The sequence below is a fragment of the Paraburkholderia sp. SIMBA_054 genome (assembly GCF_046534875.1).
GTDB classification, from domain to species: Bacteria; Pseudomonadota; Gammaproteobacteria; order Burkholderiales; family Burkholderiaceae; genus Paraburkholderia; species Paraburkholderia hospita.
Genome location: NZ_JAWRXV010000013.1, coordinates 114,134 through 171,252 on the forward strand (window position 1 = coordinate 114,134; position 57,119 = coordinate 171,252).

The window sequence follows — 57,119 nt, forward strand, 5'->3', positions numbered from 1 at the left end:
CGCCCGCGGCCCGCGCCTTGCCGACGTTGCGCACGTCGAGCGTCAACGCGTGCGTGTCGAAGCAGCGCGCAATCGACTCGGACCCGTCGGTGCAACTATCGAGCGCAACGACGATTCTCACCGTCTCGCCGCGCAATTCTGGATGCGCAGCCGCGATCCGCGCCGCCTGCAGGCAATCGGCAAGCAGTTCCTCTTCGTCGTGCGCGGGGATCACGATGCCGATCATGCGAGCCCCTCGTATTGCGCAACCGAGTGCCCATCCTTCGACCACACGTCCAGCAGCAGATCGTGCTCCGCATGTTGCACGAGGCGGTTCAGCGCGGGCAGTGCGTCGAAGCTCGCGTGTACATCGTCGGCTGTTTGCAGCTTGCCTTCGAACGGATGACGCCAGTGGCACGCGACCAGCGTGCCGTCCGCCGTCAACGACGCACACGCGCGCCGCGCAAGTTCCGCCGTCGCTTCGCGCGACAGGTAATAGCACAACTCGCCGATCACGATCAGATCGAAGCTTGCGTCGGGCCATTGGTCCGGCATCGCGCGTTGCTCGACGGTGATATTGCGCACGCCTGCGAGACGTTCGCGTGCAAGACGCACGGCTTGGTCGCTGATATCGCACGCGTACAGGCTGTCGCAACGCTGCGCGAGCAGCGCCGACAATTCCCCGTTCGAACAGGCCGGCTCGAAGCCCGACCGATAGCGCTCGCGCGGCAGCGCCGCGATGGTCAGCAGACGCTTGCGGCGCTCGTACCAGCTCGCGCGATAGTCCCAGGGATCGTCGTCCTGTCGGTACAGATCGTCGAAATAGGCGGCGGGGAAAGACATGCGTGTGAACCTCAGTCGCGTCCAGCATGAAGTCCGAGGTTCCAGGTTTCGCCTGGTTCGTCGTCAAGCAGCGTCCGGCCGAGTGCGCACTCGTCGCGCTCGGCATGGCTCTGCCGCAGAAACACAGGCAGATCGGCGATCGCGCGCGCGAACCACGGGTCCGTGCAGAACGGCGCAGCGCCAAGCGCGCGCGACACGTGCTGCATCACCTGCTCCGCCGCCTGTTCGACGGCGACACGCACGCGCAGCGCGCATTGCTGCGCATCGTCGCGCGGATGCCCGTCGATCCATGCGGCCGACTCGCGCAGCAGCGCGGCCACGGCGGATAGCTCGGCATCGGCGGCGCCGAGATGCGCGCACGCGTGCGGATCTTCGTGACGCTTGACGCTGTCGCGCAGAATCGACGCGAGCGCCGCCGCGCAGCCGTACCAGCAGGCTGCAATGCCGGCGCCGCCGTGCCAGAAGCCCGGACGCGACAGATACGCGCCGGCGTTGCCGACCTGCACGGCGCGCGCGCCATCGAAGCGCACGCTGCTCGTGCCCGTCGCGCGCATGCCGACGGCTTGCCAGCCGCCCGGATCGATGGCGATCGCCGGCTGCGACAGTTCGACGGCAGCCAACACCGGCTTGTCGCCGCGCCATGCCGTGACCAACGCATGCGTGACATGCGGCGCGCCCGAGCACCAGGGCTTGGTGCCTTCGAGCGTCAGCGCATTACCGTTCGCCCCATGCGCGATCAGCTTGGCGTTCGGTGGCTCGGCGGCCCACACGGCCCAGTTGCCGTCGTCCGCGAGTTCGGTGCGGCCCAGTTCCGCGAGGATGGCGAGCGCGTCGGTGTGCGCTTCGTAGAGCTTCACCAGCGACAGGTCGCATGCCGCAACGGCCGCGAGACCGCGCCAGCGCGTCGCCGTTTCGCCACGGCCCGGCAGCGGCAGCCAGTCCATGCCGCGCGCGCGCAAGGCATCGAGCGTGGCCGCGCGACTGGCCGCCTGCTCGTCGCCGAAGCGCACGTTCGACAGATAACGCTCGAGGGCAGGAACGAGCGCATAGCGTTTCGGCTCGATGTCGGCGTCCGGTTCCTCGTCAGACAGACGCAGTCCGCTGTTGATGTACCACGCAGCGGGCGCGGCGCGCCGCAGGGGATCGTGGCCGATATCGTTCATGCAAACCTCCATGGCAAAACTTGGGAGAGTGTTGGGTCCAACGTGGCATCCGTCGATCAAACAGGTGCGTTGCGAGCGACGACGCAAGCGGCATGCCCATGCGAGGCCACCTGTGCCGTTCCGACGTAAGCTGTCTCCTGAAACAAGGCGCGAGACGGCATGCCGATTGCACCCGTGAAAGCAAATGCCTTTCACGCGCGTTGCATCGCATGCGCCGCGCGGCCGGTCTCCACGAGGAAAACAATGGCCACGAACACGAACGCCGATATGCAAAAGGTCGCCCTGCTCTCCGATCTCGCCGACAACGGCATGAAGCGCGTCGAGGTGAACGGCACGCCGATCCTGCTGATACGCCACGGCGACGCCGTGCATGCGTACAGCGCCGACTGTCCGCATGCGGGCGCGCCGCTCGAACAGGGCGCGCTATGCAATGGGCGGCTCATTTGTCCGTGGCACAAGGGAACCTTCGATATCGCATCAGGCGCGCTCGTCGAACCGCCCGCGCTGTTGCCGTTGACGCGCTATCCGGTGCGCATCGAACAGGACGACGTGCTCGTCGACAGCACGCCAGAGCCGTCGAAACTAACCACGTCCACGGCGGCGGACAGGCGCACGTTTGCAATCGTCGGCGCCGGCGCGGCGGGAGCGGCCGCCTGCGCGGCGCTGCGCGAAGCGGGCTTTGCGGGACGCATCGCGCTGCTCGATCGCGAGCCGCGCACGCCGTACGACCGCACCGTGCTGAGCAAATTCGTGCCGTCCGGCGAGATGTCGCCCGACGACATTCCGTCGCTGCTGCCCAACGACTTCTTCGCCACTCACTCGATCGACGTGATTCAGGCCGAGGTCGCCGCGCTGGATGCAAAGGCGCGGCGCATCGATATCGGCAGCGCACCGTCGATTCACTACGACGCGGCGCTCGTTGCAACGGGCGGCATACCGAAGCGGCTTTCATTGCAAGGCAGCGATGCAGCCGGCGTGAAGTCGCGCATTTGCCTGCTGCGCAATCGCGACGATGCGCGACATCTCGTCGAGACGGCCGAGCAAGGGCAGCACGCGCTCGTGCTCGGCGCGAGTTTCGTCGGGCTGGAAGTCGCGTCGGCGCTGCGCGAGCGCAAGCTGCGCGTGACGGTTGTATCGCCCGGCAACGTACCGTTCGAAAAGCAGTTCGGCCCCGAACTCGGCAGGCTGTTCATGCGCTTGCACGAAGCGCATGGCGTGCGCATCCGCATGGGCCATCACGCGCGTTCCGTCGGTGCGGGCGGCGCGGACGGCGCACTAAGCGTGACGCTCGATAACGGCGAAGCGGTAGCGTGCGACTTCATCGTCGCGGGTATCGGCGTGACGCCGGCGACGGATTTCATCGAAGGCGTGAAGCGCAACGACGACAGGAGCATCAACGTCGATGCATCGATGCGCGCAGCCGACGGTCTCTATGCAGCGGGCGACATCGCGCGCTTCGTGTTGCCGTCGCAAGGCAGCGAGCGTGTGCGGATCGAGCACTGGCGCGTCGCGCAACAGCACGCGCGCATTGCGGCGCACGCGATGCTCGGCATCCCGCCAAAAGAGCCGTACGTGCCGTACTTCTGGACGTATCACTTCGGCAAGACATTCGAGTATCTCGGTCACGCGAAACACTGGGATCAAACGAAGTTCACCGGAACGCCGGACACGTTCGAATTTATCGCGCTGCTCGGCGAGAAGGGAAAGCTGGTGGCTGCTGTCGGCTGCAATCGCGAGAAACAGACGGGCATGCTCGTGGAAGCAATGCGCGATTCATTGAGTCTCGCCGACGCGATGAAGATTGCCGAATCCGCGTGAACGGAAACGCGATCCTCAGCTGGTGGCCGGTCTGCGCGGCGCGTTCGCTCGATCTGTCGTTCGGCACGCGAGCGGCGCGCGGCGCGCTCGACGTCGATGTGGAAACGGACGCCCCCTGCTCGGCGCTCCGTGTGGTCGCGACACATCTGGGATTCGCGCACTGATTTCCGCATTTTCGATACACCGCGCATGCCCGTGCTGCTGATGGGCGACCTCAACGGGTGGTTCACCTCAACGCGTGGTTCGTCTGGGGCCACGCGTTGCCCATGCTCGTCACCCATTTTCAGGCGGCCCCTGCCCCTCGCACCTTTCCATCGCGCTCGACCGCATCTGGATGCACCCCGCCGGCCGCCTGATCGACGTGACGGTGCACCGCAGCACGCTCGCGCGTGTCGCATTCGATCACTTACCACTGGTCGTGCGGATCGCACGGGAGCATCATTGGAAGTTCGCGGTGAAGCGCAGGCGCATCGCTTGCGCGCTCTGCGGGTTCGTTCAACTTTCTTCATGGAGCTGCCAATGGTCAGAAAGAATTACGCCCCGGACGAAAACGCCCCACGTCAACCGTATGCAGATAAAGATGCGGGCGTCGGCATGGGTCGGATCACGCTCGACGATGACGACGATCTCGACGACGACCTGGACGATGAAGAAGAGGACGATGCGGAAGGCTCCCGCTAACGTCTAGCGAACTGACGGAGACGTAAGGAAGAACGCAGCGCACGGTGTCATGCCGCGCGCTGCGTTTGTTTTTGGGCAACTGACTTTACACGTGCCTTTCGGTGTGCCTTTCGACGTACCGTTCGGCGGGTCGCTCCATACGCCCTTCGACGCCGCGCACAACCTGCACAAGCTGCAGCCGGGAGGCTCGCGCCGCCCGAAGCAGCACGCGAAAGCGACGGATGAACCGCGGGAAGCGAACTGTCCCGCGTCAATGTTGCGCGTCGAGCACGGCCTTCAGCTGATCGAATGAATAAGGCTTGCGCAACGCCGTCCAGGTGAACGGCAGCGATTCGTCGTGCAACGGCGCACCGTGACCGGATGAGAACACTACGTGCTGCGCGGCGTGCATGGCGATCGCCGCGCGCGCAAGGTCGAGGCCGGACATGCCCGGCAGCGTGAGATCGGTCAGCAGCACATCGAACGGATGCAGTTGCAGGCGTTTCAGCGCCTCCTCTGCGTTGGCCACTGCGTCCCAGGTGTGACCGAGCAGTCCGAGCAGCTCGCACAGCGCATCGCGGGCGTCCCGGTCGTCTTCGACGACGAGAATGTGCAGCTTGCGCGGCGTATCATGCTGCGCCGCATCGTGCGTCGTGCGCGCCGTGCCGTCGAACACGTCGCGTATTTTTCGCGCGAGCTGCAAACGGCTATACGGTTTTTGCAGCAGATCGGCGCCGCGCCGCAACTGCGCGTCGAGGCCCATCGTGTCGCGCGTGTGGCCCGACGTAAACAACACCTTCAACGACGGCCGCATCAATTGCGCCTGACGCGCCATCTCGGGACTCAGCAGCGGGCCGGGCATCACGACATCGCTGAACAGCAGATCAACCTTCGCGCCGCTGCGCAAAACGGTCAGCGCCTCCGTCGCGTCGTTCGCCGTCAGCACGCCGTAGCCGAGTTGCGACAGTATGTCGACAACGGTCAGTTGCACGCGCCGGTCGTCTTCGACGACGAGCACGGTTTCGCCTCCGCGCAGCGCTTCCTCGGACTCGGGCTTGGCCTGAGCGACAGGCCGCTCGATAAGCGCGTCCGTCGAGCGCGGCAGATAGATCGTCACCGTCGTGCCGACGCCCGGCGTGCTCGCCAGTTCGATGTGCCCGCCGCTTTGCAGCACGAAGCCATAGGCCATGCTCAGGCCCAGCCCTGTGCCTTCGCCTTCGGGCTTGGTCGTGAAGAACGGATCGAACGCGCTCTCGACGACTTCCGCGCTCATGCCCGCGCCTGTATCGGTGACGGTCATCTTCACGTACTCGCCCGGCTCGACCTGCGCGGCCACGGCGGCTTGCGCGTACAGCACCGCGTTCGACAGCCCGAAGGTCAGCATGCCGCCCTCGGGCATTGCATCGCGCGAATTGATGGCCAGGTTGAGCACGACGTTTTCCAGTTGATGCGTATCGACCAGCACGTTCCATAGCTCGCCGCTCGCACGCGATTCATGGACCCGCACCTGCACGCGCTCGCCGAGCGCGCGGCGCAGCAGGTCTTCCATACCGTGCAGCACGTCGCCGAGATGGCTCGTGACAGGTTGCAGCGCCTGGCGGCGGCCGAACGCGAGCAGTTGCGACGCGAGCTTCGAGCCGCGCTCGACGGCCTCGATCGCGCGGCCGACGCGCGCCCGGCTCCACGCATCGTCGTGGCGTGCGCCGAGCAATTCCAGATTGCCGCGCAGCACTTGCAGCACATTGTTGAAGTCGTGCGCGACCCCGCCCGTCATCTTGCCGAGCGCTTCCATCTTCTGCGACTGAAACAGCGCGTTGCGGGTCTGGTCGAGCAGTTCGGCCGCCTGGCGGCGCTCAGTGATGTCGCGCGTGATCTTCGCGAAGCCGATCAGCACGCCGTTCTCGTCGCGGATCGCGTCAATCACGACATGCGCCCAGAAACGGCTGCCGTCGCGCCGCACGCGCCAGCCTTCGGCTTCCCAGCGGCCCTCGCGCTCGGCCGTTTCGAGGCCGCGCTGCGGCACGCCCGCTGCCGCGTCTTCCGGCGTGTAGAAGCACGAGAAATGCGAGCCGATGATCTGCTCGTCGGTGTAGCCCTTGATGCGCCGCGCGCCCGGATTCCAGTTGGTGACGCAGCCTTCCGGCGACAGCATGAAAATCGCGTAGTCGTTCACGCCCTGCACCAGCAGCCGGAAGCGCCGGTCGCTTTCGAGGGCGGCGTCGGTGGCCTTCTTCTTGTCGTTGATGTCGCGCACGACGCGTCCGTAGCCGAGCAGATCCCCGTCGGGTGCGTAGAGCGCTGTGATGATGACGTTCGCCCAGAACAGGCTGCCGTCCTTGCGCACGCGCCAGCCTTCCATTTCGTAGCGGCCGTCTTCACGGGCACGCTGAAGGCCGAGTTCCGGCAAGCCTGCGCGCTGGTCTTCACCGGTGTACATGACGCGCACGTGCTGGCCGAGAATCTCGTCGGGATGGTAGCCCTGGATCGTCTCGCCGCCGCGATTCCAGCTGATGATTGTGCCGTCCGGCGCGAGCGCGAAGATTGAATAGTCCGTAGTGGATTCGGCCCACAGGCGCAGCCATTCGCTGCTGAAGTTGGCGGCGCGCGCGGTCGTCCCGCTCGCCGCGGCGCTTTCGTCCGCGTGCGGTTCAGGCGGCTTCGCGTGGTCGCCCGCCGCGCTGCCGATGTCCGTGTCGTCGTCGCTCATCGCCTGTTATCTGGCCTCTCTCTGCGCGGTCATTGTATAAGCACCGCCAGGCTGTCGGCATGCCGATCAAACCCTATGCCTGCGCTTTTAGCGCGACTTCGAACACCTCAGAACGGAAACTTCGTCGTCGACAGGATTTCCTTGAGCACCATGAAGCTGCGGATCTGCCGCACGCCTGGCAGGTATAGCAATTGCTCCGCGTGCAGCCGGTTGAAGCTCTCGCTGTCGCGCGTGCGCACGAGCATGAAGTAGTCGAATTCCCCCGTCACGACGTGGCACTCCATGCAGCCCGACACCTTTTGCGCGGCCTTTTCGAATGCGGCGAAGGTTTCGGGCGTCGAGCGGTCTAGCACGACGCCGATCACCACCAGCATCCCCGCGCCAAGCGCTTTCGGATCGAGCAGCGCGACCGTCGCCCGGATCAGTCCCATTTCCTTGAGCCGCTCGACGCGCCGCAGGCACGCGGGCGCGCTCAGCTTCACCTTCGCCGCCAGCGCGACGTTCGAGATCGACGCGTCCTGCTGGAGTTGCTTGAGGATCGCGCGATCGATGCGGTCGAGTTGCGACAGCGGCGTGGCTTCTTCGGCGGATTGGCTGCGTAATTTTGTTGCGCACATGGCTTATCTTAAGAAACGAACAAAGGCCTAATGGCTTGGATTCGTTTTTAAAGTAGCTTTGACCGAATTATTTCGCAAGCTCATTTCGCGAGGTCTTTCCTATCATGTCTGTCAGCGCGGCACCGTTCGCGCCCTTCCAGACAACGGACCTCGACCATGAACCTGCAACGTTTCCCCCGCTATCCCCTCACCTTCGGGCCGACGCCGATCCAGCCGCTCAAGCGCCTTTCCGATCATCTCGGCGGCAAGGTCCAGCTGTACGCGAAGCGCGAGGACTGCAATAGCGGGCTCGCGTTCGGCGGCAACAAGACGCGCAAGCTCGAATACCTGATTCCCGAGGCGCTCGCGCAGGGCTGCGATACGCTCGTGTCGATCGGCGGCATCCAGTCGAACCAGACGCGCCAGGTGGCCGCCGTCGCCGCGCATCTGGGCATGAAGTGCGTGCTCGTGCAGGAGAACTGGGTGAACTATTCCGACGCCGTGTATGACCGCGTCGGCAATATCCAGATGTCGCGCATCATGGGCGCGGACGTGCGGCTGGTGCCCGACGGCTTCGACATCGGCTTTCGCAAGAGCTGGGAAGACGCGCTCGACAGCGTGCGCGCGGCAGGCGGCAAGCCGTATGCGATTCCCGCCGGCTGCTCGGACCATCCGCTCGGCGGACTGGGCTTTGTCGGCTTCGCGGAGGAAGTGCGGCAGCAGGAAGAGGAACTGGGCTTCAAGTTCGACTACATCGTCGTGTGCTCGGTGACGGGCAGCACCCAGGCCGGGATGGTGGTCGGCTTCGCAGCGGACGGGCGCGCGGACCGTGTGATCGGCATCGACGCATCGGCGAAGCCGGAACAGACGCGCGAGCAGATCACGCGCATCGCGAAGCGCACGGCCGAACTGGTCGATCTGGGCCGCGATATCACCGCGCAGGACGTCGTGCTCGACACGCGTTACGGCGGCCCGGAATACGGCTTGCCGAACGACGGCACGCTCGAAGCGATCCGTCTGTGCGCGCGGCTCGAAGGCGTGATGACCGATCCCGTCTACGAAGGCAAGTCGATGCACGGGATGATCGACAAGGTGCGGCGCGGCGAATTTCCGGAAGGCTCGAAGGTGCTGTATGCGCATCTGGGCGGCGTGCCCGCGCTGAACGCCTATAGCTTCCTGTTCCGCGAAGGCTGATCGCGGTACAAAAACAAATGGCGATGCCGCAATGTATCGGGGCATCGCCATCCGTCTCCTCGCACCAAGGCCGCGAAGATGCGCGGCCTCGATTCCCCCGTTTTTCCCGCGTTATTTCACCAGGTCGCCCGACATCCATCCTTGCGCGACGCCGATCTGCGCAACCTGCTTCGCCACCGAGTCGGCCAGCTTCTTCGCGTCGCTCGTGACGGTATCGTTCTTGTGCTCCGAGCCGACATGCAGCGCACCGCCAACCGCCGCCGACGTCGCGACATGTCCCGCCACTGCGCCGACGCCCGCCGTTTCCGCGACGCCCGGCATATGGCCGCTGTTCGCGTCGGCGTCGAACGTCTGCACCAGTTGCGGCATGCCGCCTGCCGGCTTGTACAGCACCTGCACGTGCGCCGTCACTTCGCTCTTGCCGGCGCCGAGGCCGATCAGCGTGCGGCGGCGATGGTTGCCCGCATCGATCGAACCGACCGCGCCTTCGACGATCAGCACGTTCTGGTCGGCAGGCGGCGGTGCGTCGGTGCGGATCGCGTGCATGCCCATCGACTGGAGTTTCGCGACGACTTCATCCGTCAGTGTGTCGCTGGCGGCGGCCGCTTCCTGCGTTTGCGACGATTGCGACGATTGCGATGAACCGGAGAAGCTTGCGCTCAGTTTGTGAATGAGGCCGCTGTTGTCGAGCTTCACGGAATCCGGATTGCTCGCGAACGTGTAGACATAGACGTTCTGCGGGTTCGCTTGCGTGAGCGTCGAGTATTGGGCGGTGTTCGTGACGCTGGCTGCGGCGCAGCCGCTCAGCAGCATCGCGCTGAATGCGAGTGCAGCGGAAGCGCTGCGAAGGGTCTTGCCACGAACGGAGTTGAGAGCTGCAAACATGTGAAGTCCTGTCATCGGTCAGAAGATTAAGCAGATCGTCCGATATTTGGCTTCACTCGAAGCAACATCGGCGATGTCACGGTTGCGTGAATCGCCGGTGTCGTTCTGTTGTTTTGTTCGGTTAGCTCTGCACGCGGAACGCAGTATGGAAGAGCGCCCGAATGATGGCTATCGACGAATTATGTCGACTCATGTCATGCGGCGAAAAGCCTTATACGACGGGCGTTTCCAGCTTCATCGCGCGTCCACGACCGAGGTGTTGTAGACCGTCCCGCCGATCGTCACATTGGACAGCGAAATCGCATTCACGTTGTACGCGTAGATCGGCCCCGGCGTGGTCGAGCTTGCCGTGCCGTTGCAGACAGGCGTGCCGAGATTGCAGTTTGTGATCGTGACGCCCGAGATGGGTGGAATCGCGGGCGCCGGCGTGGGACCGTTGTAGTCGAACGCGACGGGGCCCTGCGCGACGATCGCCTGGAAGCACGAGGCCGTTACGCCGTTTACCGTTACGTTGCTCGCCGTCACGTTGGAGATGTTCACGTTCTGCACGAGCGCGGGGCGTGTGCGCACGGCATCGTTGGCGGGCTGATAGTCGCAATCGAATGTGATCAGCCCGCCCTGCGCCGCCGATGGATTGGCGGCAGAGGCCGTCTTTACGCCCAGCGGCACCGTCGCGTTGATCGGGCTGCCCGCCAGCAACGCGCTGCCATAGCCGCCGCCCGTGAGATTGACGCCGTTAGGCAACGTGACGTTATCGACGTAGAAGTTCTTCACATAGCCACCGCGATTCATGTTCGTCTTGATGCGGATCGCGATGTTCAACGGATTGGTCTGCCAGTTCTGGTTGAGCATCTGCAGGTTGCGCGCATAGATGTTCTGCACGCCGCCGCCCATTTCGCTGCCCAGCGTGATGCCGCCGTGGCCGCTGTTCATCGTGCAGTTCTGGATCACATGGTTCTGCGCGGGGCCGTATGTGGTGTCGAGTGCCTTGCCGGACTTGATCGCGATGCAGTCGTCGCCCGTGTTGAACGTGACGCCGTCGCACAGCACGTTGTTGCAGGCGTCGGGATCGAAGCCGTCGTTGTTCGGTCCGATGCTGTCCACCGTCACGCCGCGTATCACGACGTTCGCGCAGTCCGTTGGATGGTGCTGCCAGAACGGCGTGTTGTTCGTGCGGTAGTTTTCCATCAGGACGTTCGTGCAGCCGAGGAACTCGACCATGCACGGCCGCAGATAATGCCCGAGGCCGAAGATCCGTTTCTCGACGGGCACACCTGCTTCCGATAGCGCCGGCAGATAGTTCTGGTCCTGCTGCCAGGGCGTCGCGGTGCCGGTCAAAAGCGCATAGAGCGCATCCGATATGCCGGGCGCGACCGTTTTCAGATCGACGTTGCTCGGGTTCGCGTAGGCCTGCGAAGGCGTCGTCGGGCCGGTGCAGCCATAGGCGTTCTTCGTGCCCTTCCAGGTCCACCAGCAGGTGCTCGTGCTGCCGCTGCCCGTGAACGGCGTCATTGCCTGGCCGTTGAGCACGGAGGTCGCGCCCTCGCCCGTGATCGCGATATTGGTCTGGTTGCGGGCATAGACGGGCGCGCCGAAGTTCAGGCAATCGTTTGCCTGCCAGCGGCTGTAATAGAGCTTGCCGTTCGATGCGCAGTCGACGGGACCGTCGTTCGCGTAGTCGGCGGGATTCGGGCTGAAATAGATCGTGCAGTTCGCGCCCAGATGAAAGTTCACGTTGCTCTGCAACACGATCGGTCCCGCGCAATACCGTGCCTGACGGCACCACGACACGCCCACCGCCTGCCGCGCTGCACGCAGCGATGGCGGCAAGGAACGCGGGACGCGAATCGAACGATCCGGGCGCGTGGGTCTGGTCGGCGCCGGGACTCGTGGGCGACGACGCCGAAGCGGCATACGGATTAGTCGCGGCAATCACGCCACAAGGCTGCGCGCCATAACTGGTGACGACGAAATCGACGGACGGAAACATCGACTGCGAAACCTTCTGCAACGACGCGATGATCTGCTCTGCTGCGCCATTGCTGCCCCAGATCGGGTCGCTGTTTGCCGTTGGCGCTGCTGAATTCGACTGATTGCCGCCGCAACCGGGCAGCGTGCCGAGCAGCGTCGAGCCCGCTGCCGCCCCCGCGAATGCGATGAAAGTGCGCCGTTGCGGCGATTGCGGACCGTCCGGGCCTGCGTTGGATGTGCTCGAGCCTGCCCTGTTCGCGCGACTGCTTCTGTTGTGCGTCGTCACCGATGTCTCCTTGTCGTCTGCCTGCTTCGATGGGGATCGTTCGCGCGATCCGTACGTTTTGCCGGATCGCGACGGAGACATTGTTGTAAAACAACTTGATGAGTGTCAAGTGTGATTCGTCGACTTTATCGGGTCGAGAAATTCGTGTCTTATTCGGCCATATTGAGATTACAAGCGGCTTATAGCCATTCTCACTGAGTCCCACCGACCCAGGGATGGCCCTAAGACAACATACTATTTGCTTGACAACTTGATTCTCAAAAGCGACGATGTCTGACATAGAAAAGCCCCAACGCGCATGATCCGGCGCCCTCGCCCGGCCATGCGTTTGCAGCACCGCCCGACATCAGGAGCGAGACACGCCATGACAAAACTCTGCGCCAATCTGACGATGCTCTTCACCGAGCATGATTTCCCGGAGCGTTTTGCCGCTGCATCGAAGGCCGGTTTCAAGGGCGTCGAGTATCTGTTCCCGTACGCTTACGAAAAGGACCAACTCGCCGCGCTGCTTCACCAGTACGGCCTTGAACAGGTGCTGCATAACCTGCCGGCAGGCGACTGGGCTAGCGGCGAGCGCGGCATCGCGTGTCTGCCGGAGCGCGTCGGCGAGTTTCAGGAAGGCGTCGGCACCGCGATCAACTACGCGCGCGCACTGGGTTGCAAGCAGTTGAACGTGCTGGCGGGCATCGCGCCAGCGGGCGTCGATCAGGACACGATTCGCGAGACGTTCGTCGGCAACCTGCGCTTCGCCGCAGCAAAGTTGAAACCGGCGGGCATCCGCCTGCTGGTCGAGCCGATCAATACGTTCGATATCCCAGGTTTCTACGTGAACCGCACGCAACAGGCGCTCGATCTGATCGACGAGGCTGGCGGCGACAACATCTATTTGCAGTACGACATCTATCACATGCAGCGGATGGAAGGCGAACTCGCCGCGACCATCCAGAAGCATCTGCCGCGTATCGCGCATATCCAGCTCGCGGATAACCCCGGCCGCCACGAACCCGGCACGGGCGAGATCAACTATCCGTTCCTGTTCGACCATCTCGACACGATCGGCTACGAAGGCTGGATCGGTTGCGAATACAAGCCCGCCACGACTACGGCAGCGGGCCTCGGCTGGACGGCCGCCTACCTCTGATTGCCTGATCACGCTGCTGCGGCGCGGCGCAAGCCGCAGCGGTCACAACCTCGCGCCAACCATACACAGACTCATCCAGACGGCATCGCAAGCGACACGCGATGGCCGTCATCCGCAGGAGACATGCAGTGCAACGCCATACGATCAAAGGACTACGCTGGTGGATCATCGGGCTCATCATGCTCGGTACCGTCTTCAACTATCTCGCGCGCAGCTCGTTGTCCGTCGCCGCCCCGACGCTCACCGAAAAGCTGCACATGACGACGCAGCAATACTCGTATGTCGTCGCGGCGTTCCAGGGCGCGTACACGGTGATGCAGCCCGTTGCGGGTTATATCCTCGACTTCGTCGGTCTCAAGATCGGCTTTGCAATCTTCGCGATCGCGTGGGCCGCGTCGAACATGCTGCACGGTCTTGCCACCGGCTGGACGTCGCTGGCGTTCTTCCGCGGCCTGCTCGGCATGAGCGAAGCGGCCATTTTTCCGGCGGGCATGAAGACGATCAGCCAATGGTTCCCGGCGAAAGAGCGTTCGATCGCGACAGGCTGGCTCAACACGGGCACGTCGATCGGCGCGATGCTCGCACCGCCTCTCGTCGTGTACTGCATCCTCACGTTCAACTGGCAAATGGCCTTTGTGGTCACGGGCGGCTCGGCGTTTATCTGGGTGGCGCTGTGGCTCGTGTTCTTCCGCAAGCCCGAAGATCATCCGAATCTCTCGACGGACGAGCGTCAATACATTCTGTCCGGTCAGGAGCGGCGCATGCAGGACGCGACGGCGCGTCCGTCGTGGCGTCACGTGCTGTCGACGCGCCGCTTCTGGGGCATCGCCATTCCGCGTTTTCTCGCCGAACCGGCATGGCAGACCTTCAACTTCTGGATTCCGCTCTACCTGTTCACCGTGCGTCACATGAACCTGAAGGAGATCGCGCTGTTCGGCTGGATGCCGTTCCTCGCCGCGGACCTCGGGTGCCTGGTCGGCGGCTACCTCGCGCCGTTCTTCATTCGCCGCTTCAACGTGTCGCTGATCACGTCGCGCAAGCTGGTCATCATCTGCGGCGCCGTGCTGATGGTCGGCCCGGCGTGTATCGGCCTCGCGGCCAGCCCGTATGTCGCGATTGCGCTGTTCTGCATCGGCGCCTTCGCTCACCAGGCCATTTCCGGCGCGCTGTTCACGCTCGCATCCGACGTGTTCGGCCAGCACGAAGTCGGCACGGCGACGGGCTTCTCCGGCATGTTCGGCTGGCTGGGCGGGATGATCTTCTCGTTGATCGTCGGCGCGTTGGCGGCTACTCTCGGCTATAACCCGCTGTTCGTCTGTCTGATGCTGTTCGACATCATCGGCGCGACGGTCGCGTGGAAGCTGATCACACACGGCGAGTCGTCCGCGCCTGCGCATATTGGCGTACTCGGGGAACTCGCGGAGCAGCCGACATCGGGCCGCTGATCTTCTGGATACCTGCTACCTCCCATAAGGTTTCATCATGACGAAAAAGATTGCGTTGAGCGGTGCGGGCGGTCAGCTAGGCCGCTTCCTGCGCGCCGCGCTGAACGAGCGTGGCGTGAACTTGCGGTCCGCGGCAGGCTCGCGCGCGCTGGAACCGCTGTTCGACGGCGAGGACGTGATGCACGGCGATCTGCGCGATCCCGCCGTGGTCGACCGGCTAATGCAAGGCGTCGACGTGCTGATCCACATGGCGGGCACGAGCGTCGAACGGCCGCTGCCCGAAATCATCGAAAACAATCTTCGCGGCCTCGTCGAAGTGTATGAAGGCGCGCGGCGGCATGGCGTGCGCCGCATCATCTTCGCGAGCTCGAATCACGCGATCGGCATGTATCCCGTCGAAGACAAGCTCACGCTCGACTGCGCGTTCCGCCCCGATGGTTTTTACGGGCTCAGCAAGGCATGGGGCGAATCGCTCGCGCGCATGTACTGGGACAAGCATGGCATCGAGAGCGTGTGCATCCGCATCGGCAGTTGCATCGAAAAGCCGACGGAGTTCCGGCACCTCAGCACCTGGCTTGGTCACGACGATTTTCTGCATCTCATCGACCGTTGCATCAATGTGCCGGAACTTGGTTTTCAGGCGGTCTGGGGCGTGTCGAACAACACGCGCAGCTACTGGGACAATTCCGCGGCAGCGCCGCTCGGCTATCAACCGAAGCAGAACGCCGAAGACTACGCCGACGAAATCCTGAAGCAGCCGAATCCGCTCGATCCCGTCGCGCAGCGTTTTCAGGGCGGCGGCTTCGTGACGATCGACTACACGCCGCCCGAACAACGCAACGTCCGGCGCTGATCGACGCGCCGCCCGGCGCACTCTGTGTTGCAACTCCCTGCGGTTCCCTTCTATGGAGAACACGATGAAGCTTCCGGAGAATCCATTCAAACGCGCGCTGCAGGCGGGGCGTCAGCAGATCGGCTTGTGGTCGAGCCTTGCTAGCAACGTGTCGGTCGAAATCCTGGCGGGTTCGGGTTTCGACTGGCTGCTGCTCGACATGGAACATTCGCCCAACGAACTGCCGATGGTTCACAGCCAGCTGCAAGCGTGCGCGGGCACGCCGACGCATCCCATCGTGCGGCCGCCGTGGAACGACATGGTGACGATCAAGCGCCTGCTCGACAGCGGCGCGCAGACGCTGCTGATTCCCTACGTCGAAACCGAGGACGAAGCGCGCGATGCCGTGTCGTTCACCCGCTATCCGCCGGAAGGCGTGCGCGGCTATGCATCGACGGCGCGGGCGTCGGACTTTGGGCGCATCAAGGATTATCCGAAGCTTTGCGCGAGCGAACTATGCGTGCTCGTGCAGATCGAGAGCCGGCTCGGCTTGCAGAATCTGGAGCGGATTGCGGCCGTCGAAGGTGTCGACGGCATCTTTATCGGGCCGGGCGATCTGTCGGCGGCACTCGGGCATGTGGGCGATCTCAAGCATCCCGATGTGCAGGCAACCGTCGACGATGCGATCAAACGCATTGTCGCAACGGGCAAGCCTGCGGGCATTCTGATCGGCGATGAAGCGCTTGCGCGGCACTATATCGATCTCGGCTGTCTGTTCACTGCCGTTGGGTCCGACATTGGTCTGCTTGCGCGCAACGCCGAGCAGCTTGCGGCGAGGTTTAAGTCGGCTGGCTAAACGCGTTCCATGTTCCGAAAAACCCGCCCGCTCGCTTCATGCATCGGGCGGGTTTTGTTTTGTGCTTCAGCTATCCCGCACACTCCATAAAAAAAAGCGCCGCAAGCGCGGCGCCCTGTCCTGCTTTAGCTACGTCGTACACCGTCAGAACCGATGCACCATGCCGACGCCCACACCGACCATGCTGCGCGATGACGACGGCGTCGAATTGAAGCCGTCGCCGATCGTTGCCGTCGCGTTGATGATGCTGCGGCCGTTCGTGCCGAGCGTCTGGCCGTTCGCGCGCTGATACGCCTGCAACGCATACAGACCCGTACGCTTGGACAGCGAGTAGTACTCGGACAGGTTGACCTGCGAATACGACGCGTTGCTCGTGATGCCATTGGCCTTCGTCGCGCGCGTGTAAGCGTAGCCCGTCGCGAAGTCCCATGCGGCCGTCGGCTTCCAGTGCAGCACGACGCCGCCCGAGTTCCAGATCGACAGGTCGTGGAAGCCCGAACCGATGCCCGGAATGTACTGCACGTTCGAATACGTTGCCGTGATGTCGAACTGGCTGTTGAACGTATAGCCCCCGCCGACGGCGAAGCGCTGCTGCGCGCGTGCCGACTGGTAGCCATTGGTCACGGCCGAAACGCCCGCCTGCGCGCCCGCGTTCGACGTCGTCGTATCGGTGCCGAACGTGCCGCCATTCACGTTCGAATTGTTGATCTTCGAGAAGCCCACCGCGATGCCGATCGGGCCTTGCGAATACTGGACCGCCGTGCTCCACGTCGAGCCCTGATACGCGCTGCCCGGCACGCCGCCGAACGAATACGAGCCGCTGAACTTGAAGCCGTAAATCTGCGGCGACATGTACAGCAGCGTATTGTTCGCGCGATAGATCGTATCGAGACCGTCGACGTCGCCTGCGTGCGCGCCGTAGAAACCGGTCAGCCACGTCGTCGGGCTATACGGCGACAGCAGCTGGTAGTACGACGCGTACTGGCGGCCAGCCGTCAGCGAGCCATAGGTGCTGTTCGACACGCCGACGAACGCCTGGCGGCTGAACATCAGGTTGCTCGTCGACATCGCGCCGTTGTTCGCGCTGAAACCCTCTTCCAGTGTGAAGATCGCCTTCGTACCGCCACCGAGGTCTTCTGCGCCCTTCAGGCCGAAGCGGCTGCCCGCCCATACGCCCGTGACCATCTTGAAGGCCGAGTGTCCGCCCGTGGTCGAACCGAGCGTCGTCGAGCTCGACTGATAACCGATGCCGTTATCGACGATGCCGTACAGCGTCACGCTGCTCTGCGCGAACGCAGGCGCCGCCGTCGCCAGCGATGCGCCGATCACCAGCACCGCCTTGACGCCTGCATAGTGTTTCTTCTCCATCCGTATCCCCTCCTGGGCTTGGTTATTGATGTTGTTGCGTGGTGTCTTCGCGCTGCGCGCGCGTTCTTGTTGCTCTGTTCTTGTCTCCTGACACGGACGGCGTTGCGCCTCTATCGCCGGATGCGGAGCAGTTCAATGAATCTCCGGCTCACCCGCCGATTCGCTCGCGCCATCGCGTTGCAGGAAGTCGAAATCGCAGCCCTTGTCGGCCTGCAGCACATGCACCTGATGCATCGCGCCGTAACCGCGCGAGAATCTCGGCGCGGGCGCGACCCACTCCGCCTTGCGGCGAGCGAGTTCTTCATCCGATACCAGTACGTTCAGCTTGCGCTGCGGCACGTCGAGTTCGATCATGTCGCCGTCGCGCACCAGCGCAAACGGCCCGCCGATAAATGACTCCGGCGCCACGTGCAGCACGCACGCGCCATAGCTCGTGCCGCTCATGCGTGCATCGGAAATGCGCAGCATGTCGCGCACGCCCTTTTGCAGCACCTTCTTCGGCAGCGGCAGTTGGCCCCATTCAGGCATGCCCGGGGCACCGACAGGCCCCGCGTGCTGCAACACGATCACGCAGTTCTCGTCGATATCGAGCGCGTCGTCGTCGATGCGCGCGGCCATGTCGTTGTAGTCCTTGAACACCACCGCTCGGCCCGTGTGCACCATCAGATGCGGCTCGGCCGCGCCCGGTTTGATGACGGCGCCATCGGGCGCGATGTTGCCGCGCAGGACAGCCAGACCGTTGTCCGGCATCAGCGGGTTGTCGCGGCGGCGGATCACGTCGTCGTTGAAGATCTGCGCGCCTTCGAGGTTCTCGCCAAGCGAGCGGCCATTCACCGTCTTCTGCGAGCGGTCGATCAGATCGCCCAGTTCTGCGAGCATCGCCTGCAGGCCGCCCGCGTAATAGAAGTCTTCCATCAGATACGCGCCCGTCGGCCGGATGTTCGCGAGCACCGGCGTGCGGCGCGAAATGCTGTCGTAACGGTCGAGCGTCAGTTCGATCCCGGCGCGGCGCGCGAGCGCAATCATGTGCACGATTGCGTTGGTCGAGCCCGACAGCGCGAGGCACGTCGTCACCGCGTTGTCGATTGACTTCACGGTGAGGATGTCCGACGGCTTCAGGTCTTCCCACACCATTTCGACGATGCGCATACCCGTTTTTGCGGACATCTGCGCGTGGCGCGAATCCGGCGCGGGGATCGACGCGAAACCCGGCAGCGTGAAGCCGAGTGCTTCGGCGGCGCTCGTCATCGTGGACGCCGTGCCCATCGTCATGCAGTGGCCCGGCGAGCGCGCGATGCCACCTTCGACGCCCTGCCAGTCCTCTTCCGTGATCTTGCCCGCGCGCAGGTCGGCCCAGTACTTCCACGTGTCCGAACCGGAGCCGAGCGTCGCGCCGTTCCAGTTACCGCGCAGCATCGGGCCGGCGGGCAGGAAGATGGTCGGCAGGTCCATGCTGATCGCGCCCATCAGCAGCGCGGGCGTGGTCTTGTCGCAGCCGCCCATCAGCACGACACCGTCAGCGGGATACGAGCGCAGCGTCTCTTCCGCTTCCATTGCGAGGAAGTTGCGGTAGAGCATCGTCGTGGGCTTCTGGAACGGCTCCGACAAGGTCTGCACCGGCAACTCGATCGGAAAACCGCCCGCCTGCCAGATGCCGCGCTTGACCTCTTCCACACGCTGCTTGAAGTGCGTATGACACGGGTTCATCTCGCTCCACGTGTTGAGGATCGCGATGACGGGCTTGCCCGCATACTCCTCGCGGCTATAGCCCATTTGCGCCGTGCGCGAGCGATGGCCGAACGAGCGCAGATCGTTCACGCCATACCAGCGGTGGCTGCGCAGTTCGTCGGGGGACTTCTTCTTGCGTTCGTTGCCGTTGTTGCTCACGTCGTCTCACTCCAGGTATTGCTTCAATTCCACTTCGATGCCACCTCAAATGCACCGCGATGCGAGCCGCGCAGCGTGCCCGGCACGCTGCGCGGCTCATGCGTTCAAACCGGTCACGCGTACGCCCGCTCGAACGCAAGCAGTTCACGCGCAGCCTGAGCAACGGCGGCATGATGCTCGACGGGTGTTTCGCTCAGCAGCGGCAGGATCGAACCCATGTCGGCGATACCCGAGAACGTCACGGCATCGTGCAGCACGCGGATCAGCGAGATGTTGTCGCGCAGCGTTTCGAGCGGCATGAACGCGTCATAGAGACGCTGCGCTTCGGCGTCGCGTCCTTCCTTCGCGGCGGCCAGCAGCCCCATAACGGCATGCGACGCGATACAGCCGCTGCCCGTGGTCCATGCGGCGAGGCCGAAGTCGCGCACATGCGTGAGCGCCGGACGCTCGCCCATGCCGGAGATCACACGCGACGGGCTCACGCTTTCGAGCAGGCGCCGCAGGTAAGGATCGTTCGCCGGGTTCGCGCGGACGATCGCGTACTTGACGGCGATCAGCGTTCCGCGGTCGACGAGGCGCGCCAGCGTGTCGACGTCCACGTAGTCTTCGCTCTTGATATAGAGCGTGAGCGGTATGCCCGCTGCGTCGGCGATACGCGTCAGGCCTGCTTCGACGCCCGCCGGCGTCGTGAAGCCGGACAGCGGCAACACCATCGCGGTGCGATAGGACGTCTGCGCGAGGATGCGCGCCTGGTCGAGCATCTTGCCGAAGTCCGGACCGATGGCGGGGATCACGCGCGTGGTGAGCGCCGCACTTTCTGCCAGCATGTCGAGCAACTCGCGGTATTCGCTGACGGCCACGTGATAGAAATTCGCGTTGCCGCCGTACAGCAGCGTACGCACGCCGCCCGCTTCGATATGGCGGATCAGTTTCTGGTTGGCGTCGACATCGAGCGACAAATCCGCGCGGCGCGCGAGCGGCGGGACTGCCATCACGGTCGACGCAAACTCGCGCTCGACGATCTGGGACTCGTTCATAAGATCTCGTGGTTCGGATGGGTGGCTGACAAGCCAGAAAATTAGCACCCGCGTCGCAACGTTGTCAAACAACTTGTTGATGACTTGGTGTTTTCCATGAAATCGTTTGACAACGATTGTCGCGTGCGCCTGACCGAAGTCGCCATTGCCACCGACATACGGTTACATTGGAAGACCCGCAGCAAGCCACATCGAAAGGAGACAGACGATGATCAAGTACGCATTGTTCGCGCGATTCGAGGCCAAGCCCGGCAAGGAAGCCGACGTCGAGGCGTTTCTGCAGAAGGGACTGGAACTGGCGAACCAGGAAACCACCACGCCCATCTGGTTCGCGCTGAAGATCGCCGAGCGGACCTACGGCGTGTTCGATGCCTTCCCCGACGAGGCCGGCCGCCAGGCGCATCTGGACGGTCCGATCGCGAAGGCGCTGATGGGTATCGCGGACGACCTGTTCACGGGGCCGCCGCAGATCGGCCGGATCGACGTGCTGGGGATGAAGAACACGCTCGGTTGAGCGTCATAACAGTTCACACAACTAAAAAGGAGACCGCATCCCATGGCCATACGCATCGTTCGACTCGGATCGGAACGCGCGCCGGATGAAGGCGTGCGCATCGGCACCGTGCGGCGTCCGCCGCGCGGCGTGCCGAAGGCCGAGTTCGGCAGCCGCAATTTCTACGACGTCTGGCTGCCGACGCTGTCACCCACGCCGGAACTCGTTCACGAAGCGCTGTCGGCCACAACCGATGCCGAGTGGAAGGACTTCGTGCGCAAGTTTCGCGCGGAGATGAACCACGGCGACGCGCCGAAAGTGCTCGACACGCTCGCCGCGCTGTCCGCCACCGCGAATTTTTCGGTCGGCTGTTATTGCGAGCACGAAAACCGCTGCCATCGCAGCGTGCTACGCGAGTTGCTCGCCGACCGGGGCGCGACGCTCGCGTAACGGGCCTTCAACCGTTCAGGCGATCGCACCGCCGCCATCGACCAGCACTGTCGAACCCGTCGCGTAAGGCGTCGTCGCCAGATAGACGATCGCGTTTGCGACGTCTTCGGGCTGGCCGACGCGCCGTGCGGGCAACCGGTTCGCCGCGCCTTCGAACATGCTGTCGCGCGCCTCGTCGGTGAGCTTCGACCACAGCGGCGTCGCGATCAATCCCGGCGACACCGTGTTCACCCGTACGGGCGACAACTCAAGCGCGAGACCGCGCGCGAGCGCTTCGAGCGCCGCGTTGATCGCGCCTTGCAGGACCGACATCTTGCTCGGCCGCACGGCGAGAAAACCCGATACGAAAGTCAGCGACCCGCCTTCTGCGATCTTCACCGCCCGAGCCACGCGGTAGGCGCCCCAGAACTTGCTGTCCATCGCCTTGTAGGCGTCGTCGAGCGGCAACTGGCGCAGCGGACCGGACGGCGTCTGCGCAGCCGAAATCACGACGTGATCGAACGGCTGCTGCGCGGTGAAGAACGCTTCGACGGCCGCGGCATCCGTCGTGTCGATCTCGGCCGTTTGCACACCGTGGCCGATTTCCTGTGCCGCCGCTGACAGCTTCTGCGCATTGCGCGACGCAATCGTCACCTGCGCGCCGAGCGCTGCGAAAGCCTTCGCTGCCGCCGCACCAATGCCCGAACTGCCGCCGACGATCAGCACGCGTTTCGATTCAAGCGAATTCATGTTTGTCTCCTTGCTCAAGAAAGGGAATGAATCGCGCCGTCACTTCGCGACGACGCCAAGTTGCTGCAAAAACGTCAGGTTGTCTTCGAGATGCCAGTTTTCGGCAATCTGGCCGTTCGCCACCCGGTAAATATCCGTCGCGATGAAATCGACGTTCTGGCCCTGTCCCTGCACGCCCTTGAACTCGCCCGTGAAGTGGCCGTGAAAGCGTAGATGCACGACGACGCGATCGCCGCTGACCACCATCTGCTCGATATCCGCCTGCAGATCAGGCACGGCGGCCCGCACGAACTTCGACGCGGCAAGCGGCCCTTCGATTCCCTGCGCGCGGCCCGGCGGCAACGTGCGATCGGTGAAGCCGGGCGCGAGCGCGGCGCGGGCGAGCACTTCGTCGCCTGTGCTCCAGAACGTGTCGTAGCGGCGCGCGGCGAGAATCTGCGCGTCGCGTTGCGCTTTGGGCAGGCTGTGATCGACGGTCAACTGATGCGGCTGAACGAGCGAGTCGTGCCCGACAGCGGCAAAAGCCGGCGCAGCCGCCATCGACATGACAGCCAGCGCGGCGGACAGCGCGCGACGCAACGGGGAAGCAGGACGAAACGACATGATGGGCTCCTTGAAGAAAAGCAACGGATCGGATTGATGGGTATGCTAGTCTTCGCGCCATGGAAGAAATACCACTTCCAGATTGATGAATCCTTTCTTTTTTGAGAAGAATGAGCGACACCCGCATCGACAGCCTGCCGGCCCTGATTGCCTTTTCCCGCGTGGTTTCGGCGGGAAGTCTGTCGGCGGCGGCACGCGAAATGGACCTGCCGCTGTCCGTCGTCAGCAAGCGGCTCGCGCAACTGGAGAAAAGCGTCGGCGTGCGGCTGATCCAGCGCACCACGCGCCGTCAGACGCTGACAGAAGAAGGCGCGCTGTTTCATGCGCGCGTCGTGCGCATACTCGACGAGATCGAGCAGGCGGAAGAACTGCTTTCGCAACGCCGCCAGGAAGTGAGCGGCCTGTTGCGCGTCACGGCGCCCGGCCAGCTCGGCCGGCAGAAGATCGCGCCGCTGATCGCCGATTTTCAGCGGCTTCATCCGCAGCTCACTGTCCAGCTCGAATTGACGGATGCCGTCGTCGATCTCGTCGAAAGCGGGTTCGATCTCGCGATTCGCTTCGGCAGTCTTGCCGATTCATCGCTGATCGCGCGCACGCTCGCTCCGAACTTTCGCGTGCTGTGCGCGTCGCCCGCCTATCTGCAGGCGCACGGCACGCCGAAGCATCCCGACGAGCTGACCTCGCACCGCTGCATCCTGATCGGCGACCAGCGGCGCGCGGAATGGCGCTTCGAAGGCGACGAAAGCATCGCGGTGCGCGTCGATGCCGCGATCGTCACGAACGACGGCGAGGCCGCGCATCTGTTCGCGCTCGCCGATGCCGGCATCGCCGTGAAGTCGATCTGGGACGTGGGCGACGACATACTCGCGGGCAAGCTGCGCCGCGTGCTGCCGCACCATTCGATGTCCGCCGCGCCGCTGCACGCGATCTATCCGCACAGCCAGCATCTCGCGCCGCGCGTGCGCGCGTTCGTCGACTATCTGCGCGAGCGGCTCGCGCAGGCGTGGCGGTGGGAGACGCTGTAGGCCGCGCGCGCTCACGCCGCGCGGCTGCGGCTTGATGATTTCTTCATGATCTGTCGATAGCGCCATCCTCGTGCGGCTCGCACCATGTAAGCAGCGAATCCCGCCACGCCCGCCGCTTTGCCGAGGACGGCGCGAATCCTCCGGCTTCGCCTTCCGGCCAGTCAGCGCTGACCGTATCCGCATCGTTTCGAAGGAGTCAGATCATGAAGACGCTTCGCATCGCGGCGACCTGCGCGGTCGCTCTGTCAGTGGGATATGTTGGGCACGCATGGGCACAGGATAAGCCCGCAGCCGTGCCTGTCGCGCAATCGGCGCAGGATGTCGGCGGTATGCCGGACGCGTCGGTGGGCCAGTCCGGACGCGCGATGGGTACGACACGCTCCGACGTCTATCAGGATCTGCTGCGGTCCGAGCAGTCGGGTGAGCAGCATCGGCTGAACGCCAGCCTCTATCACGGCAAGTGAGTGCCACGCATGCGATGTGCCGTGGCCTTCGCGGCGCATCGCGCCTGAAATCGGCGCGCTTCAATAACCGATCCGCTTCTCGACACTCCTGAACTTTCCCTGCGACCGATAGCGGTTGAACCACGGATTCGTGCGCAGCTCGCACAGTCGCGGCGAGCGTTCGGCCAGCGACACCTCGAGCCAGCGGAACATCTCGTCGGCCTGTCCCAGCCGGGCGTAGAGTTCCGCGAACAGGAACGGCGACGTATAACGCGTCTGACGCCGCGCCTGCAGGTCCTGCAGATACCACTGCAACACCCGGTCATAACCACCCGCGTCCCACGCCGCGCGCACGCTTTCCGCGCGCGTGAATTCGTTGCAGCGCGTGAGCGCATCGACGGTTGCCTCGACGGCGCGCTCGTAGTCGCCGCGCACTTCGAACGCGATGGCCAGCAACTGATACACGAGCGGCGAACGGTTGCCGTGCCCCGCGCTCAGATAGTCGCGGGTGACTTCTTCGTAACGCCCCGACTGCACGAGACCGAAAATGCGCGAGCCTTCGAACCCGAGCGGATCGGCCCGTTCCGCACGTTCGAACTGCGCGCGTCCCTCGGCTTCGCGGCCGAGCACGAGCAGGAGCCGCGCATATAAACGACTCGTTTCCGCGTGCTCGGGGTTCAGGCGCAGCGCCTCCAGAAACTCTTCTTCCGCGCGACGCCAGTCCCAGTCGAAGAAGTAATGCACGCCGGCCAGCGCCTGATGCGCCTCAGGCAGGCCGTTGTCGAGTTCGAGCGCGCGCAGCGCGGTTTCGCGCGCCCGTGGATAGCCTTGCAGCGAAGGATAGAAGCCATGCGCCGCCGTGCCGCCGAACACGTTCGACAGCCCGACATAGCCGAGCGCGTAGGTCGGATCGCGCTCGACGGCCTCTTCGAAATAGCCGCGCGCGCGGATGAAGTCCTCGTCGCTCAGCAGGTGATGCGCGGCGAAGCCCGCATCGAAATGCACGCGGCGCGTCCAGAAGTAACGGCCGCGCAGATACGCGTCGTGCGCACGCGGATCGACGGGCAGACGGCGCGCGAGCCGCAATTGAAACTGCTCGCCGAGCGCCGGCGACACTTCGCGCGCGAGCGCCGCGCCCACTTCCATCTGGATGTCGAGCGCACCCTTTGCGACGGGCTCGTAAGCGTGGCGCCACACCTGCACCTGATCGAAGCAGCGAATCAGCTGCACGAGAATGCGCAGACGTCCGCCATCGCGCGCGAGCGAGCCTTCCAGCACATAATCGACGGAAAGCTCGAAGGCGATTTCCGCGATGCTCTTCTTCGCGCTCCGGTAATGCGCCGCCGTCGTGCGCGCGACGACGAGAATGCGGTTCGCGTCCAGCATGCCGATGTTCGCCGAGGTCTCGTCGGCGAGCGCGTCGCAGAAGCTGTCGAGCGCGGGGTCGCCCGTCTGGTTGCCGAACGGCAGCACGAGCAGGCGCGCCGCCGCCGACGGCGAGGGCGATGCCTCCACGGCCGCCGCCGTCCGGATGCCTTCCAGCCGGTAGCCCTTGCCTTTGACCGTCAGCAGATAGCGCGGCGCATCCGGGTTCTCGCCGAGCGCGATGCGGATCTTGCGGATCGCGGTATTGATGCTGTTATCGGTTTGCCGGTACGCATTGCCGCCCCACAACGCGCGCACGATATCGGCACGCGTCACCAGCTGGCCGTTGCGCGACGCCATCAGGATCAGCAGTTCCATCGGCAGGCGTTCGAGCCGGATCTGCTCGCCGCCGCGGCGCAACGCGTAGCGCCCGATGTCGAGTTCGACGTCCGCGATCCATACGGGCTCTGTGGGTTCCATCTCCGCTCCTGCCACCGCGTGACCAGGCTTGCGACACTACTCGTGCCGGACCATCGGCGCGTGCAGCCTGCCGCGCTTCATGCCGAAGGTCGATGCGAATGCGACCAGCGCGCCCGCCAGCATCACGAGCGCGGGCGCGAGTGTCCAATGCAGATCCGCGACCAGAAAGCTCACGGTCAGCGGCGTCAGACCCATCGTCACGGCGAGGCCAAAGTTCATCGCGGCCGCGACGCCGCTAAAGCGCACGTCGACAGGAAAGAGTTCGGCGATCGCGCAGCCGTAGGTGCCATTGATCAACGATGCAATCGTCCCCGCGACAAAAAACAGCAGCACGAGATTGGCGTGCGCGCCTGAGGCGGCGATAAAAAACACGGGCGCGAACAAGGCCGTCATGACGGCACCCACGCGGAACACGCGGTGGCGCGAGAAACGGTCGCCCGCTGCCGCCGTCAATGGAATACACGCGGCGATGGTGATCACATAGAGCGTCTGCGCCCACGCCACGTCGTTTGCGCCGCGGCCCAACGCCTGCAGCCAGCTCGGCATGTACGCGATGAACAGTCCGCCTGTGACGCCCGTCATCACGCCTGCGCCGATTCCCGTGACGATGGCCGCAAGGTGATGACGGAACAGCACGGCAAGCGGTTCGCGGTGCCGCCGCGCAATCGCGCGCGCGTACTCCGCCGATTCATCGAGCGTGCGGCGCAGCGCGAAGATGCCGAGACCGCAGATTCCGCCCAGCAAAAACGCGATCCGCCATCCGAACGCATCGATCTGCGCCACATCGAGCATCAGATGCACCGCGAGATTCACGCTCGACGCGAGCAACAAGGACAGATTGACGGCCACGAACACGAAGCCGCACATCAGCCCCGGATGCGCGGAGCCCGTCTCGATCGCGTACACGAGCGCGCCCGGCAACTCGCCGCCGAGGCACAGACCCTGCACGAGACGCAACGTGAGCAGCGCAATGGGCGCGGCGATGCCGAGCGCGGCGTATGAAGGAAGCATTCCAATGGCGAGCGTCGCGAGCGCGGCAACGAGCGCGGACGACATGAAGACGATGCGCCGCCCGTACTTGTCGCCGAGCCGGCCGAGAAACAGGCCGCCGAGCGGGCGCGACAGATGTCCGATGGCGAGCACGGCAAACGACAGCGTGGCAGGCGCGAGCCCGATGCCGGGCGGAAAAAACACGCGTCCGATGTGCTGCGCGAAGAAGCCATAGATGACGAAATCGAAAACCTCGAGCGCGCCGCCCGTGCTGGCGACGAAGATCGTCCAGCGTTGGCTTGCGGCCCGTGACGCCGACGGCAGCGAAAGCGTATCGTCGAGCATGACAACTCCAGATATCGCCAGGCACATCGGCCACGCCCGCTTCGCGCAAATCGACGGGAAGGCATTTCGCGGTCGACACCCGGCCAGAGTGCGTTTCCGACAGCGCATGCTGTGTTACGGAACATTCTGGGCGACAAAGCCTCGCTCGCAAAGCTTTCTTATGCGTTTTGCAACAGCAATGCGACCGCACAGGCGTTTTCGGGTTGCGCGTGGGCATCGCCCGCTGCGCTGCAATGTGGCCTCCATCGTTGTCAAGTAAGGCGCAATCCGTCCAGGCCCTGATTGTTCTTTGCTGGAAACCGTCTAGCCTCCCTTTCAAAACGCCGATCTGGCACAGGTTTCGCAAGCTTTTTGGGATAATGATTCGCGAGGGAATCATGTAATTTCCCGTTAGCGTCGGCGAGGACCGTCCGGATGATCGACATCCGACGCGCCGCGTCACACCATCAAACACCGGAAGAGTCATCGACAATGGTCACAGCGACGCCCCGCACCAGCGACACCACCCTGCTCGATCCGAAGCACGCTGCCCGCTTCACGCTCGGCAACCGGATCATGCTGAGCTTCGGCGCGCTGTTCGTGCTGATGCTGGTGATGGCCGCGATCTCCTGGAGCCGGCTGCGCGTGATGGACGACGAAGCGCTCAGCATGGGCCACGACTCGGTGCCCGGCCTCTACCTCGCGACGACCTTGCGCGCGGCGGCCAACGAGGGCTATTCGACACTCGAACGCGCGCTCTTCGTCGAGAGCAGCGATGCCGCAACGAAGCAGGATCTCGAACGGATGCCGGCTTTGCTGCAAAAGTTCGATCAGGTGTCGGCCGAGTACCAGGCAACGCTCTTTCGCGACGCGGACCGCGAGCACTTCCGCGCCTTCCGCGCTGCCTGGGATCAATACCTACCGCAACTGAACGACGCCATGCGCACCGCGCCGACCTCGAAGGCGGATGCACAAGCCACCTTCGTCAAGCTCGCGCCCGCCTGGGAAAGCGTGATCCGCACGGCAAACGAACTGGTCAACGAAAACCGCACCCAGGCGGACGATTCCGCGAAATCGATCCGCGATTCCGTGACGGGCACGGAAATCACACTCGCGACGGCGCTCGGCGTCACGCTGCTCGTCGCGCTCTACACCGGCTTCTCGCTGTACCGCGCGATCACGGTGCCGATGGCGAGCCTCGTCGACGTGCACAACGTGATGCGTACGGGCAACCTGACGCAGCGTTTGAAGCTGGGCCGCCGCGACGAATTCGGCACGCTGGAAGACGGCTTCAACCGGATGGCCGAGGAACTGAACAGCCTCGTTGCGCAGGCGCAAAAGTCGTCGCTGCAGGTGACGACGTCGGTGGCCGAGATTGCGGCGACGTCGAAAGAACAACAGGCGACGGCGACGGAAACCGCTGCGACCACGACGGAGATCGGCGCGACCTCGCGCGAAATTTTCGCGACCTCGCGCGATCTGCTGCGCACGATGAACGAAGTGTCGGCCGTCGCGGATCAGTCGGCGACGCTTGCGGGCGCGAGCCAGAACGGCCTCACGCGCATGGAAGACACGATGCGCAGTGTGATGGAAGCGGCCGGCTCCGTGAACGCGAAGCTCGCGATCCTCAACGAGAAGGCCGTCAACATCAATCAGGTGGTCGCGACGATCACCAAGGTCGCCGACCAGACCAACCTGCTGTCGCTGAACGCGGCCATCGAAGCCGAGAAAGCGGGCGAATACGGCCGCGGCTTTGCCGTCGTCGCGACGGAAATCCGCCGTCTCGCGGACCAGACTGCCGTCGCCACCTTCGATATCGAACAGACCGTGAAGGAGATCCAGTCGGCTGTCTCGGCGGGTGTGATGGGCATGGACAAGTTCTCCGAAGAAGTGCGGCGCGGCATGCGCGACGTGCAGCAGGTCAGCGAGCAGCTGTCGCAGATCATTCACGAAGTGCAGACGCTCGCGCCGCGCTTCCAGCTCGTCAACGAAGGCATGCACACGCAGGCGACGAGCGCCGAGCAGATCACGCAGGCGCTGTCGCAGTTGTCGGAGGCGGCACAGCAGACGGCGGAGTCGCTGCGCCAGTCGTCGCAGGCGATCGACGATCTCACGCTCGTCGCGAACCAGCTGCGCACGGGTGTGTCGCGCTTCAAGATCGAAGCGTGAGCCCGCTCGCGCTGGCAGGCCCAACACGGCTGATACGGTGACGGCGATGCTCTTTCTTCTGTTCGAACTCGACCGCGACCGCTATGCGCTCGATGCCGCCGACATCGTCGAAGTACAGACGCTGACGGCCACCAAGGCGATTCCCGGTGCGCCCGCGTGGGTCGCGGGCGTGATCGAGCGGCACGGCGAGCCTGTGCCCGTGATCGATCTCGCGCAACTCGCGCTTGGGCGTCCGTCGCAGTACTGGCGCTCGACCCGGCTCGTGTTCGTCCACTATCGTGACACGCGCGAACCCGCTGACGCGGACACGCCGCCGCGGCTGCTCGGCCTGATCGTCGAACGGGCGACGCAGACGCGCCGGATCGAGCGCGAGCACTTCGCCGACAGCGGCATCGCGACGCCACACGCGCGCTGGCTCGGCCCCGTCGCAAGCGACGAGTCCGGCTTGATCCAATGGATCGACGTGCAGCAGATGCTCGACGACGAGGTGAAAGCGCTGCTCTTCCCGCAACCCCAACCTCATACGCGATGAACGCCGCGACCGCTTTCGTGCCGCGCTTCGAAGCCTGGCTCCTGCGGGAGACGGGGATCGACGCGTCGTCGCTGGGCATCAACGCGGTGGAGCGCGCGGTACTCGAACGCGTGCGCGTGACGCGCCTTGGCCTCGCGGCGCACGACACGAGCGTCACCGTCGATCCCGCCGAGATCGAAGCGTACTGGCAGCAACTGACCGTGTCGCGCGACGAACGGCAGGGGCTGATCGAGGCGCTCGTCGTGCCCGAAACATGGTTCTATCGCGATCGCGAGGCGTATGTCGCGCTCGCGCGGCTCGCGAACGAGCGGCTCGTGCGCGATCCGATGCACGTGCTGCGCGTATTGAGCCTGCCGTGCTCGACGGGCGAGGAACCCTACACGGTCGCGATGACGCTGCTCGACGACGGCATCGGCGAGAGCCGCTTCACCGTCGATGCCTTCGATATCAGTGCGCGCGTGATCGAGCATGCGCGCGCGGGCCTCTACGGGCGCAATTCGTTTCGCGGCCATCCGCTCGCGTTTCGTGACCGGCATTTCACGGCGCTAAACGACAGCTGGCAACTGAGCGAACGCGTGCGCGAGACGGTGCGCTTCTCGCACGCGAACCTGTTCGACCTGCAGGCGGGCGCGCAGGCACCGTACGACTTCATCTTCTGCCGCAACGTGCTGATCTATTTCGACCGCGAAGCGCAGGACCGCGCCATCCGCGTGCTCGACGCGAATCTCGCCAACGGCGGCACGATCTTCGTCGGCCCCGCCGAAACGGGCCTGATGATGCGGCACGCGATGACATCCGCGCGCATTCCGCTCGCGTTTGCGTTCCGGCGCAGCACGCCCGCGGAAACGAATGCGACGCGCGCGGTCAAACCGCTTGCCTTGAGCGCGGCAAACGTGACGACGCAAGCCGTGCGTACGCCCGCGTTCACGGCGGCAACTCGCGCGCCCGCGAAGCCGCCGCTTGCGAACCGCGCCCTCACGCCGCCGCCCGCGCGCGCGCAACAGACCGTGCGAGCGCCGACGCCGCAACCCGCCGCGGAACCATCGCTCGCTGCCGCGCGCCGTCACGCCGATGCCGGCGAATTCGACGAAGCCGAGCGCCTCGCGCATCAGCATGCGATCGTGCATGGGCCGAATGTCGACGCGTTTCATCTGCTCGGCCTGATCGCCGATGCGCGCGGCCGCAGCGCCGACGCCGCCGACTTCTATCGCAAGGCGCTTTATCTGGACCCCGCGCATTACGAAGCGCTCACGCATCTGGCCGCGCTGCTCGACATCGGCGGCGATCGGGCGGGCGCGCAGAATCTGATGCAGCGCGCGCAACGCTCGGCGGCGCGCGCGGCTCAATCGACACAATCGACACAATCGGCTCAGGCGCCAACGGACGATGCGCAACGTTCACGAGGATTCCATGCTGCACGACGCTCCTGATCATTCAAGCGCGTCTGTGCGCGTCGACGACTGCTGGAACCGCATCGGCACGCGTGGCGACAACACGTGCCCGCGCCTCGTCGAGTATTTTCGTTGCCTCAACTGCCCGGTCTTCGCGCAAGGCGCAGCGCAGTTGTTCGACCGGCCTTTGAGCGACACGGACCTCGTTGCGCGTGCGGAGCCGGTCGGGTCGCCAGCCGCAGTGCGTGAAGCGTCCGCACAGACGCAGTCCGCCCTCGCCTTTCGCGTCGCGGGCGAATGGCTTGCGCTGCCGACCCGCGTGCTGCGCGAGATCGACGATATCCGCGCGATCCATTCGCTGCCGCATCAGCGCTCGCGCGCCGTGCTCGGCGTCGTCAACGTGCGCGGCGCGCTGACCGTCGCGGTCTCGCTCGGCGAGCTGCTGAACATGGACCGCGCCGCCGACACGAAACAGGCCGCGCGCAATGGCTATGCGCGGATGCTGGTCGCCGCGCACGACAGCGAGCCCGCCGCACCGCCCGTTGCCTTGCCCGTCGACGAGGTCGAAGGCGTGATCCGTTATGCCGACACCGAACTGCTGCCCGTGCCCGCGACGCTCGCGCACGCCACCGCGTCGCATGCGCGCGGCGTGCTCGCGTGGCGCGGCGGAACCGTCGGCCTGATCGACCCGGCGCGGCTGTTTGAATCGATTGCCCGGAGCCTGCGATGACGGATGACGATCAGTCGCTGCTCGAACTGTTCCGCGAGGAAGCCGCCGTGCAAACGCGCGTGCTGTCCGACGGGCTGCTCGCGCTCGAACATCGCCCAGCCGACGCCGCCGCGCTCGAAGCTTGCATGCGCGCCGCGCATTCGCTCAAGGGCGCGGCGCGCATCATCGGCTTGCAGGATGGCGTCGATATCGCGCATGTGATGGAAGAGTGCTTCGTCGGCGCGCAACGCGGCGAACTGCAACTGACGCCCGCGCATATCGACGTGCTGTTGCGCGGCGTCGATCTGCTGATGCGCGTGGGCGATGCGAAGCCGGACGCGCCTGTCACGCGCGCCGATATCGACGGATTCGTGAGGCGGATGTTGTCGCCTGAAAGCGCCCCGCGTGAGACGGCAGACGGTGACGGAGCGAGCATCGAGCCGGACGTCGACGTGTATGCGCAACTCCAGGCGCAGTTGCAGGCCGAGGCGCTCGCGCAACGGCAGGAAGCGCCTGCAGGCGACACAACTGACCAGCCCGGCGCCCCCGCGCAACAAGACACCCATGCCTCGGCTCGTACCCCGGACCGCATGCTCCGTGTGCGCGCCGCGAATCTCGACCGCGTGTTGAGCCTGTCGGGCGAAGTGCTGGTGGAGTCGCGCTGGCTCAAGCCGTTCGCGACCTCGATGCTGCGCATCAAGCGCACGCAGCGCGAAACCTCGCGCGCGCTCGACGCGCTCTACGACACACTCGCCGAACATCTCGACGATGCCGCACTTTCGGCGCTCGCCGACGTGCGCACCGCGCTCAACAGCATGCAGCACACGCTCGGCGCGCGCCTCGACGAACTCGACCACTACGACCGCAGCAGTGCCAACCTCGCGCAACTGCTGTACGACGAAGCGCTGCAATGCCGGATGCGCCCGTTCGGCGACGCGACGCATGCGTATCCGCGCGTCGTGCGCGATCTGGCGCGCTCGCTCGGCAAGCGCGTGAAGTTCGAGATCGTCGGCACGTCGACGCAGGTGGACCGCGACATTCTCGACATGCTCGACGCGCCGCTCGGCCATCTGCTGCGCAACGCGCTCGATCACGGCATCGAGACGCCCGACGCACGCGTCGCGCGCGGCAAGCCCGCCGAAGCGCACGTCACGCTTGAAGCGCGCCACAGCGCGGGCAAGCTGCTGATCAGCGTCAGCGACGACGGCGCGGGCATCGATCTCGACAACGTGCGCGCGTCGGTGATCCGCCGCAAGCTCGCCGATGAAGACACGGCCGCGCGCCTGTCCGAACCGGAACTGCTCGACTTCCTGCTGCTGCCGGGCTTCTCGATGCGCGATCAGGTCACCGATGTATCGGGCCGTGGCGTCGGCCTCGACGCCGTGCATGAAATGGTCAAGGCCGTGCGCGGCACCGTACGCATCTTCAACGAGCCGGGCCGCGGCTCGCGCTTCGTGATGCAGTTGCCGTTGACGCTCTCGGTGGTGCGCAGTCTGCTCGTCGATGTAGGCGGCGAGGCGTACGCGTTTCCGCTCGCGCATGTGCGCCGCACGCTCGAACTCGCGCGCGCCGACATCGACATGCTCGAAGGCCAGCAGCACTTCGCGTTCGACGGCAAGCCCGTCGGGCTCGTCACCGCGCATCAGTTGCTCGGCGCGCAGGCGGGCGTGACGCGCGAGTCGGTGTCCGTCGTCGTGATCGGCGACGAGCGGGTGACGTATGGGATCGCCGTCGACCGCTTTCTCGGCGAGCGGATGCTCGTCGTGCAACCGCTCGACCCGCGCCTCGGCAAGATCCGCGACATCGCGGCGGCTGCGCTGATGGAGAACGGCGACGCCGTGCTGATCGTCGATGTCGACGACCTGCTGCGCTCAGTCGATAAACTCGTGCGCGGGGGACAGCTCGACCGGATCGGCCGCGCGCACGACGTCGCCGCGCGGCAGCGCAAGCATGTGCTGGTTGTCGAAGATTCGTTGACGGTGCGCGAACTGGAACGCAAGCTGCTGGAAAAACGCGGTTATGCGGTGACGGTCGCCGTCGACGGGATGGACGGCTGGAACGCGCTGCGCAGTGGAACATTCGATCTCGTCGTCACCGATATCGACATGCCGCGTATGGACGGCATCGAACTCGTCACGCTGATCAAGCGCGACCCGCTGTTCAAGCCCGTGCCCGTGATGATCGTGTCGTACAAGGACCGCGACGAGGACCGCCGGCGCGGGCTCGAAGCCGGCGCGGACTACTATCTCGCGAAGGGCAGCTTCCATGACGAAGCCTTGCTCGATGCCGTGCGCGACCTGATCGGAGAGGCATCAGCATGAATATCGGCATCGCCAACGACCTGCCGCTCGCCGTCGAAGCGCTGCGCCGCGTGATCGCGCTGCGCCCCGAGCATCGCGTGCTGTGGGTCGCCGCCAATGGCGAAGAAGCCGTCGACTTCTGCGCCGCGCAGACGCCGGACGTCGTGCTGATGGACCTCATCATGCCGAAGATCGACGGCGTGGAAGCGACGCGCCGCATCATGGCGCGCACGCCCTGCCCGATCCTGATCGTGACGAGCAGCGTCGGCGCAAATACGTGGCGCGTCTACGAGGCGATGGGAGCAGGCGCGCTCGACGCCGTCGATACGCCGACGCTCGCCGCGCGCGGCATCGGCGAGTCCGCGTTGCTGATGCTGCAGAAGATCGACCAGATCGGCCAGCTGATGGACAAGCCCTGGGCGCCGCGGCAAACGGCCATCGCGCCGCTCACGCGCGATGCGCAGCGGCTGGTGGCGATCGGCGCGTCAGCGGGCGGTCCGGCTGCGCTGGCGACCGTGCTGGGCAGCCTGCCCGCGGACTTCGCCGCGCCCATCGTGATCGTGCAGCACGTCGACAAGGTGTTCGCCGACGGCATGGCGCAATGGCTCGACGGGCAGACGTCCGTTGCCGTGCGCACCGCGCGCGAGGGCGAGTTGCCGACGGCGGGCGTCGCGCTGCTCGCGGCGACCAACGATCACATGCTGCTGACACAGAACGGCGCGCTGCACTACACTCGCGAACCGGCCGAGATGCCCTACCGTCCTTCCGTCGATGTGTTCTTTCATAGCGTCGTCGAGCATTGGCCCGGCGAAGCACTCGGCGTACTGTTGACGGGCATGGGCCGCGACGGCGCGATCGGGCTGAAGGCGATGCGCGCAAAAGGCTACGACACGATCGCGCAGGACGAAGCGACGAGCGCCGTCTACGGCATGCCGAAGGCGGCCGCGACGCTTGGCGCGGCGCGCCGGATTCTGCCGCTGGGCGGCATCGCCGGTCAGCTGGCGGCGTTCGCGCGACGTTGATGTAGCGCAAGGCAGCAGGGGCAAAGACTGGAGCAACGAGGCATTCGATGCAAGAGCGGCACGCAGTGAAACACCGAGACAACGCATGACCAGCACTTCCGACAGGGGTACGCACATGGACTTCGATCAAATCGGGGCACGGGACCAGGGGGGTTCCACATCGACGTCGGCCGATCGCGCGAATGCCGCGCTCGAAGCCGCGCGCGCCGCGCTGGAAACGGCCGCGCTGTCCGACGTGCCGATCATGGTGTTGCTGGTCGACGACCAGGCGATCGTCGCGGAAGCGGTGCGGCGCGCGCTCGCGAACGAAGATGGCATCGACCTGCACTACTGCGCGAGCGCCGACGAAGCCATCTACGCGGCCACCCACACGCGCCCCACGGTGATCCTGCAGGACCTCGTGATGCCCGGCATCGACGGTCTCACGCTCGTCAAGGCGTACCGCACGAACACGAAGCTGCGCGACGTGCCCATCATCGTGCTGTCGACCAAGGAAGAGCCGACCATCAAGAGCGCGGCCTTCGCGGCGGGCGCGAACGACTACCTCGTCAAGCTGCCCGACCGGATGGAACTGGTCGCGCGCATCCGCTATCACTCGCGCTCGTATGTGAATCTGCTACAACGCGACGAGGCGTATCGCGCGCTGCGCGAATCGCAGCAGCAACTGCTGGAGGCGAATCTCGAACTGCGCAAGCTGACGCAATCGGATGGACTGACGGGCCTGTCGAACCGCCGTTATCTGGATGAATATCTGAACGCCGAATGGCGCCGCGGCATGCGCGCGCAAACGGAAGTGTCGATCCTGATGATCGACGTCGACAACTTCAAGCCGTACAACGACACCTACGGCCATGTGGCGGGCGACGAAGTGCTCAAGCAGATCGCGTCGACGGTGGAAGGCTGCCTCGGGCGGCCCGGCGATCTCGCGGCGCGGTTCGGTGGCGAGGAGTTCGCGGTCGTGCTGCCGGGCACGTCGGCGGGCGGCACGCGCCTGCTCGCCGAGAAGATCCGGCTCGAAATCGAAGCGCTGCGCATTCCGCATGCGGGCTCGTCGTCGGGGCAGTACGTGACGATCAGTGTCGGCTGCGCGACGCAGGTGCCCGCGCCCGACGCGCCGATGACGACGCTGATCGAGGCCGCCGACCTCGCGCTCTATCGCGCGAAACGCGATGGGAAGAATCGCGTGTCGGCGATGGAAAGCGGCCGGAGCGAAGCGCGCTCGACGGCGGAATGAGCGAGCGCCCGTTAGTGCCTGGTTGATGCGTTCGCACTAACCAGGCTTGCCGTCCGCGCGCGGACGCATCAACGGCAGCGCGTATGCGCCTGCATAGATCGCGAACGCGGCGATCCAGCACGCGCCCGCGCTCCATATCCATATCTGATATTGGCCCGGCGCAACGAGCGGCCCGACGATCCGCAATGCCGAGCCCAGCGTGACGAGCGCATAGCTCGCGACATCGCGGGTATCGGCAACGAGCGGTCTTCCCGTATGACCGCGAGCCGTGCGCGTGATCATCGAGATGATCGCCCCGCCGATCACGCCCGCCGTGAACGCGTGCATGGCGACGGAATGCGTCACGAAGCCGAGCGCGCTCAGGCCGAGCAGCGCGAAGCCGACGGGCATCCAGGCATAGGCGACGTGCAGGATCAGCAGGATGGCCGGGCCGCGCACCTTGTACGAACGCCAGCCGATCAGCCGCGCGCAATGGATCGCGCACGCCGCGAATGCGAGCGTCGCGACAATGGCTGACGGCACAGCGGCGGCATCGGCGAACAGCGCGCACAGCGTCAACGGCGCGGCGCTCCACTCGACCAGTTTCCATTTGCGCGTGACAAAACCCGGAATCGCATTCGACGTAAACATCGGAATCACACGCGCGCCGATCACCGACACCAGCAACACGACAATGCCTGCTGCGGCATAAAGACAGCGCAGCGCGAGATCGGGATGCCCCATTTGCGTCAGCACATGGAACGCAGCGTTGAGCGCGGCGAACGTCAACAGCATGGGCACCAGAAAATAGTTACGCCGGTTGTCCGCTTTCATCAGCACGCGCAGCAGCGCGAACGCGACGGCGGGCAGAAACGCGCTGTCGATCAGCGCAGCGGGCACGGCGGGCCCGCTCCACACCAGCACGCGTGCGGCGAGCCATAGCAATGCGAGCGCGGCGAGCGTGCGATGGCTCGTCGTCTGCATGCCTGTCCATGCGCGCACGGCAGTCAGCAGAAAGCCCGCGACGATCGATGCCGCAAAGCCGAACACCATCTCGTGTGCGTGCCAGCCGATGGGATCGAGCCTGAGCAGATAGTTGCCCTTCAGCGGCACGCCGGCGAGCACGAGTAACCATACGGTCATCGCGAGCGCGGCGAAGCCCGCACCCGCCAGGTAGAACGGACGAAAGCCGAGATTGAGCAACGCGAAGCGCTGCGCGGGCCGGTAACGTCCGGGAGGCGGCACGAAGGTGGCGCGGGGTTCGATGGTTTTCATGATTCGCTCGCTGATGGGCAATGCGGTCAGGAAAGCGGTCTCGCCGCTTATGAAATGCGTTCCGCGCAGTGCGCTTCGAACGCCGGATAAAGACGCACTTCCTCGCGCGTCATCCGTTGCCGCAGGTGCGAAATCACGCGGCCGATTTCGCGCGCGAATTCGATGCCCGCGCGCCCGCTGTCGAGCGAATCGAAGAAGCCGATAATTTCCGCCGACATCGCCCGCATTTCCTGCGCGTACATCTCGCCGAGCGCGCGCGTCGCGTCGTGCTTCTGCATCGCGGGGTAAAGCTTGTGGTCCTCGCGCGCCAGATGCGCGACGACGACGCCACGCACCTGCTTGAGCTTGCGGCGGCCTTCGTCGGTGGCGACGCCGAGCGCGCGGCATTCATCGAGCAAACGGAAAATCTCTTCGTGGTCGTGCTTGAGCGTGGTGATCAGTGACATATTGTTGAACCTGCACATTGCTTCGTGTTGATTGGATTCGCGGTTTTCTTGCGACCGCGTTAACCCTTACACACGTTCCGTGCCAACACACAATGTGCAGAAAAACAGTCACTTGCAAAGGACGTTAGTCGTTTGGACCGGAGTCTATTTGACTAGTCAGGGAGTTAAAGCGACTCGAAACATGGCAGCGTTTATGCCGACTCGCGCCCCACGACGCTGAAGCCGACATCGACGAACGCAGGCTCGTGTATGCCATTCAGCCGGTCGAGCAGCGCGCGCGCCGCGCTCACTCCGATACGCGTGCCATCGACACGCACCGTCGTCAGTTGCGGCGTGGTTTCCGTCGCGAATTCGAGGTCGCCGAAGCCGCAAATCGCAAGACGCGCCGGCACGTCGAGGCCCATGCGCTTCGCCGCACCGAGCGCGCCGATGGCAAGCAGGTCCGAGCCACAAAACACGGCATCGACATTGGGCGTCTCTTGCAGCAATCGAGGCAACGCGGTCTTGCCCGTCGCCACCGAGCTAGGCGGCGCGACGATCGCTTCCGCCACGTTCGTCATGCCCGCCTGCGCGAGCCGGTCGCGAAAGCCCGCGCGGCGCGCGAGCGCGCGCACGTCGCTCGCCGAGATCAATGCGGGATGCTTCACGCCGCGCGACAGAAAACGCTCCGCCACCGCGACGCCGATCTGGTAGTGCGAGAAGCCGACCAGCATGTCGATCGGCGTTTCCGTCATGTCCCACGTTTCGACCACGGGAATGCCAACATTGCGCAGCCGCTCGCGCAGCGAATCCGTGTGCGCGACGCCCGTCAGCAGCACGCCTTCGGGACGGCGGCTCAATACCGTATCGAGCAGGCTTTCTTCGTTCGTGTCGCTGTAGCCGCTCAGCGCGAGCAGCACTTCATAGCCCGCGCGCGACATCGTTTCGCTGAACACCTGAATGGTCTCGGAGAACAGCGAGTGCGCGACAGTCGGCACGATGGCCGCGATCAGCCGCGAGCGCGCCGACGACAAACCGCCCGCGAGACGGTTCGGCACATAGCCGAGTTTCTGCACGACCTGGCGCACGCGTTCGAGCGTTTCCGGCGCGACGGACGCCGGGTTGTTGAATACGCGCGATACGGTGATGGGCGACACGCCCGCCTGCGCCGCGACATCTGTGATGCGCAAGCCCTTCGGCCCGCCGCGCGTGCGGCGCGCGGGCGTGGCCTTGAGATCGATCGATGCGTCGGTTGGCTTGGCGGTCGGCATGAGTGAATGTACGGATGACGTTGCGTGGCTATTGTAGCCAATGGCCCAATCGCGGCTTATTCCGTGACAGGTGTACCGTTGACGCTTTGCGCAGCACGCCCGTTGCGCCGCAGAACGAACATCGTCACGCACGCGAAGATCAGCATGCAGGCGGCGGGAATCAGCATCGGCGCCTGCGTACTGCCCGTGGTCTGCTTGACGAACGGCACGAGGTTCTGCGCGATAAAGCCGCCGATATTCCCGAGCGAATTGATCGCCGCGATGCCCGCCGCAGCGCGCGCGCCGAACAGGAACTTCGGCGGCAGCGTCCAGAAGCACGGAATCAGCAGATACATGCACGGCGCGCCGAAGCACAGCGCGACGAAGCGCAGCGTGTTGGTCGGAAGGAACACCGACGACAGGAAGAACACCATGCCGAGCAGCGCCGATGCGAGCATCGCGATGATCGCGCGATTGCCCGCGCGCAGTTTCGACGGCAGCCACGCGAGCACGATCGTCGCCATCAGCCATGGAATGATGTTGAGAAAACCGTTCGTCGTGTTGCTGACGCCGAAGCCCTTCACGAGTGTCGGCAGCCAGTAGCTCACGCCGTAGACGGAGATCGACAGCATCATGTAGTAGAGCGCCATGCCGATCACGCGCGGCTCGGTGAGCACGCTCAGGAGTGTGCCGTGACGCGCGGCGCTCTTGCGCGCCTGCGCGCTTTCGCTCTCCAGCGTGCGCGCGAGCCAGTTCTTCTCTTCGTCGTTGAGGAACTTCGCTTCTCGCGGCGATGCGGGCAGGCAGAACAGCACGACGAGCGTCAGCAGCACGGAAGGAATGCCCGTCACGATGAACACGAGCTGCCAGCCTTGCAGTCCGAGCAAACCGCCCTTGTCGAGCAGCCAGCCGCAGATCGGCGCGCCGACCATGTTGCCCAGACTGCTGCCCACCGTGAAGTAACCGAGCATCCGCACGCGATGCCGCTGCGGAAACCACAGCGTCAGGTAGTAGATCACGCCGGGATAGAGGCCCGCTTCCGACGCGCCCAGCAGAAAGCGCAGCACATAGAACATCGTCGCGTTCTGCGTGAACGCGAGCAGGATCGTCACGACGCCCCACGTGAACATGATGCGGGCCATCCACTTCGGCGCGCCGTACTTGTGCAACAGCACGTTGCTCGGCACCTCGAAGATCAGGTAACCGATGAAGAACAGCGACGCGCCCAACCCATACGCCACTTCCGACAACCCGAGGCTCCCAAGCATCTGCAGCTTCGCGAAGCTGATGTTCGAGCGGTCGATATACGCGACCAGATACAGCAGGCCGAGCAACGGCATGAGCCGCAAGCCGAGGCGATTGATAAGGCGCGATTCGTCGATCGCGGAAGTGACGGTGTTCACGGTGTCTCCCGGGCCCGGCTGCGTGCGCGCGGGCCTCGTTGTGCAGGTTGCGGTCGTGACGTTCGGGGTGACGCTGGGCGCGTTACTGCTTCTGCGCTTCTCGCCACGCCTTGTAGGCGGCCAGCGTTTCTTCGTTCGGCGGATAGGTGCCGCGCAGCGGACTGCCTTCGGCGACGCGCTGCTGGATGAACACTTCGAGCTGCTCCTGCTCGGTCGCGTCGCGCGCGACTTCTTCGGCCATTTCGCGCGGCACGATCACCACGCCGTCCACATCGGCGACGACGATATCGCCCGGATACACGGCTACGCCGCCGCAGGCGATGGGGACGTTCATGTCGACGGCGTGATGCTTCGCGAGATTGAGCGGCGCGCTCGCGCCCGCGCACCAGATCGGCAGCCCGAGTTCGGAGATCGTGCCGCTGTCGCGCACGGCACCGTCGGACACCATGCCCGCGACGCCGCGCTTGGCGAGGCGCAACGTGAGGATCGAACCCGTCGAAGCCACCGTGCGGTCGCCGCGACAGTCCTGCACCAGAACGCTGCCGGGCGGAGCCGTTTCCACCGCTTTGCGCTGTGGATGGTCCGGGTCCTGAAACACACCGACATGATCGAGGTCCTCACGCGCGGGGATATTGCGCAGCGTGAACGCAGGACCGACCAGGTTCGGCGCGCCCGGCGCGGGCTTCACGAGCGGCGCGACGCCTTGCAGGAACACGTTGCGCAGGCCGCGCTTGAAGAGTTGCGTGGTGAGCGTCGCGGTGCTCACGTGGCGGAGTAGTTCGAGCGTCTCGGCGCTCACGGTCGTTTCGGATGCGGTCATTTTGTGTCGGCTGTGATGGTGTTCGTGTTAGTGGATTTCCGGCTCATTGCTGTTCGCTTCATGGGCTTCGGGCGAAGGCGTCGCCAGTTTCTCTTCGAGGAAGTCGAAGTCGCAACCCTTGTTTGCCTGGGTCACGTGCAATTGATGCATCACGCCGAAGCCGCGTTCGAACGGACGCTTCGGTGCTTTCCATGCTTCCTTGCGCGTCGCGAGTTCCGCGTCGCTGACGTCGAGATGCAGGCGGCGGGCCGTCACGTCGAGCTCGATGATGTCGCCGTCCTTCACGAGCGCAAGCGGCCCGCCCACGAACGATTCAGGCGCCACGTGCAGCACGCACGCGCCGTAACTGGTGCCGCTCATGCGCGCATCGGAGATCCGCAGCATGTCGCGCACGCCCTGCTTCAGCAGCTTCTGCGGGATCGGCAGCTGGCCCCATTCGGGCATGCCCGGCGCGCCGACGGGTCCGGCGTGTTGCAGCACGATCACCGAATCGGCTGTCACGTCGAGGTCTTCGCTGTCGATGCGCGCGGCCATGTCGCTGTAGTCCTTGAACACGACGGCAGGTCCACGGTGCTTCTGTAGATGCGACTCCATCGCGGCGGGCTTGATCACTGCGCCGTCGGGCGCGAGGTTGCCCGTCAGCACGGCGAGGCCGTCGCGTTCGACAACGGGATTGCCGCGCTTGCGGATCACGTCGTCATTGAAGATTTCCGCGCCCGCGATATTCTCGCCGAGCGTCTGACCGTTCACCGTCATCTGCGTGCCGTCGATCAGTTCGCCAAGTTCCGCCAGTAGCGCGCGCAAGCCACCCGCGTAATAGAAGTCTTCCATCAGATACTGGCCCGCCGGACGGATATTGCCGAGCACGGGCGTCACGCGCGCGAGTTCGTCGAAGCGCGCCGTGGTCAGATCGATGCCCGCGCGGCGCGCAACGGCGACAAGATGCACGATCGCGTTCGTCGAACCGGACATCGCCAGCACGGTGGTGACGGCGTTATCGAAGGATTTCGCGGTCAGAAGATCCGACGGCTTCTGATCGGTCCACACCATCTCGACGATCCGCTGGCCCGTCAGCGACGCAAACTGGGCGTGACGCGAATCGGCGGCTGGGATCGACGAGAAGCCCGGCAGCGTGAGACCGAGCGCTTCCGTCGCGCTCGTCATCGTCGAGGCCGTGCCCATCGTCATGCAGTGGCCCGGCGAGCGCGCGATGCCGCTTTCGATGCCCTTCCATTCGTCCTCGGTGATCTTGCCCGCGCGCAGTTCCGCCCAGTACTTCCATGTATCCGAGCCGCTGCCCAGCGTGCGGCCGTTCCAGTTGCCGCGCAGCATCGGGCCGGCGGGCAGATAGATGGCTGGCAAGTCCATGCTGATCGCGCCCATCAGCAAACCGGGCGTGGTCTTGTCGCAACCGCCCATCAGCACGCAGCCGTCGAACGGATACGACTTCAGCAGCTCTTCCGTCTCCATCGCGAGGAAGTTGCGGTAGAGCATCGTGGTCGGCTTCTGGAACGGCTCGGCGAGCGTCATCACGGGCATTTCGACGGGAAAGCCGCCCGCCTGCCAGATGCCGCGCTTCACTTCCTCGACGCGCTGCTTGAAATGCGTGTGGCACGAGTTGATCTCGCTCCACGTATTGACGACGGCGATCACCGGCTTGCCCATGTAGTCCGACGAGTGATAGCCCATCTGCGCGGTGCGCGAGCGGTGGCCGAACGAACGGAGATCGTTGACGCCATACCAGCGGTAGCTGCGCAACTCTTCAGGCTTCTTGCGATTCGAGGACAAATCAGTCTCCTTGGTAACGCTATCATTTCCGGCCGCAAGCGCGCGCGGCGGGACATGATGGATAGTCTTTCGCCGCGGCGAAGCGATGATGGGATGAGCTGATGGTAGCGTTATCATCGCACTCCGTCCGCCAGGGATAGTACGGAGAGGCGAAGGAAAATCAGACCGAAAAGGACCCGCGCAGGGAACGCCCTGCCCGCGTCAGACGTCTTTCGAGTCGAACACGAGCAGCTCGACGCCCGCCTGGGCGAAGTTCTGCAGATCGGCGGTGGTGGCGGCGGCTTCGGGCGTGCCCATCGCCTGCTGCAGCGATTCGAAGCTGTCGAAGCTGAGGATGGCCGCCAGCGCATAAGGCGATTCGCCCTTCGCGCTCGCCACCGGGCCGACGCTCACTTCGTAGCGGCGCAGGCCGGGGATCGACTTCGCGAGCGGCACATGTTTGTCGAAGTAATGGGCGTCGAATGTGTTGCGGTCGGCGGGGGTCTTGTAGAGCGCGATGAGCTTTGCCATGTGAGGCCTCCTGAAACGGACGTTCAGTGCAATGTTGCTTGATGCCACATGCTGCCAGTTCAACGGTCCGTGGATTTTACGCTCGACATTTGTAATCACCGTGTCAAAGGGACGCGTTTCAAACGCGGCGCTCCGGTCACCGCGCTCATCACGCCGACGGACGCCGGCGCAACGCCCACCACCCCGCCAGCACGGTAAAGCTCACGACCAGCAGCACCATCACCCAGAAACCGTGCTTGTTTTCCGCGAGGGGCACGCCGCCCACGTTCATCCCGAACAGACCCGCGATGATGTTGATAGGCAGCGCGAGCACCGTCACGATGGTCAGCGTGAACAGCGTGCGGTTGGTCTGCTCGTTCAGGCGCGCGGCGATCTCTTCCTGCAGCAGCTTGATGCGCTCCGCGAGGCCCGACAGGTCGCCAAGCACCAGCGAGAACTCTTCCGTCGAATCGCGCAGGCTTTGCACATCGACCGGCGACAGCCACGCGGGCGGCCGCACCAGCAGACGGAAGATCGAGCCGGGCTCCGGCGCGAGCAACCTTTGCAGACGCACGAGCACGCGCCGCATCGCGCCGAGGTCGCGCCGGCTTTGCCTCGCGCGCTGCGACAGGAAGTGATCTTCGATGCGGTCCACTTCGATGCTGGTTCTGCGCACGATCTCCACCATCAGATCGGCCTGGTCGCGCAGCAGATGGATCAGCAGCTCGGCCGCCGTATCGAAGCTCTCGCCGTTGCGCACCGACGCGCGCAGCCGGTCGACCGAGCGTAGCTGCTTCAGGCGCGCCGTCACCATGATCCGCTTGTGCGTGTAGACCCACAGCGTCGCGATTTCAGAAGGCGTCTGCTCGAAGTCGTACATCACGTCGTTGACGACGGCCAGCAGCGCGCCGTGCTGGTGCTCGATACGCGTCGAATGCGAGCCTTCGCGCAGGGCTTCGAAGAAGGTGTCGGGCAGATCGAGATGCGTGCGCATCCAGCGCTCGCTCGATACATGCGCGAGATTGAAATGCAGCCAGAGGAACTCGCCCGGATGGGCGCCTGACGCTTTCACGTCGTGTTGACATTCAGCGAGCCACTCGGCCGCTGTGTCGGTATCGACGGCCAGGCCGGGCTTGTCGGGTGAAAAACGGAATCCGCAGACGAGGCCGGAGCGGTCGGCCCCATAGGTGGCGGGCGCCAGGTTCAAGGTCATGTGCGTTTCGACGTGGGTTCCGCGAAAGCGCCATTCTGACATGAGCAAACGGCAGAAACGTTACGTGACAGCTGCTTGACGTTTATTTGTCGAAGCTTTGACAGCTTTTTGACAGGTTCTCGCAATGCCTGCCTGCAAGCGTCGCGATGAACCTGTTCATGAAGCGCGGCCCCTTAAGCGCTGAAGCCGCCATCGATCATCAGGTTCGCGCCCGTCACGAAGCCCGCTTCCGGGCTGGCGACATACGCGACCATGCCGGCAATTTCGTCGGCCGCCGCGTGACGCGGGATCGCCATCAGGCCATGCAGCGACGCCGCGAATTCACCTGCCTCCGGGTTCATGTCGGTATTGACGGGACCGGGCTGCACGTTGTTGACCGTGATGCCCTTCGGACCCAGATCGCGTGCGAGACCTTGCACGAACCCTTGCAGTGCCGACTTGCTCATCGCATAGACAGCGCCGCCCGCGAACGGCATGCGATCGGCATTCGTGCTGCCGATGTTGATGATCCGTCCGCCCTTGCCCATATGCGCAAGCACGGCCTTCGACGCCACGAACACGGCACGCACGTTGACTTGCACGGTCGCGTCGAAGTCTTCGAGCGAGAAGACGTCGAGCGTACCCAGGCGCAGCACGCCGGCGTTGTTCACGAGAATGTCGATCTTGCCGAGCTGGCGCGCCGTCTCGTTGATTGCGTTGGTCAGCGCCGCCGCATCCGCGACGTCCGCCTTTACGGCGACGGCACGGCCGCCCGCCTTCTCGACGGTCGCGACGAGGTCGTTCGCGCCCGCAGCCGAGCTGTGATACGTGAAAGCGACCGTCGCGCCTTCGCTGGCGAGCCGGCGCACAACCGCCGCACCGATGCCGCGCGCGCCGCCCGTGACGAAAGCTACCTTGCCTTGCAGATTCGAGTTCATGTTGTGCTCCAGTGGGTTTGTTGATCAGGTGAGGCCAGTATGGCGAGCGGATTACATTGCCGGTAGTATCGAATCAAGACTAACAGTTTCAACCACAGGTATAAGCTTCAGGAAACCGCCCGGAGCACGACGGACACCACATGGAAGCGCTGAACCTCATCGAATCGTTCATACAGTCCGCCGAAACGGGCAGCTTTTCGGCGGCGGCGCGGCGCCTCGGCCTCACGCCTGCCGCCGTCAGCAAGAACGTCGCGCGGCTCGAAACGCATCTGGGCGTGCGGCTCTTTCATCGCAGCACGCGCAAGCTCACCATGACGCCAGGCGGCGAACAGCTCTGGGCCGACGCGGGCGTCCCGTTCGCCAGCCTGCAGGACGCGTTTGCGCGCGCCGCGCAGCATGACGGCAAGCCGTCGGGCGTGCTGAAGGTCAGCATGGCCGTCGCGTTCGGGCGCGAGTATCTGGTGCCGTTGCTCGGCAGCTTTCTCGAACGCTATCCCGACATCGTGCCCGACTGGCACTTCGACAACCGCGCCGTCGACCTGATCGCGGGCGGCTTCGACGCGGCGATCGGCGGCGGGATCGAGCTGACGCAAGGCGTGGTCGCGCGCGACCTGGCGCGGCCCTGCGTGATCGTCGCGGCGTCGCCTGCTTATATGGCGGGCCGGCCGCTGCCCGCGCATCCGTCCGATCTCGCGGAACTGGACGGCATCGCGCGCCGCTCCAGCAGCACGGGCCGCCTGCGCGCGTGGACGATGCGCAATCAGGTCGGCGAAGAAGCGCTCGCCGAATGCAAGACGCGGATGATCTTCGACGATCCCGAAGCGATGGCGCACGCGGCGCTGGCCGGTCTCGGCGTCGCGTTCCTGCCGACGCCGCACGCCGCGCCATGGCTCGAAAACGGCCGGCTGATGCGGCTCTTGCCCGGCTGGTATGCGGAAGTCAGTCCGATCACGATTTACTACCCGAACCGCAAGCTGCTGCCCGCCAAGACGCGTGTGTTCATCGACTTCGTCGTCGAAGCGTTCCGTGAGCGGCGGCTCGCGGCGCGTTTCGACGCGCGCTGAGATCCGTGCTCCGCACAATCCATGACAGGGTTTCCCTGTACGCAAGCCCACGCCACATTGGTCGATATATCAGGTGGAGACATGCGTGCCGCATTGCAGCGCGGCGCGTCCACATTTCAATATATCGCCCACGTAGCGAGGCGTCCGGATGCTGAAGCTGAGTTTTACCCAGAAGCTGTGGTTGCCGCTCGTTATTAGCCTGATCGCGTTACTGCTGGTGTCGGTGTCGGCGGCGTATCTGTCGCGCGAAACCCGCATCGAGGAGCGCAAGAACGACCTCGTGAACGTCGCCCATGTCGGGCTGTCGCTGGTCGAGGAATACGCGAAGCTCGCGCAGAGCGGCAAGCTGAGCGAAGCGGACGCGCGCACGGAAGCGCTCGCCCGGTTGCGCGAGATCCGCTACGGCGAGGACGGCTACTTCCTCGTGATCGATTCGACGCCGCGCATGATCATGCATCCGATCAAGCCCGCGACGAACGGCAAGGATCTCGCCGGCACCGCCGACGCGGACGGACGCCATCACTATGTGGCTTTCGCGAAGGTCGCGCAGTCGCCCGATGGCGGCTTCGTCGATTACGTGTTTCCGCATTCGCGCCCGGCGTCGGCAGCGGGGCCAGCATCGGGGCCCGCTGAAGCCGTCGACAAGATTGGCTACGTGGTGCGCTATGCGCCGTGGGACTGGATCATCGCGACGGGCGCGTATGTCGACGATATCGACGCTGCGTTCATGCGCTCGCTGTATCTGATCGGTGGCGTGTTCGCGGGCATTGCGTTGCTGCTGGCCACGCTCGTCGCGCTGACCAACCGCAGCATCCAGCGCACGATCGGCGGCGATCCCGGCTACGCGGCGGATGTTGCGAACGCGATTGCCGTCGGCGATCTCACTGTGTCGATCGACACACGCACCGACGACGATCACAGCCTGCTGCGCGAAATGCGCCGCATGCGCGACACGCTGACGGACACGATCCGCGCCATCAAGCACGCCGCCGATCACGTCGCGACGGGCGCGGGAGAAATCGCGAGCGGCAATGCGGACCTGTCGTCGCGCACCGAGAATCAGGCCGCTTCGTTGCAGGAGACGGCGGCGAGCATGGAGCAGATGACTTCCATGGTGCGGCAGACGGCCGAGAACGCGCGCACCGCGAGCGAGCTGGCCGAAAGCGCCGCGCAGATCGCGAACCAGGGCAGCGTGATGGTCGGCGAGGCGGTCACGACGATGCGCGATATCTCGACGGAATCGCAGAAGATGGTCGAGGTGATTGAGGTAATCGAGAGCATCGCGTTCCAGACCAATATCCTCGCGTTGAATGCCGCTGTCGAAGCGGCACGCGCGGGCGAACAGGGACGCGGCTTCGCCGTCGTCGCGGGTGAAGTGCGCACGCTCGCGCATCGCAGCGCGGGCGCCGCCAAGGAAGTGCGGCAACTGATCAGCCGCGCCGTCGACAGGGTCGGGAACGGCGCGGGCCTCGTCGAACGCACGGGCACGACGATCCAGCAAGCGCGCGATGCGATTGCGAGCGTCACGGGCGTGATGCAGGAAATCGCCGCGGCCGCGGCCGAACAGAGCGCGGGTATCGATCAGGTGAATCTCGCCGTCACGCAGATGGACAGCCTCACGCAGGAAAACGCGGCACTCGTCGAACAGGCTGCCGCCGCTGCGCATTCGCTGACCGAGCAGGCCGGGCGGCTGAAGACCTCGGTTGACGCCTTCCAGGTTGCCGACGCCGTGGTCTGATGTTTCGTCGCGTGGATCTGGTTGGACCACTTTGGAGCCGCTGACTGCGGCTCAGCTCTGCCGTTCGCGGATGCTGCGCACGAAGTCGATATGCGTGTGCATCGCCGTGCGGGCTTCTTCCGGACGGCGCGAACAGATTGCATCGCTCACCGCGCGATGCTGGATCAGCAGTTGCCCCGACTCCGCCGGACCTTGCAGGCGCACGTCCGTGCCGCTGATCGTGATGTGCTCGCGCAGCATGCCGAGCACGCTCGTATGCAGATGCAGGAACATCGTGTTGTGCGACGCGAGCGCGATGGCGTCGTGTAGCTGCGCATCGGCAGTAGCTTCGCTGTCCTGGTCGTCGCAAGCGTGCGAGCGTTCCAGCTCACGCATCAATGAACGGATGCGCTTGATATCCGCCTGAGTCGCGCGCATCGCCGCGAAGTAGGCTGTCGCGCCTTCCAGCACGCGGCGAAATTCGAGGATGTCGTCGCGTAATACAGGGTGATCCGCCACCAGTTGCCCCCACGGCGACGCGATGCCCGCGCGCAATTGATCCGTCGCGAACACGCCCGCGCCGCGCCGGCTCTGCAACAGCCCGCGCGCCGCCAGCCGCTGGATTGCCTCGCGCACCGTGTTGCGCGACACGTCGTACTGTTCGGCCAGCGCGCGCTCGGCGGGCAGCCGCGAACCCGGCGGCCACGTGCCGTCGAGCAGCGACGTTTCCATCTGGCGCATCACGCCCTCTACCCTGCCCCGCTCTCTCGTTCCTGTTGCCATACGCTTCCTCTGCTGCGTCGATCGTGCTTCAGTGGTCCAACCAATTTGTATTCTCGCGCACATTTGGGAATCATGCGTCAACGATTCAAGCGATCCGCGCGAGCCGCATCCAATGCGAAAAGCGCACAAAGCGGACGAACAAACGGACGCATTCTGGAGCGAGATATGAAGGAAAGGCACTATCCGGCGGCCGCACGCGATGTCTATCTGTTCGCGACTTGCCTCGTCGATCTGTTCGTCCCCGAAGCCGGGCTCGACGCGGTGAAGCTGCTCGAACGCGAAGGGCTGGTCGTGCACTTTCCTCAGGAGCAAAGCTGTTGCGGCCAGCCCGCGTATAGCAGCGGCAATCCCGAACAGGCGCGCGACGTTGCACGCGCCCAGCTCGATATCTTCTCCAAGCCCTGGCCTGTGATCGTGCCGTCCGGTTCATGCGCGGGCATGATGCTCCACCACTGGCCAAAGCTCTTCGCCGACGATCCCGCGATGGCGCAAAAAGCGCAAGCGCTCAGCGAACGCGTGTACGAACTGAGCGAATTCCTGCTGCGCGCGCTGCACATCGAATTGCCTGCTTCCACCGATGAGCCGGACGAACGCGTCGTGCTTCACACGTCATGCGCGGCGCGGCGCGAAATGGGCACGCGCGTACATGGCGTCGAACTCGTCGATGCATTGCCGGGCGTCACACGCATCGAACACGAGCGCGAATCGGAATGCTGCGGTTTTGGCGGCACGTTTTCGCTGAAGCATCCCGACATTTCTGGCGCGATGGTGCGAGACAAGGTCGCATCCGCTTGCGCGACAGGCTGCGAGCGCATCGTTTCCGCCGACTGCGGTTGCCTGCTGAACATCGGACATGCGGCCCGTCATCAAGGCGCGCCCGTCGAAGTCGAACATATCGCGAGTTTTCTGTGGCGGCGCACGCAACGCGCCGACGCGAAAAACAAGGGAAGCAAAGCATGAACGCACGCGAACGCATGCTCGGACGGTTGCGCGCCGCTGCGCCCGCTCAGGTTTCAGGCGACGACCTGAAACGCCTCGACCAACAGATCGACCTGCATTACGACAGCCGCCGTGTCGCGCTGCCGACGCAGGCCCTCGTCGAATCGATGCAGGCGGCGCTCGCCGCCTCGCATGCCGAAGTGTTTCGCGCAACGGAGCGCACGTGGCCCGCGTTGATCGCACAACGTCTGCTCGATGCGAACGTGAAGCGCCTGCTGCTCGACACATCGCGCGTGGAAGGCGCTGCATTGAAGGATGTGTTGCCCTCTTCCGTGACGACGCGCCACTACGATCAGCCGATCGAAAACTGGAAAGCCGAACTGTTCGACACCGTCGACGCCGGCTTCACGGTCGCGCGCTCAGGTCTCGCCTCGACGGGCACGCTGATCGTCGCGCCCGACGCGGGTTCGCCGCGCACGATGTCGCTCGTGCCGCCGCTGCATATCGCGCTCGTCTACGCGCATTCGTTGCACGCGGACCTGCACGCCGCGATGCGCGCCGAGCACTGGCAGGCGGGCATGCCGACCAATCTCGTGATGATCTCCGGCCCGTCGAAGACTTCCGATATCCAGCAGACGCTCGCCTATGGCGCGCATGGCCCGCGCGAACTGTGGGTCGTGATCGTCGAACATCAGACCGACGCAGCCGTCGCTACGGATGGAGACGCAGCATGAACGCCACCCCGATGCACTTCGTGCCGTCGCAGGACTTCAAGGCGCGCGCCCGCGCCGCGCTCGACGACCCGAAACTTCGCAGCAGTTTTCGCGGCGCGATGGACTTTCTGCAATCGAAGCGGCGCACGCAGTTTCCCGACGACGACGAGTTACAGCATCTGCGCGATCTCGGCGAAGCGGTGCGGCGTCATGCGCTGTCGCGCCTGCCCGATCTGCTCGTGCAGCTTGAAGCCAATCTCACGGCGCGCGGCGTCCACGTGCATTGGGCCGAAACAGCCGCTGACGCGAACGCGATCATCCACGGCATCGTGCAATCGCATGACGCGAAGCGCGTGATCAAGGGCAAGTCGATGGCGAGCGAGGAGATCGAGCTCAACCATTACCTCGAAGCGCGCGGCATCGACTGCATCGAATCCGACATGGGCGAGTACATCGTGCAGCTCGCGCACGAAAAGCCGTCGCATATCGTGATGCCCGCGATCCACAAGACAAAGGCCGATATCGCCGAACTGTTCGAGCAGAACATTCCCGACACACGCTATACGGAAGACGTCGACGAGCTGATCCAGACGGGACGCCGCGCGCTGCGCCGCGCATTCGTCGACGCCGATATCGGCCTGTCCGGCGTCAACTTCGCGGCAGCGGATACGGGCACGCTCTGGCTCGTCGAGAACGAAGGCAACGGACGCCTGTCGACCACCGTGCCCGACGTGCATATCGCGATCATGGGCATGGAGAAAGTGGTCGAGAAGCTGTCGCATATCGTGCCGCTGTCTAGCCTCCTGACGCGCTCCGCCACGGGCCAGGCGATCACGACGTACTTCAATCTGATCACCGGGCCGCGCCGCGAAGGCGAGCGCGACGGTCCGCGTGAAATGCATGTGGTGCTGCTCGACAACGGCCGCACGCAGGCCTATGCGGACGAGCAACTGCGCGCGACATTGCAATGCATCCGCTGCGGCGCGTGCATGAACCATTGCCCCGTGTACACGCGTATCGGCGGACACGCGTATGGCACGACGTATCCGGGCCCGATCGGCAAGATCATTTCGCCGCATCTGCTCGGGCTCGAAGAAACGGCCGACCTGCCGACGGCATCGAGCCTGTGCGGCGCATGCGGTGAAGTCTGCCCGGTACGCATTCCAATTCCCGAACTGCTGGTGCGCCTGCGTACGGAAGCGAATCGCAATCCGGACGAAGTGGTCGCGCATCCGCTGCGCGGACAAGGCGCGAAGTTCAGCCGCGAGGAACAGTTCGTGTGGCGCTTCTGGAGCGGCGCGTTCGCGCATCCGCGCGCGTACAAGGTGTTGCGCTGGGCGGCGACGCGGCTGCGCGCATTCGCGCCGAAGAACCAGATGGGCTGGACCCGTCACCGCGAGCCGCTGAAACCAGCAGCGCGCAGCCTGCATGACCTGATGCGCGAGCGCGGCCAGCCCGAGTAACGCGCTTTCAATCCCGTAGATCACACGCGTGCATCGCCTCAATGCCGATGCACCGGGGGCGGCCGCGCGCCGCCGACAAGAATTCATTGATCGCATATTCGGAGGAGACCGACATGCACCCTTGGTATCAGACCTACCTGCCCCTCGGCAGCCTCTGGCTATCCGCGCTCGCGGCCAGCATCCCCATCATCTTTTTCTTCGTCGCGCTGGCGGGACTCCGCCTGAAGGGGCATGTCGCGGCGGCAGGTACGCTGGCGTTGTCGCTGGCCGTTGCGATCTTCGCGTATGGCATGCCAGCGCAGCAGGCGTTCGCGGCGGCGGGCTTCGGCTTTGCATACGGCTTGTGGCCGATCGCGTGGATCATCGTCACGGCCGTGTTCCTTTACAAGCTCGTCGTCAAGACGGGACAGTTCGACGTCATCCGCGCATCGGTGCTCGCGCTGACCGACGACCAGCGCCTGCAACTGCTGCTGATCGGCTTTTCGTTCGGCGCGTTTCTCGAAGGTGCGGCCGGTTTCGGCGCCCCCGTTGCGATCACGGCGGCGCTGCTCGTCGGGCTGGGTTTCGACCCGCTGAAGGCTGCGGGTCTGTGCCTGATCGCGAACACCGCGCCCGTCGCGTTTGGCGCGATGGGTATCCCCATCATCGTCGCGGGCCAGGTGACGGGCATTGATCCGTTCCTGATCGGCGCGACGGCGGGCCGTCAGTTGCCGCTGCTTTCGCTTGCCGTGCCGTTCTGGCTCGTGTTCATGATGGACGGCAAGCGCGGCCTCAAGGAAACGTGGCCGGCTGCACTGGTCGCGGGCGGCAGCTTTGCCGTCACGCAATACTTCACGTCGAATCACATCGGGCCTGAACTCCCCGACATCACGTCGGCGCTCGTCAGCCTCGTTGCGCTCGCGTCGTTCCTGAAGGTCTGGCAACCGCGCCGCGCTCGCGATACGGCACGCGGTGGCGTAAGCGGCGGTGCAGCCGCATTGTCGGGGTTTGGTGGCGTAGGCGGCGGTTCGAATGGCGCTGCGGGCGTGAGCCGTCGCGCATCGCCTTATACGCTTGCGCAGACCATTCGCGCATGGGCGCCGTTCGGCATTCTGACTGCCGTCGTCACCGTCTGGAGCCTGCAGCCGTTCAAGGCGCTGTTCGCCGCGAAGGGCGCGCTCGCTTGGAGCATCCTCAAGTTCAAGGTGCCCGCGCTCGATCAACTCGTGATGAAGACGGCGCCCATCGTCGCGACGCCGAAAGCGTACGAAGCCGTGCTCAAGATCGATCTGCTCTCGGCAGTCGGCACGGCGATCTTCGCGACGGCGCTGATCTCGATGGTGTTGCTGCGCGTGAAGCCGCGCGACGCATTCACGACGTTCGGCGAAACGCTGAAGGAACTGCGCCGCCCGGTGCTATCGATCGGTCTGGTTCTCTCGTTCGCCTTCGTCGCGAACTACTCGGGGATGTCGTCGACGCTCGCGTTGCTGCTCGCCGGAACGGGCGCCGCGTTCCCGTTCTTTTCGCCCGTGCTCGGCTGGCTTGGCGTGTTCCTGACGGGTTCGGATACGTCGTCGAATGCGCTTTTCTGCTCACTTCAGCACGCGACCGCGCATCAGATCGGCGTGTCGGACACCTTGCTCGTGGCTGCGAACACGACGGGCGGCGTGACGGGCAAGATGATCTCGCCGCAGTCGATCGCCGTCGCCTGCGCCGCGACGGGGCTCGTCGGACGCGAGTCGGAGCTGTTCCGCTTCACGGTGCGGCATAGCTTGCTGTTCGCGATGATCGTCGGTCTGATCACGCTGTTGCAGGCTTATGTGCTGCCGGGCATGTTACCGGGTTGATATTCTGCTCGCACCGCAACCGATGAACGCCCGCTCTCTAAAGCGGGCGTTCTGCTTATGGCTCGCCGATAAACCACGCCCTCAAGGTCGCCGCACCTGGCTTGAGTTCGATCGACTTTGGATGTACGAGGTAGTACGCGGTCTTCAAAGGCAGACTCTGACCGAATGGATCGATCAGCGACTTCGCCGCCGTCTCCGCTTCCGTCAATACCGCGCTCGTCAGCACGACACCCTGCCCCCGCGCGGCGGCCTCGATCGCCATCAGCGACTGGTCGAAATGAATGCCCGCCATGCCGTCGATCTGCCGCGCAGACAGCTTGCTGAATTTCTTGAGCCACGTCGTCCAGTGCGGATGCAGCGTGTTGTGCAACAGCGTTGCGCGTTGCAGATCGTCGGGGGCTTTCAGCTTCAGCCGCCTCGCATACGATGGGCTGCAATAGATGCGCGCTTCATCGGCATGCAACAGTTGCACGTGCAGATCGGGCGCATTGCCGTCGAAATAACGCACGGCCAGATCGATCGACTGCAATTCGAAATCGACCATCGCGGTCGTCGTATTCAGCTCCAGCGCGATGTCCGGATGCGCGATCAGAAAGTCCGTCATGCGCGGCGCGAACCATTTGGCCGCGAAGCTGGGCGGCATCGACACGCGCACGCCCTTGCTCTGGTTCTCGCGCACGCGGCGGCTCGCATGCATGATCTGCGCGAGCGCGGGTTGAATCTGTGCGTAGTAGGCGCGCGCTTCATCCGTTGGGATAATCTGCCGCACCTGACGCGCGAACAGTGCGACGCCGAGCCACGCCTCGAGCTTCTGGATCTGCTGACCAACTGCGCCAGGTGTCACGTGCAGTTCATCGGAAGCTGCAGAAAAACTGTTTAGACGCATCGCAGACTCGAACGCGATCAGCGCCTTTAGAGGTGGCATTCCGGACATAGGATAGTTTTTCTGCAGTATCGACGAGAACAAATCGTTTGTACCGCATCCGTGCGCGCAGCACAATCGGCGCATCGTCCTTCCATCCGATGGTGTTTGCCATGAATCCCGCTTATCTCGCGTTCGCGCTACTCGGCCTGATCTGGGGCAGCAATTTTCTTTTTATGAAGTGGGCCAGCCTCTGGATCACGCCCGCGCAGATCGTGTTCTTGCGCGTGCTGTTCGGGTTTTTGCCGCTGCTCGTCTACGCGTTCGCGACGAAAGCGCTCGCGTGGAAACAGCTGCGCCATGCACACCATTTCATCGTCATGTCGCTGCTCGCGACAAGCGTTTACTACTATGCGTTTGCCAAAGGCGCGTCGCTGTTGCTGTCGAGCGTGGCGGGCATGTTGAGCGGTGCCATTCCGCTTTTCTCGTTCGTCTGCGCGTGGGCGCTGTTGCGCGCGGAACGACCCAGCCCACGCATGATGGTCGGCGTGGTGTGCGGTTTCGTCGGCGTATTGATGATCGCGCGGCCGTGGAATGGCGCCGTCGCGAGCGTCGATCTGAGCGGCGTCGCGTATATGGCGGCGGGCTCGCTGAGCGTGGGCTGCTCATTCGTCTACGCGCGGCGCTTTCTGTCGAAGCTCGACATGTCGCCCGTCGCGCTGTCCACGTGGCAAATCGGCTTTGCGCTGTTGACGATTGCCTGCGTGACGCCATTCGACGGCATCACCCGCATCGCGCACGACACGCGCGCCGCCGTCGGCCTCGTGCTCGGGCTCGGACTGCTCGGCACGGGCGTCGCGTATATCCTGTACTACTTCATCGTGCAGCGGCTCGGCGCGCTCGCGGCTTCGAGCGTCACGTATATTCCGCCCGTCATTGCGCTGGGAATCGGCGTGCTGCTCGCGCATGAACCGATTCATCCGCTCGATCTGCTCGCGATGGCCTGCATTCTCGGCGGTGTGTTCCTGCTGCAAAGCGGGCGCAGTCCGCAAAAGACGACGACCGTGGCGCGACGGCCGGCGTAACGCTCAGGTCTCGCTCCACATGCGCAGCAGGTTGTGGTAACAGCCCACCAGTGTGCGGCGCGCCGCTTCATCGCCGTTCGATGCATTGAGGCGTTGTATCGCGCCATCGAGATCGAACAGCATCGCGCGTTGCGTGTCGTCGCGCACGAGGCTTTGCGCCCAGAAGAAACTCGACACGCGT

At 64.6% G+C, this 57,119-nt stretch carries 50 protein-coding genes and 2 pseudogenes (2 of these 52 running past the window's edge); 26 read left to right on the plus strand and 26 right to left on the minus strand.

Features of this window, described 5'->3' with window-relative positions; genetic code table 11:
* The 3 genes in view from SB822_RS17905 to SB822_RS17915 are tightly spaced (at most 11 nt apart) and all read right to left on the minus strand, a layout consistent with a single transcriptional unit that may run on beyond the window.
* Positions 1-226 carry the beginning of a glycosyltransferase gene (locus SB822_RS17905; RefSeq protein WP_007577367.1) on the minus strand. 431 nt of this gene lie to the left of the window's left edge, so the window shows 226 of its 657 coding nt (coding positions 1-226); the start codon lies at positions 224-226; its stop codon lies off the left edge, out of view.
* A complete protein-coding gene (locus SB822_RS17910; RefSeq protein ID WP_410855274.1) occupies positions 223-822 on the minus strand; it encodes a class I SAM-dependent methyltransferase in 600 nt (199 codons plus the stop codon). Before SB822_RS17910 ends, SB822_RS17905 begins: the two co-directional genes overlap by 4 nt.
* Before the next feature lie 11 nt (positions 823-833).
* Complete coding sequence (locus SB822_RS17915) at positions 834-1,985, minus strand: acyl-CoA dehydrogenase (RefSeq protein WP_410855275.1); 1,152 nt, start codon at positions 1,983-1,985, stop codon at positions 834-836.
* 243 nt (positions 1,986-2,228) lie between these two features.
* Here SB822_RS17915 and SB822_RS17920 point away from each other — a divergent pair, with 243 nt between their 5' ends.
* The 3 genes and pseudogenes from SB822_RS17920 to SB822_RS17930 all read left to right on the plus strand — a co-directional run bounded on the left by SB822_RS17920 (position 2,229) and on the right by SB822_RS17930 (position 4,484).
* Positions 2,229-3,803 carry an FAD-dependent oxidoreductase gene (locus SB822_RS17920; protein WP_410855276.1) on the plus strand — a complete coding sequence of 525 codons (1,575 nt, stop codon included), beginning with the start codon at positions 2,229-2,231 and terminating at the stop codon, positions 3,801-3,803.
* Positions 3,785-4,230, plus strand: a pseudogene (locus SB822_RS17925) (endonuclease/exonuclease/phosphatase family protein); the annotation flags it as partial. The gene SB822_RS17920 and the pseudogene SB822_RS17925, both read left to right, overlap by 19 nt.
* A 14-nt stretch (positions 4,231-4,244) precedes the next feature.
* Complete coding sequence (locus SB822_RS17930) at positions 4,245-4,484, plus strand: hypothetical protein (protein ID WP_165489454.1); 240 nt, start codon at positions 4,245-4,247, stop codon at positions 4,482-4,484.
* 250 nt (positions 4,485-4,734) lie between these two features.
* Here SB822_RS17930 and SB822_RS17935 read toward each other — a convergent pair whose 3' ends face one another.
* Positions 4,735-7,170 carry a PAS domain S-box protein gene (locus tag SB822_RS17935; protein WP_410855277.1) on the minus strand — a complete coding sequence of 812 codons (2,436 nt, stop codon included), beginning with the start codon at positions 7,168-7,170 and terminating at the stop codon, positions 4,735-4,737.
* A 107-nt stretch (positions 7,171-7,277) separates the two neighbouring features.
* Positions 7,278-7,787, minus strand: a complete 510-nt coding sequence (locus tag SB822_RS17940; protein WP_091786641.1) for an Lrp/AsnC family transcriptional regulator — start codon at positions 7,785-7,787, stop codon at positions 7,278-7,280.
* Between the two features lie 156 nt (positions 7,788-7,943).
* Between SB822_RS17940 and SB822_RS17945 the strand changes: the two genes are divergently transcribed.
* Positions 7,944-8,960: a 1-aminocyclopropane-1-carboxylate deaminase gene (locus SB822_RS17945; protein WP_410855278.1), complete on the plus strand. Its 1,017-nt coding sequence runs from the start codon at positions 7,944-7,946 to the stop codon at positions 8,958-8,960.
* Between the two features lie 111 nt (positions 8,961-9,071).
* On the opposite strand, the gene SB822_RS17950 is transcribed toward SB822_RS17945, so the two are convergent.
* A complete protein-coding gene (locus SB822_RS17950) occupies positions 9,072-9,845 on the minus strand; it encodes a DUF4410 domain-containing protein (RefSeq protein WP_114222653.1) in 774 nt (257 codons plus the stop codon).
* Between the two features lie 234 nt (positions 9,846-10,079).
* Positions 10,080-12,102 (minus strand): annotated as a pseudogene (locus tag SB822_RS17955) (glycoside hydrolase family 28 protein).
* 364 nt (positions 12,103-12,466) lie between these two features.
* Here SB822_RS17955 and hyi point away from each other — a divergent pair.
* The 4 genes from hyi (at position 12,467) to SB822_RS17975 (ending at position 16,376) form a co-directional block, all read left to right on the plus strand.
* Positions 12,467-13,243 (plus strand): hydroxypyruvate isomerase, encoded by a 777-nt coding sequence (gene hyi / locus SB822_RS17960; protein WP_410855279.1) that lies wholly within the window; start codon positions 12,467-12,469, stop codon positions 13,241-13,243.
* 101 nt (positions 13,244-13,344) lie between these two features.
* Positions 13,345-14,688: an MFS transporter gene (locus tag SB822_RS17965; RefSeq protein ID WP_410855280.1), complete on the plus strand. Its 1,344-nt coding sequence runs from the start codon at positions 13,345-13,347 to the stop codon at positions 14,686-14,688.
* 37 nt (positions 14,689-14,725) lie between these two features.
* Positions 14,726-15,541, plus strand: a complete 816-nt coding sequence (locus SB822_RS17970) for an NAD-dependent epimerase/dehydratase family protein (protein WP_410855281.1) — start codon at positions 14,726-14,728, stop codon at positions 15,539-15,541.
* Positions 15,542-15,605: 64 nt separating this feature from the next.
* Entirely contained in the window at positions 15,606-16,376 is a 771-nt protein-coding gene (locus SB822_RS17975) for an HpcH/HpaI aldolase family protein (protein ID WP_007731483.1), read from the plus strand.
* Between the two features lie 144 nt (positions 16,377-16,520).
* Here SB822_RS17975 and SB822_RS17980 read toward each other — a convergent pair whose 3' ends face one another.
* The 3 genes from SB822_RS17980 to SB822_RS17990 all read right to left on the minus strand — a co-directional run bounded on the left by SB822_RS17980 (position 16,521) and on the right by SB822_RS17990 (position 20,668).
* The gene (locus tag SB822_RS17980) at positions 16,521-17,744 is read right to left on the minus strand and encodes a porin (RefSeq protein WP_410855282.1); all 1,224 of its coding nucleotides are present in this window, start codon (positions 17,742-17,744) and stop codon (positions 16,521-16,523) included.
* 132 nt (positions 17,745-17,876) lie between these two features.
* Entirely contained in the window at positions 17,877-19,631 is a 1,755-nt protein-coding gene (gene araD / locus SB822_RS17985; RefSeq protein ID WP_410855283.1) for an L-arabinonate dehydratase, read from the minus strand.
* A 113-nt stretch (positions 19,632-19,744) separates the two neighbouring features.
* Positions 19,745-20,668 carry a dihydrodipicolinate synthase family protein gene (locus tag SB822_RS17990; RefSeq protein ID WP_410855284.1) on the minus strand — a complete coding sequence of 308 codons (924 nt, stop codon included), beginning with the start codon at positions 20,666-20,668 and terminating at the stop codon, positions 19,745-19,747.
* 208 nt (positions 20,669-20,876) lie between these two features.
* Between SB822_RS17990 and SB822_RS17995 the strand changes: the two genes are divergently transcribed.
* Both SB822_RS17995 and SB822_RS18000 read left to right on the plus strand, forming a co-directional pair.
* Entirely contained in the window at positions 20,877-21,182 is a 306-nt protein-coding gene (locus SB822_RS17995; RefSeq protein ID WP_410855285.1) for a putative quinol monooxygenase, read from the plus strand.
* A gap of 42 nt (positions 21,183-21,224) precedes the next feature.
* Positions 21,225-21,611 carry a DUF488 domain-containing protein gene (locus SB822_RS18000; protein WP_007587654.1) on the plus strand — a complete coding sequence of 129 codons (387 nt, stop codon included), beginning with the start codon at positions 21,225-21,227 and terminating at the stop codon, positions 21,609-21,611.
* Positions 21,612-21,626: 15 nt separating this feature from the next.
* On the opposite strand, the gene SB822_RS18005 is transcribed toward SB822_RS18000, so the two are convergent.
* Positions 21,627-22,340: an SDR family oxidoreductase gene (locus SB822_RS18005; RefSeq protein WP_410855286.1), complete on the minus strand. Its 714-nt coding sequence runs from the start codon at positions 22,338-22,340 to the stop codon at positions 21,627-21,629.
* 39 nt (positions 22,341-22,379) lie between these two features.
* Complete coding sequence (locus SB822_RS18010) at positions 22,380-22,943, minus strand: ester cyclase (RefSeq protein ID WP_410855287.1); 564 nt, start codon at positions 22,941-22,943, stop codon at positions 22,380-22,382.
* A 110-nt stretch (positions 22,944-23,053) separates the two neighbouring features.
* Here SB822_RS18010 and SB822_RS18015 point away from each other — a divergent pair, with 110 nt between their 5' ends.
* Both SB822_RS18015 and SB822_RS18020 read left to right on the plus strand, forming a co-directional pair.
* Positions 23,054-23,968: a LysR family transcriptional regulator gene (locus tag SB822_RS18015; protein ID WP_007744114.1), complete on the plus strand. Its 915-nt coding sequence runs from the start codon at positions 23,054-23,056 to the stop codon at positions 23,966-23,968.
* 203 nt (positions 23,969-24,171) lie between these two features.
* Entirely contained in the window at positions 24,172-24,432 is a 261-nt protein-coding gene (locus SB822_RS18020; protein ID WP_007587650.1) for a hypothetical protein, read from the plus strand.
* Positions 24,433-24,492: 60 nt separating this feature from the next.
* Here the strand turns inward: SB822_RS18020 and SB822_RS18025 are convergent, their stop codons facing one another.
* Positions 24,493-26,256, minus strand: coding sequence for a winged helix-turn-helix domain-containing protein (locus tag SB822_RS18025; protein ID WP_410855288.1), 1,764 nt, complete (start codon positions 26,254-26,256; stop codon positions 24,493-24,495).
* Between the two features lie 36 nt (positions 26,257-26,292).
* Positions 26,293-27,591 carry an MFS transporter gene (locus tag SB822_RS18030; protein ID WP_410855289.1) on the minus strand — a complete coding sequence of 433 codons (1,299 nt, stop codon included), beginning with the start codon at positions 27,589-27,591 and terminating at the stop codon, positions 26,293-26,295.
* A 471-nt stretch (positions 27,592-28,062) separates the two neighbouring features.
* Here SB822_RS18030 and SB822_RS18035 point away from each other — a divergent pair, with 471 nt between their 5' ends.
* The 7 genes from SB822_RS18035 to SB822_RS18065 all read left to right on the plus strand — a co-directional run bounded on the left by SB822_RS18035 (position 28,063) and on the right by SB822_RS18065 (position 36,927).
* Entirely contained in the window at positions 28,063-29,739 is a 1,677-nt protein-coding gene (locus SB822_RS18035) for a methyl-accepting chemotaxis protein (RefSeq protein WP_035537204.1), read from the plus strand.
* 46 nt (positions 29,740-29,785) lie between these two features.
* Positions 29,786-30,271 (plus strand): chemotaxis protein CheW, encoded by a 486-nt coding sequence (locus tag SB822_RS18040; protein ID WP_007587645.1) that lies wholly within the window; start codon positions 29,786-29,788, stop codon positions 30,269-30,271.
* The gene (locus SB822_RS18045) at positions 30,268-31,701 is read left to right on the plus strand and encodes a CheR family methyltransferase (RefSeq protein WP_410855290.1); all 1,434 of its coding nucleotides are present in this window, start codon (positions 30,268-30,270) and stop codon (positions 31,699-31,701) included. The genes SB822_RS18040 and SB822_RS18045 overlap by 4 nt, the downstream gene beginning before the upstream one ends.
* The gene (locus SB822_RS18050) at positions 31,682-32,392 is read left to right on the plus strand and encodes a chemotaxis protein CheW (protein ID WP_410855291.1); all 711 of its coding nucleotides are present in this window, start codon (positions 31,682-31,684) and stop codon (positions 32,390-32,392) included. The genes SB822_RS18045 and SB822_RS18050 overlap by 20 nt, the downstream gene beginning before the upstream one ends.
* Complete coding sequence (locus SB822_RS18055) at positions 32,389-34,692, plus strand: hybrid sensor histidine kinase/response regulator (protein WP_410855292.1); 2,304 nt, start codon at positions 32,389-32,391, stop codon at positions 34,690-34,692. Before SB822_RS18050 ends, SB822_RS18055 begins: the two co-directional genes overlap by 4 nt.
* Entirely contained in the window at positions 34,689-35,693 is a 1,005-nt protein-coding gene (locus tag SB822_RS18060; RefSeq protein WP_410855293.1) for a chemotaxis response regulator protein-glutamate methylesterase, read from the plus strand. Before SB822_RS18055 ends, SB822_RS18060 begins: the two co-directional genes overlap by 4 nt.
* 115 nt (positions 35,694-35,808) lie before the next feature.
* Positions 35,809-36,927: a diguanylate cyclase gene (locus SB822_RS18065; RefSeq protein WP_410855334.1), complete on the plus strand. Its 1,119-nt coding sequence runs from the start codon at positions 35,809-35,811 to the stop codon at positions 36,925-36,927.
* A gap of 36 nt (positions 36,928-36,963) precedes the next feature.
* On the opposite strand, the gene SB822_RS18070 is transcribed toward SB822_RS18065, so the two are convergent.
* From SB822_RS18070 to SB822_RS18110, 9 genes are all read right to left on the minus strand, one after another.
* The gene (locus SB822_RS18070; protein WP_410855294.1) at positions 36,964-38,181 is read right to left on the minus strand and encodes an NnrS family protein; all 1,218 of its coding nucleotides are present in this window, start codon (positions 38,179-38,181) and stop codon (positions 36,964-36,966) included.
* Between the two features lie 47 nt (positions 38,182-38,228).
* Positions 38,229-38,627: a hemerythrin domain-containing protein gene (locus tag SB822_RS18075; RefSeq protein ID WP_410855295.1), complete on the minus strand. Its 399-nt coding sequence runs from the start codon at positions 38,625-38,627 to the stop codon at positions 38,229-38,231.
* A gap of 191 nt (positions 38,628-38,818) precedes the next feature.
* Entirely contained in the window at positions 38,819-39,877 is a 1,059-nt protein-coding gene (locus tag SB822_RS18080) for a LacI family DNA-binding transcriptional regulator (RefSeq protein WP_410855296.1), read from the minus strand.
* A 56-nt stretch (positions 39,878-39,933) separates the two neighbouring features.
* Positions 39,934-41,259, minus strand: a complete 1,326-nt coding sequence (locus tag SB822_RS18085; RefSeq protein ID WP_410855297.1) for an MFS transporter — start codon at positions 41,257-41,259, stop codon at positions 39,934-39,936.
* Positions 41,260-41,341: 82 nt separating this feature from the next.
* On the minus strand, positions 41,342-42,079 hold the full coding sequence (locus tag SB822_RS18090) for a ribonuclease activity regulator RraA (protein WP_086918571.1): 738 nt from the start codon (positions 42,077-42,079) through the stop codon (positions 41,342-41,344).
* A gap of 27 nt (positions 42,080-42,106) precedes the next feature.
* The gene (gene araD, locus SB822_RS18095) at positions 42,107-43,867 is read right to left on the minus strand and encodes an L-arabinonate dehydratase (protein ID WP_410855298.1); all 1,761 of its coding nucleotides are present in this window, start codon (positions 43,865-43,867) and stop codon (positions 42,107-42,109) included.
* A 201-nt stretch (positions 43,868-44,068) separates the two neighbouring features.
* Entirely contained in the window at positions 44,069-44,377 is a 309-nt protein-coding gene (locus tag SB822_RS18100) for an EthD family reductase (protein ID WP_410855299.1), read from the minus strand.
* Positions 44,378-44,525: 148 nt separating this feature from the next.
* Positions 44,526-45,569 (minus strand): transporter, encoded by a 1,044-nt coding sequence (locus SB822_RS18105; RefSeq protein WP_035537208.1) that lies wholly within the window; start codon positions 45,567-45,569, stop codon positions 44,526-44,528.
* 173 nt (positions 45,570-45,742) lie between these two features.
* Entirely contained in the window at positions 45,743-46,486 is a 744-nt protein-coding gene (locus SB822_RS18110; protein ID WP_410855300.1) for an SDR family oxidoreductase, read from the minus strand.
* Positions 46,487-46,626: 140 nt separating this feature from the next.
* On the opposite strand from SB822_RS18110, the gene SB822_RS18115 reads away from it, so the two are divergent.
* Positions 46,627-47,550: a LysR family transcriptional regulator gene (locus SB822_RS18115; protein WP_007744093.1), complete on the plus strand. Its 924-nt coding sequence runs from the start codon at positions 46,627-46,629 to the stop codon at positions 47,548-47,550.
* A 148-nt stretch (positions 47,551-47,698) separates the two neighbouring features.
* Positions 47,699-49,288, plus strand: coding sequence for a methyl-accepting chemotaxis protein (locus SB822_RS18120; protein ID WP_079488437.1), 1,590 nt, complete (start codon positions 47,699-47,701; stop codon positions 49,286-49,288).
* 51 nt (positions 49,289-49,339) lie between these two features.
* On the opposite strand, the gene SB822_RS18125 is transcribed toward SB822_RS18120, so the two are convergent.
* Positions 49,340-50,050: a FadR/GntR family transcriptional regulator gene (locus SB822_RS18125; protein ID WP_007744091.1), complete on the minus strand. Its 711-nt coding sequence runs from the start codon at positions 50,048-50,050 to the stop codon at positions 49,340-49,342.
* A 165-nt stretch (positions 50,051-50,215) separates the two neighbouring features.
* On the opposite strand from SB822_RS18125, the gene SB822_RS18130 reads away from it, so the two are divergent.
* The 4 genes from SB822_RS18130 to SB822_RS18145 all read left to right on the plus strand — a co-directional run bounded on the left by SB822_RS18130 (position 50,216) and on the right by SB822_RS18145 (position 54,991).
* A complete protein-coding gene (locus SB822_RS18130) occupies positions 50,216-51,010 on the plus strand; it encodes a (Fe-S)-binding protein (protein ID WP_410855301.1) in 795 nt (264 codons plus the stop codon).
* On the plus strand, positions 51,007-51,723 hold the full coding sequence (locus tag SB822_RS18135) for a LutC/YkgG family protein (protein WP_410855302.1): 717 nt from the start codon (positions 51,007-51,009) through the stop codon (positions 51,721-51,723). The genes SB822_RS18130 and SB822_RS18135 overlap by 4 nt, the downstream gene beginning before the upstream one ends.
* Positions 51,720-53,165 (plus strand): LutB/LldF family L-lactate oxidation iron-sulfur protein, encoded by a 1,446-nt coding sequence (locus tag SB822_RS18140; RefSeq protein WP_410855303.1) that lies wholly within the window; start codon positions 51,720-51,722, stop codon positions 53,163-53,165. The genes SB822_RS18135 and SB822_RS18140 overlap by 4 nt, the downstream gene beginning before the upstream one ends.
* A 113-nt stretch (positions 53,166-53,278) precedes the next feature.
* Positions 53,279-54,991, plus strand: a complete 1,713-nt coding sequence (locus SB822_RS18145) for a lactate permease LctP family transporter (protein ID WP_007587608.1) — start codon at positions 53,279-53,281, stop codon at positions 54,989-54,991.
* 55 nt (positions 54,992-55,046) lie between these two features.
* On the opposite strand, the gene SB822_RS18150 is transcribed toward SB822_RS18145, so the two are convergent.
* The gene (locus tag SB822_RS18150) at positions 55,047-55,925 is read right to left on the minus strand and encodes a LysR substrate-binding domain-containing protein (protein ID WP_410855304.1); all 879 of its coding nucleotides are present in this window, start codon (positions 55,923-55,925) and stop codon (positions 55,047-55,049) included.
* A gap of 101 nt (positions 55,926-56,026) precedes the next feature.
* Here SB822_RS18150 and SB822_RS18155 point away from each other — a divergent pair, with 101 nt between their 5' ends.
* On the plus strand, positions 56,027-56,938 hold the full coding sequence (locus tag SB822_RS18155; protein ID WP_410855305.1) for a DMT family transporter: 912 nt from the start codon (positions 56,027-56,029) through the stop codon (positions 56,936-56,938).
* A 3-nt stretch (positions 56,939-56,941) separates the two neighbouring features.
* On the opposite strand, the gene SB822_RS18160 is transcribed toward SB822_RS18155, so the two are convergent.
* On the minus strand, positions 56,942-57,119 hold the 3' portion of the coding sequence (locus tag SB822_RS18160; RefSeq protein ID WP_410855306.1) for a Fe2+-dependent dioxygenase. It continues 506 nt past the right edge of the window; only the last 178 of its 684 coding nucleotides appear in the window; its start codon lies off the right edge, out of view; the stop codon is at positions 56,942-56,944.

What these genes read in the sequence shown, in the direction of transcription:
- SB822_RS17995 (WP_410855285.1), top strand. Translation starts at nt 20,877, where the DNA reads ATGATCAAGTACGCATTGTTCGCGCGATTCGAGGCCAAGCCCGGCAAG.
- SB822_RS18045 (WP_410855290.1), top strand. Translation starts at nt 30,268, where the DNA reads ATGAACGCCGCGACCGCTTTCGTGCCGCGCTTCGAAGCCTGGCTCCTG.
- SB822_RS17990 (WP_410855284.1), bottom strand. Translation starts at nt 20,668, where the DNA reads ATGAACGAGTCCCAGATCGTCGAGCGCGAGTTTGCGTCGACCGTGATG.
- SB822_RS17950 (WP_114222653.1), bottom strand. Translation starts at nt 9,845, where the DNA reads ATGTTTGCAGCTCTCAACTCCGTTCGTGGCAAGACCCTTCGCAGCGCT.
- SB822_RS18000 (WP_007587654.1), top strand. Translation starts at nt 21,225, where the DNA reads ATGGCCATACGCATCGTTCGACTCGGATCGGAACGCGCGCCGGATGAA.
- SB822_RS18120 (WP_079488437.1), top strand. Translation starts at nt 47,699, where the DNA reads ATGCTGAAGCTGAGTTTTACCCAGAAGCTGTGGTTGCCGCTCGTTATT.
- SB822_RS18130 (WP_410855301.1), top strand. Translation starts at nt 50,216, where the DNA reads ATGAAGGAAAGGCACTATCCGGCGGCCGCACGCGATGTCTATCTGTTC.
- SB822_RS18075 (WP_410855295.1), bottom strand. Translation starts at nt 38,627, where the DNA reads ATGTCACTGATCACCACGCTCAAGCACGACCACGAAGAGATTTTCCGT.
- SB822_RS17915 (WP_410855275.1), bottom strand. Translation starts at nt 1,985, where the DNA reads ATGAACGATATCGGCCACGATCCCCTGCGGCGCGCCGCGCCCGCTGCG.
- SB822_RS18125 (WP_007744091.1), bottom strand. Translation starts at nt 50,050, where the DNA reads ATGGCAACAGGAACGAGAGAGCGGGGCAGGGTAGAGGGCGTGATGCGC.
- SB822_RS18100 (WP_410855299.1), bottom strand. Translation starts at nt 44,377, where the DNA reads ATGGCAAAGCTCATCGCGCTCTACAAGACCCCCGCCGACCGCAACACA.
- SB822_RS18090 (WP_086918571.1), bottom strand. Translation starts at nt 42,079, where the DNA reads ATGACCGCATCCGAAACGACCGTGAGCGCCGAGACGCTCGAACTACTC.
- SB822_RS17935 (WP_410855277.1), bottom strand. Translation starts at nt 7,170, where the DNA reads ATGAGCGACGACGACACGGACATCGGCAGCGCGGCGGGCGACCACGCG.
- SB822_RS18070 (WP_410855294.1), bottom strand. Translation starts at nt 38,181, where the DNA reads ATGAAAACCATCGAACCCCGCGCCACCTTCGTGCCGCCTCCCGGACGT.
- SB822_RS18115 (WP_007744093.1), top strand. Translation starts at nt 46,627, where the DNA reads ATGGAAGCGCTGAACCTCATCGAATCGTTCATACAGTCCGCCGAAACG.
- SB822_RS18150 (WP_410855304.1), bottom strand. Translation starts at nt 55,925, where the DNA reads ATGTCCGGAATGCCACCTCTAAAGGCGCTGATCGCGTTCGAGTCTGCG.
- SB822_RS18110 (WP_410855300.1), bottom strand. Translation starts at nt 46,486, where the DNA reads ATGAACTCGAATCTGCAAGGCAAGGTAGCTTTCGTCACGGGCGGCGCG.
- SB822_RS17920 (WP_410855276.1), top strand. Translation starts at nt 2,229, where the DNA reads ATGGCCACGAACACGAACGCCGATATGCAAAAGGTCGCCCTGCTCTCC.
- SB822_RS18065 (WP_410855334.1), top strand. Translation starts at nt 35,809, where the DNA reads ATGGACTTCGATCAAATCGGGGCACGGGACCAGGGGGGTTCCACATCG.
- SB822_RS18030 (WP_410855289.1), bottom strand. Translation starts at nt 27,591, where the DNA reads ATGCTCGACGATACGCTTTCGCTGCCGTCGGCGTCACGGGCCGCAAGC.
- SB822_RS17910 (WP_410855274.1), bottom strand. Translation starts at nt 822, where the DNA reads ATGTCTTTCCCCGCCGCCTATTTCGACGATCTGTACCGACAGGACGAC.
- SB822_RS18155 (WP_410855305.1), top strand. Translation starts at nt 56,027, where the DNA reads ATGAATCCCGCTTATCTCGCGTTCGCGCTACTCGGCCTGATCTGGGGC.
- SB822_RS18025 (WP_410855288.1), bottom strand. Translation starts at nt 26,256, where the DNA reads ATGGAACCCACAGAGCCCGTATGGATCGCGGACGTCGAACTCGACATC.
- SB822_RS18145 (WP_007587608.1), top strand. Translation starts at nt 53,279, where the DNA reads ATGCACCCTTGGTATCAGACCTACCTGCCCCTCGGCAGCCTCTGGCTA.
- SB822_RS17980 (WP_410855282.1), bottom strand. Translation starts at nt 17,744, where the DNA reads ATGGAGAAGAAACACTATGCAGGCGTCAAGGCGGTGCTGGTGATCGGC.
- SB822_RS18020 (WP_007587650.1), top strand. Translation starts at nt 24,172, where the DNA reads ATGAAGACGCTTCGCATCGCGGCGACCTGCGCGGTCGCTCTGTCAGTG.
- SB822_RS18080 (WP_410855296.1), bottom strand. Translation starts at nt 39,877, where the DNA reads ATGCCGACCGCCAAGCCAACCGACGCATCGATCGATCTCAAGGCCACG.
- SB822_RS18035 (WP_035537204.1), top strand. Translation starts at nt 28,063, where the DNA reads ATGGTCACAGCGACGCCCCGCACCAGCGACACCACCCTGCTCGATCCG.
- SB822_RS18050 (WP_410855291.1), top strand. Translation starts at nt 31,682, where the DNA reads ATGCTGCACGACGCTCCTGATCATTCAAGCGCGTCTGTGCGCGTCGAC.
- SB822_RS17970 (WP_410855281.1), top strand. Translation starts at nt 14,726, where the DNA reads ATGACGAAAAAGATTGCGTTGAGCGGTGCGGGCGGTCAGCTAGGCCGC.
- SB822_RS18040 (WP_007587645.1), top strand. Translation starts at nt 29,786, where the DNA reads ATGCTCTTTCTTCTGTTCGAACTCGACCGCGACCGCTATGCGCTCGAT.
- SB822_RS18105 (WP_035537208.1), bottom strand. Translation starts at nt 45,569, where the DNA reads ATGACCTTGAACCTGGCGCCCGCCACCTATGGGGCCGACCGCTCCGGC.
- SB822_RS17945 (WP_410855278.1), top strand. Translation starts at nt 7,944, where the DNA reads ATGAACCTGCAACGTTTCCCCCGCTATCCCCTCACCTTCGGGCCGACG.
- SB822_RS18010 (WP_410855287.1), bottom strand. Translation starts at nt 22,943, where the DNA reads ATGTCGTTTCGTCCTGCTTCCCCGTTGCGTCGCGCGCTGTCCGCCGCG.
- SB822_RS18135 (WP_410855302.1), top strand. Translation starts at nt 51,007, where the DNA reads ATGAACGCACGCGAACGCATGCTCGGACGGTTGCGCGCCGCTGCGCCC.
- hyi (WP_410855279.1), top strand. Translation starts at nt 12,467, where the DNA reads ATGACAAAACTCTGCGCCAATCTGACGATGCTCTTCACCGAGCATGAT.
- SB822_RS18060 (WP_410855293.1), top strand. Translation starts at nt 34,689, where the DNA reads ATGAATATCGGCATCGCCAACGACCTGCCGCTCGCCGTCGAAGCGCTG.
- SB822_RS18055 (WP_410855292.1), top strand. Translation starts at nt 32,389, where the DNA reads ATGACGGATGACGATCAGTCGCTGCTCGAACTGTTCCGCGAGGAAGCC.
- SB822_RS17975 (WP_007731483.1), top strand. Translation starts at nt 15,606, where the DNA reads ATGAAGCTTCCGGAGAATCCATTCAAACGCGCGCTGCAGGCGGGGCGT.
- SB822_RS18005 (WP_410855286.1), bottom strand. Translation starts at nt 22,340, where the DNA reads ATGAATTCGCTTGAATCGAAACGCGTGCTGATCGTCGGCGGCAGTTCG.
- SB822_RS17940 (WP_091786641.1), bottom strand. Translation starts at nt 7,787, where the DNA reads ATGTGCGCAACAAAATTACGCAGCCAATCCGCCGAAGAAGCCACGCCG.
- SB822_RS18140 (WP_410855303.1), top strand. Translation starts at nt 51,720, where the DNA reads ATGAACGCCACCCCGATGCACTTCGTGCCGTCGCAGGACTTCAAGGCG.
- SB822_RS17965 (WP_410855280.1), top strand. Translation starts at nt 13,345, where the DNA reads ATGGCCGTCATCCGCAGGAGACATGCAGTGCAACGCCATACGATCAAA.
- SB822_RS18015 (WP_007744114.1), top strand. Translation starts at nt 23,054, where the DNA reads ATGAGCGACACCCGCATCGACAGCCTGCCGGCCCTGATTGCCTTTTCC.